Raw genomic sequence first — 55,357 nt, 5'->3', positions numbered from 1 at the left:
GGTTCTTTCATGCCGTGCTTGCGGTAAGCACCGCAAGCGGCGCGTTCATTCTGGACAGCCTTGGCAACAAGGTCCTCAGGGATAGCGACCTCCCGGACTATCAGCCGCTGTATTCGTTCAGCACCGACCGGGCCTGGATTCACGGGACGAAAGCCGGTGCCGCGCAAGTGGCCGACCTCAAGGGTGGCTTCCAGTCGGTCGCACCCGGCGAGGGTTTGACGGATGGTCAGTGACAGCCAGGGCGGACGCCTCCAATCCGCATTGAGTGGTCAGCCGTTGAAGACAAACGCCATCAGCAATTCGGGCTCCAGCACAGGCGCGCGCACCGCGTTCAACTGGCCTCGATAGCGACGTTCGCCGGCGCCAATGACGAAGCCGCTTGTCACCGGGGTTTCGCCGTTGGCGTCGAGGCGCGCGAATATGTCGGCCACACCGATGTCCAATGCCAGCTTGAGGTCTTGGCGCGCGTCATCGTTCGGCGTCATGGGCAGCTGACGCTTGACCAATTGCTGGAAAGCCGCATTGAACGTCAGGATCTTCTTCGACGATGCAAGAGCGAAGGCGGGCGAGGGACAAGCGACCAGAATGGCGTTGACTGTTTTGATCGATGCCAGCTTGCGCAAAGTCAGGTTTTCGTTCGCAAGTGCGCGTATGCAAGCCACCCGAATTGCCGACGTCAGGTTTCCCGTTTCGGAGTGATTGCCAGCGATTTCGTCAATCAGCATACCGATCGTGCATCGCCTGTTCTCCGCCATCTGCTTGAGCGAAATCCAGAAAGCCCGCTCCAGCCGTATGCCGCGCCGTACGCCACCGCGCGTCACAACCCGGAATTCCAGCCCAAAATCCTCTGTTGCGAGGGGCAGGAGCGGCCGGGCACCTTGGGGTGGAGGGGAGGAGGCGACGCTATCGTTCACTCATTGCCTCCTCTCGCGCCTTGTTGATCGGTTTCAAAAGGTAGGTCAGGATTGTCTTGCGCCCGGTCTTGATGTCGACCGAACAGATCATGCCGGGGATGATCGAATAGGCCTTTCCATCTCTCTCGAGCGTCGACTTTTCGGTGGCAACACGAACCTGGTAGTACGGCTCTCCGGTTTTCTGGTCGACAAGGCTGTCCGCGGTGATGTTGGAGACTTTGCCTTCGATGCCGCCGAAGATCGAGAAATCGTAGGCGGTGACCTTTATCAGGGCATCCTGATCCGGGCGGATAAAGGCGACGTCGCGTGGCGAAACACGCGCTTCGACCAGCAATGTCTCGGAAGTGGGCACGATTCCGGCAACGATGGCCCCTGGCTGCACGAAGGCGCCAACCGTGTTCAGCTCCAGCGTGTTGACGATGCCGTCCACGGGAGAGCGGATGTCGGTGCGTGCGACCTTGTCGGTTGCACCGCGGATGGTCTCATCCACCACCGAAAGATCAGCGAGCGCCTGTGTCAGATCACCCAGTGCCTCCTGCTTCAACTGCAGGCCCAGCTCATCGACCTGGAGCTGGGCTTCGGTGATCGCCGACTTGGCTTTCCTTATCGTCTCGCCGGCCAAATTCAACTGGCCGTTGAGTTCGGTTTGCTGCTGCTCGGCCTTCAGCTGCTCGGTTCTGGCCATCAAGCCTTTCTTTGCCATCGACTCGACCAGCTTCGTCTGCTGGTCGCTTACCGCCAGGTTCTTGATCAGGCGCTCGGAATTGGCGTTCGCCTCGTCCAGTTCCCTTTGGCGCTGGTCGAGGCGCGACTTGAGTACCGACAGCTTGTTGTCAAAGTTCTCGCGCCGGGCGACGAGCAGGTTTTGCTCATTGTCGCAAATTTGCGGAGCAACCGACTGTATGTCCTGGGGGCAAGGGAACGAGCCCGCGAGATTGCCGGTCTGTTCGTATTTGAGCCTGGCGATGCGCGCTTCAAGCGCACGCGCCTTCGCCTGCTGTTCACCGAGACTGGAGGTATTCAACGTGTTGTCGAGGCGTATGATAAGATCGTTCTTTTTGACGATTTGGCCGATCTGCACCGCTATTTCCTGAACGACACCGGGCTCGCTGGCTTGAATGATCTGGGTCTTCGAGGCCGGTATGACCTTGCCGTCACCGCGCGCGATTTCGTCCACCTCGGCAAAGGACGCCCAAGCAATAAATGCGACAAAGAGCGCCGCTATGATGAATATGGACGCCGTCGCAAAAAGCGGCGGGCGGTCTTCCCTTGCAAGCATTTCCCATGCCCCATTACGTCGAGACCGGGCTCGACGTGGTTCTCTTCTTCAGGCGCTGTTTTTCTGCAGCGCTTGAATGACTTGTTCTTTCGGTCCATCGGCAACGATCCGGCCTTGGTCGATGACAATTAGCCGTTCGGCCAACTCGAGCATGCTGAAGCGGTGGGTTGAGACGATCAGCGTCGTATCCCGGTCAAAAGCCGATTTGAGCTGCTTTATCAGCTGCCGCTCCGAGGCCAGATCCATCGAGCCCGACGGCTCGTCCAAGAAGACAATTTTCGGTTTGGTCAGCAGCAGTCGTGCAATCGCCACGGTCTGCCTCTGACCTCCGGAGAGATTGGTGCCTCGCTCGCCGACATTCATGTCGTAGCCGCGCGGGTGGCGAGAGACAAATTCATCGACGCCGGCGGCCTTGGCGGCTTCGATGATCTGCTCGTCGGTTGCTTCCGGATGTGCCATCAGGAGGTTTTCCTTGATGGTGCCCGAAAACAGATCGCCGGCCTGCGCGACAATGCCTACGGCGCGGCGCACCTCCGAAGGGTGATACTGGCGGATATCGATGCCATCCAGCAAAAGCTCTCCAGAGGTCGGCAGGAAAAGCCTGCCGATCAGCCGCCCCATCGTCGTCTTGCCCGATCCTATACGGCCGATGATGCCGATCCGCTCTCCCGGTTTCACCGGGAAATTCAGGCCGGACAACACCTCGTTTTCCGAACCGGGATAGACGAACCCGACATTCTTGAACACCATCGCGCCGTTGCGGATGGGGCGGTTGACGAAGCCAACCGTGTCCGGCCGGTCCTCCGGCTGAGCCATGATCGAGTTCACCATCCTCAACGAGAGCATGGCCTGGCGAAACCTGGACAGGGTGATTGCGATCTGGCCGAGCGGAGCCACGGCACGGCTCGCCAGCATCACCGTTCCTATGATCGCTCCTGTCGAGACGTGCCCCTCGGAAAAGGCATAGGCGCCAGCCACGACCAGGGCGACGGTCACCAGCTGCTGAATGGCTTGGGTGATGTTTCCCGCGGCCGCCGAAAGCTGCTTGATCTTCTCGGATGTGTTGGCGGCGTTCTTCGAGTGCTCTCCCCATTTCCTCAAGAGATACGCTTCGGCGCGCAGCGACTTGATTGTTTCCAGAGTGGAAATGGACTCGACCAGCAGGGCCTGGCGTTGCGAAGCCTCGTTCATCGAGGCGGCCACCCGCTTGCCGATGCGCCGCTGCGTGACCAGGCCGACTATGACGGATGCGACGAAGGCCAGCGCCGGTATGATTACCAGCCACCCGCCGATCGCGTAGATGACGAGCAGAAAGACGAAGACGAAGGCCGTATCGATGAAGACGCTGATGGTGTTCGAGGTAAAGAACTCTCGCACGAACTCATATTGAGTGACCCGATTTGCGTATTCGCCGGTCGAGCCAGGGCGCGCCGACAGCGACGAATTGAGCACCTTTTCGAACAAAAGATACGATATCCGAAGATCCGCCTTTCGTCCGGCATAGTCGATCAGCGAAGCCCGCGCTGTCTTCAGAAGCAGGTCAAACAGGATGACGGCGCCGATCCCGATCGCCAGCACCCAGAGCGTGGATATCGCCTTGTTGGGCAATATCCTGTCATAGACGTTCATGGTGAAGATCGGGGAGGCAATGGCCAGAAGATTGATGAATATCGCCGACAGGACGACCTTCGAATAGGTGCGCCAGAAAGCGCCCATCGTACCCGTCAGCCAATGGCGCCGTTCGATTTTCTGCGCCGAACCGACGTTCATTGCCTCGGTGGCGTTGGCGTAGGTGATCGAGAAGGACGCGCCGCCGATGATGTAACTCGCGGCCAGTTCAGACCTGCCCATGGTCGTGCGCCCGTCTTCCTGCGGGGCGGTGAGATAGTCTCCACCGTCGATTTCCGACAACAAGGCGATGGGCAATTGACTGGCACGGAAGAGAATCGCCGGAAGATCGACACGACCGCTCAGGAAGTCGCGGTGATTGAACTCCTTGACCTCGAGGCCGATGCGCTCGGCAAGATGCCTGATCTCGGCGATCTCGATGCGCGTCTCTGAAACAGGCACCCCGGCAAAAAGCACGGTTTCCGCGCTCGGCCGGCCCAGATAAGCGGCAACCGCCGAAAAGCAGGCCTTGAAGGCCTCTTTAGGGGTCAGGATATTTGGCTGCTTGTTCACGACCCGTCCGCCAGGACTTCAGTCAAACCTCATTTCTTCCTTACCGGGGCCAGGATGTCGAAAGGCAGATCGTTCTTCTGCTCCGACGGCGTCCGTGCGTAGGTTTCGGTGTCCGCTGTCGGCGGAACGGCAAACTCTGTCTGCGCATAGGCCGTGGCCTGTTTGGCCGGCTGAATATCCATCGTCTTCAGAAGCTGTCCCGTCGCTGCCAGCAAGCGATATTGGGCGAACAGCGAGGCATACGAGGCGGTATCGGCCAGCGTCGCCGTGTTGAAACGCGTATTCTGCGCGTCAAGCACGTCGAGCAGCGAGCGCTGCCCAACCTTGAACTGTTCGCGATACGACGCGACCAGCCTCTCATTGGTGGCGGCCTGCAGCTTCAGGGTCTTTGCCAGATCGGCTTGCCGGAAGCGGCGATCCCACGAAGTGCGGACAGCCTCCTCGATTTCGCGCAGGACCTGATGCAGGGCAAGCCGCTGTTCGCTGGTGCGACGGATCTGCTCCTGCTCATTGGCCTTGTCTATCCCGCCCCGATAGAGGTTCCAGCGCAACACCAGACGCGCCTGCAGGTCGGATGTGTCGCCATTATCGCCGTCGATGTCATATCCAGCCCGTGCAGTGCCTTCGGCGACAATCGAGGGGCCGTATTTCGCCCGGGCCGCGTCGACCAGCGAGGCCGCAGCGTCGATATCGCTGTTGGCCATGTGGACGCGCGGGTTATTCTGCCGCGCCAGGCCCAGCGCATCATCCAGCGATTTCGGCAGCGCAGCGGAAACATCGCCTGGCCTCGACGCATTGGTCAGCGGCTTCCCGACAGTCTTGAAGAACCGTATCCTCGAAGCCTCCAGCTCTTCCGAGGCTTCCTGCATGCGGGCCTTGGCCGCAAACAGCCGCTCCTCCGCCTGTTGCCGATCGGCTTCGTTCAATCCGCCGCCCGCAATGCCTTCCTTGATGTCGTGGAGAATTGCTTGATGGAACCCCAGGTTCTTCTTCGCTTCGGTGACGATTGAAGCCTGCAGCATATATTCAAGATAGTCCTGGACAACCGAGAGCCCGATGAATTCGGACCGCTCCAGCACGCGGAACGAAGCGCCATCGACCCGCGAGGCCTGGCGGTTCATCTCGGCCCGCCTTGCGCCGCTGTCATAGACCGTCTGCGAAACCACGACATCGGCCTCGGTTGGATACAGGCTGTCCTTGTCGATGGAAAGCGCGCGGCGGGACGAGTTGTCCAGGCGGCGAGCCCCGGCGGATGCTTCCACGTCCACACTGGGAAGATAGAGCCCTTTCGCCTGACGCAATTCGAATTCGATCGCCTCGCGGTTTTCGATGGCCTGGCCGATCTCGGGATTGGACTCCACGGCGACCGCCATGGCCTCCTTCAGCGTCAGGGCATCGGCACTGCCGCAAGCCAGAAGCGATACCGTCACCAAAAGACCAAGGCGCTTGCCAATGGTCGAAGAACCTGTCGTCTTCATTTTCCCACCCACGTTTCCCGCGCCTTTTTTGAAGAGCGCTGCAACCCAAACTACCCCAGCTGGCTTTGCTCAATATCCGGCAAAATCGCATATTGCGTTAGTATTTACTGATTTAGTTGTACTAGGAGGGGCGGTTCCGAGCATAAGTTTGCGGAATGTAGCAAAAATGGCACATAACCCGGACCCGCTGAGGTTGTGGGTGAAGGCCGCCGTCTTCGCCCGCACTTGCCGACCGTTGCCGATACAAATGCAAAACGTCCCGTTAAGTCTCGCGCAACCCATGTGGCGTAATCTGCCGCCAGATTGCGAGGGCATCATGAAGCGCAAACCACTCTTACTTTTCGCCTTTCCGGCTTTTGTCCTGCTGATCCTGGCGACAGAGCGAATAGCCACGGTCCTGCTCGGAACCTATCCAGCAAGCGCCAATATGTGGAGGATCTGGCTTGCCTTGCACCCGTCGTCCGGCATGTTCTGGCAACAGGTCGATTTCTATCTGGCGGGGTCGATGGGCCTGGACTTTGCCTTGCTGGGCGCCGTCCTGGGAGTCTGCTGGGTGGCATGTCGGGCCAGAAGCTCGGCGGCTTTCTTTCTTGCCAACCATGGCACCTTGATCGTCGCGGCATCGATGATTTTCATCGGCGGCCACTCGCAGACCGCAAGCACCATTGCCGCGTTTACGGCGCCGAGCGGCTTTCAATTCTCACTGGTGATGGACTTCACCTGGCTGAACGGCCTGCTGTCGGTCATGGGAGTGGCGGCGTGCGCCTATTGTCACTTTGCCTATCTGGGTGAGCTCAGGATGCGCGTTGAATCGCGGCGTGTCCGGGTTCTGGCACTGCAGAGAGATTTCTAGTGCCGTTGTCCCAAAACCGAAATCACTTTTGGGCGGCAATGCATCAGTTTATCTTGTGATAGGTGACCTTGCCCTCGGGGGATACGATCCGCTGGTAGTTGGAGCTTGGCGCCGGAGGCACCGCCGGAGCCGGCCTCCTTCGAGGCGCCCGCGGCAGGTCCTCGACGGCAGGCTGGGCGTCCGGTTCGGAGGCGCTGGCAACTGCCGCCGGCGCTTCGACGGGCGGGGAAAGCTCCACGACGCGCGGCTCGTCGCCACCGTGATTTCCCGACATTTCCGGTGCCTGCCGGGCGATGTTGGCGTTGACCTCGCCGAAGCTCGCCCGCAGCCGATCATCCAACGCCTCGAACCGGCTTTGAAATCCGTTGTTGACCGTATCCAGCCGCGCGCTCATTCGCTGCTCGAACTGGCCGAGGTCCTCCAGCCGCGCCTCAAGCGCCCGCAGGTCGTTGATGCCACGGTAGAGGTAGACGGCCGCGGTGGCGTTCAGAAGAGCAAACAGCGTCAGGCCGACACAAACGGCAACGGCAAGTCTGGACCGGCTCTTCTCCTTGTCGAGCAATAACGGTTCCACCGCTGCCACCAGTTCGTCCGGATCGCTGATCGTCGTCATTGGACCACCACCTTGGTGCCGACCGGCACGCGCCTGAAAAGATCGATGACATCGGTATTGGTCAGGCGAAAACAGCCCGACGTCCCGTCGAAACCCACGCCGGAAGGGTCGTTGGTGCCATGGATGCGATACAGCGTGTCGCGACCATCCCGTAGCAGATAGAGCGCCCTGGCGCCGAGCGGATTGTACGGCCCCGCGGGAACCATCTCCGGCAACTCCGGCTGCCGGGCACGCATTTCCCGGGGCGGCCGCCATTCGGGCCATTCCGTCTTTGCCCCCACCTGGACCGTACCCGTCCAGCCAAATCCATCCCGTCCGACACTGATCTGGTAGCGCAGCGCCTTGCCCTGGCCGGTCACCAGGTAGAGCGCTTTTTCCTGCTTGCGGATGATGATGGTTCCAACGGTCTCGGCGGTGGGAAACGCCACCATCTTGCGCAGGCTGGGACCCATGGCCGGCAATGGCGGGCGGCTGCCCGCCGACGCGATCTGTGCGGCGGCAAGCACCAGCGCCAGGCCGACAAGGCAGGCGGCTGCCAGCCGAAAGCGGGGATGGCTAGCGGGCCGCATCGCCGAGCCGCTCCCGGAACATCTTCTTCAGATCCTTGTTGAAGCGCGCCCGCCCATCCACTTCCGACGGCAGCATCGCGCGGTTCAAGGCGTCGGCCAGCAGCGCATTGTCGAGGGCGACCGACTTGATGTGCGGCGCCTTGAAGATCTTCTCCAGTTCACTGCGCGAGAAGTGGTTGCCGAACCATTTGCGCTTGTGCTTGTTGGCCACCAGGGTGATGTTGACGGCGTTGCCGCGCAGCTCGCGGATCTTCTTGTAGAGCCGTTTGCCTTGCCGCAGCGAAGCGACATTGAGTTCGAAGACGATGAAGATCTCGTCGCTCGTCGACAGCACGGAATCGTGCCAGGGCGTTTCGAGGTTGGGCAGGTCGATGACGATGTCGTCGAACCGGTAGGCGACAAGGTCCAGCAGCCGGAAGACGAAATCGGCGCCCTGCGGCTCGAATGGCAGTTGCGGCCGCTCGAAGGCATAAAGGGTGAGGCCGGACGGTCGCGACAGCTTGATGACGTCCATGAGTTCGACATCGAGCCGATCCGGCTGGCCGATGATGCCGGCAAGATCGAACTGGTTGAACAGGTTGAGATAGGCGCCGCAATTGGCGCTCTGGAAATCGAGATCGACCAGGCAGGTCGATGCCGCGCGTTCGGCCGATTTCGAGGCCAGGAACTCCGCCGCCGAGAGCGCCAGCGTCGTGGCACCCGCGCCGCCGCTGGCGCTGATGAAGGTGATGATGCGGCTCTTCGCTCCCTGGCTGCCGGTGTCGTGGAAGGTGACGGCGTTGAGCAGTTCCTTGCCGTCGAGCGGCTTGTGCAGCCAGTCGGAGGCGTTCATGCGCACCAGCACGCGCGTCTGCTCCGACGTCAACTCATTGGAAACCGCGATCAGCGGCACCGTCGCCCACAGCGCGCGCGCCTCGACGATGCCAGGGCTGGCGAGCAATTCGCCATCGCCGAGATCGAGGATGACGATGCCCGGGCGCGTATCGGCGGGCGGCCCCTTGAGGAAATCACCGGTCTCCGAGATCCGCACGTCATAGATCGCCAGCGCATCGAGCCGCGTTGCGACATCACGCTTGAAATTCGGATCCGACGAAAACAGCGCGACCTGCTTTCGCTTGGTCGGCAGGACCTTGGTGTTGATGGCATTCATGGCCAGGTGCTCTTCATGTCTTCGCCCGTGACCGTGCTCAGCATCGAGGGCATGGTGATGGTTCCGAATCCGAGAAACCCGGCCAGAAAGAAGAACTGGAAGGGATGATTGACAACGCTGACGGTGATCGTTGGCACCGGGCCGCTTGGGCGTGTCCAGTAGCCGAGGCCCGAAGCCTGGTACTGAATCTGGACCTCGGATTTCAGAAGAGTTGGCAAGAATGTCAGCATTCCCGGCCGTGTGCTGCTGCCGCTGAAAATGAAGTCGAAAGCAGCCTGGCTCGCGGTGAGGTCTTTGCACGTAGCGCCTGTTCCACAGGTGCAGGATACAACTCCGGCGGCACTGGCCGTACAGATATAGCTGTAAGTGTTGGCTGGAACCGCCTTTCCCACATCCAGTGAGTCGCTGGGTGTTTTTGCCTCGAGCAGAAGTCCGCTGGCGATCGGAGCGGAAATCTGCGCCAGCCTGGCGCCGGCCTGCACCGCTTTGTTGCCGACGTTCCACTGGTAGAAGGCGTAGCCGAAGTCGACGAAGCCGAGGAGAAGAGTCAGCAGCAGGGGCATTGCAATGGCCATCTCGACCATCGTCGCGCCGGATTGGTTTCTCCAGAACGTGTCGTGCGACATCACCATCCGAGGACACGCTCCTGATGGAATACCGAAAGCGTGAGGGCGCCGAAGCCAAGATAAGACCAGAGGCCCAGAGTAGGGTACGGATACGCGGTGCTGACTTCCACGACAACGACCGTACCGGTGCTGCTGAGATAGAGCTCGGTACCGGTCGTGGCATCGATCGCCGGGACCGATTGTGCCTTCCTGATCTTGACCTGAGCCGCGGTCCACCCGGTAACCCTCGCGCTACCGCCCTGGACGGCCCCGTTCACTGCGAGGTTTGTCGCCAATCCTGAACAAGTGTCCCAATCACTGCTGCAGCGCGCCATATAGCGAGAGGCATCCTCGACGCCTGCTTCGAGAAGCAGGCGCGTGTTGAAGATGTTCGAGAACTCGAAGACACCGGCCGACAGCAGCAGCACGAATGGCGTGACGATCGCCACCTCGACCAAGGCAGCGCCTTGTTCGTCGTGATGGAATCGCCGGAGGAACTGCCTCAGTGTGATGAACATGACGCTACCGGTACAATTGCGCTTCGTTGCGGAATGCTTTATCGACAAGGGTGTTGTTGGCGAACCCACCATCGACGTCGACGATCTCCAGGCTGATTGGCTTCTCGCCGGCTGAAGGATCTTCGGGGTCCTTGGTGTTGTCCTGCTTTTGGACCGGGGTGTTGACGAACACGCTTACATAGCCGTCAGGCTTGAGCGCGACGTGACCGTTCAGTTTGTCATCGTTGGCGATGCAGTCGACTATGGCCATGTTCAGCAACCGGCGTTCTGGGTCTACGGTTGGCGCGTCGCCCTTGTAGCAGGACGGGTCGCCCGTTTCCTTGGTCGGTGCCAATGACTTGTCACTGACGAAACCGTGAGAAATCTCATATTTGTAGACGTCATATCGGGAAGCTGGCGCGGTCTTTGTTCCGGTCGGGTTGGTGGCGCTGGGGACATTCGGATATGTCGTCCCGTGGTTGATCGACCAGTAACTGCTCCAAAAACCCTGAGACGCGATCTGGTCGGACATTCCCTTGGCGTCGACGTAGTTGGCGCCTGGGGGCAAGGGTAGCGCGGTGTTGTCAGTCACCGGATCGTATTTGCTGCAGCCGGTCTTCTGGCCTTTGCGAACATTGGTGGCCGGCCTGTAGTTGAAATCCTTGTTGTTCTTGTTCAGGGAGCCGCTATAGAGATCGAACCGGACATTGAGGCCTGTATTGACCTGGCCGAGGGTGACGCCGGTCTTGGTGGTCAGGGAATCGCGGCTATAGCAGGTGCCGGAAGTGCCGATCGCAATGGCGTCGCGCAAAGAGCTCAGGTTGTTATCGATCAGTCCGAAATTGCCCGGCCCCGGGTTGGAATCGACCTTGAGGACGCGAAACTCCCGGCCGTAGGTATCCCCCGAAGCGAAAGCCTGCTGGATCGTCTTGCTGGTCGACGGGTCTGTTGTCTCGAAGGGATTGCACATGAAAAGCGGCACCGTTTCGCAGATAGATTGAACGAAGCCGGCAACCGCTTGTGGTTGAATGTCCATCGTATCCTTGCTGCCGAGGAGACTTGCGGGGAAGATCGTCGCGAAGGAACCTGCGCCGGCCGCCTTCACGGTGACTTCCGCGAAGGACACTGCTTTGGGGTCGGTGCTTGCCCAGTTAACGCCATTGGCATCGACGCCTGCCGCACTAAGAGCCGTGTCGTCGCTGGCTGGTATCCCGGTCAGATAGGTCACGGTAACATCGGCCAAGACGATCGCATGAGAGCCAGACGTCGAAAACAAAGTACCGTTCGAGACAAGGTTGGCAACGGCGCTGTTGGCTCTGATGATGCTGTCTGTTCTACCGTCCAGTTCGGCGGCGGCCGCCAGCGCTAGACCATCAACGCCTTTCTGCAGGTCGTTGTGCAGCCCGTTGGCGCGGCTCATGTCGATGGCTAGCAGCGCGAAGCCGATAAGCACGGGCAGCATGATGGCGACGAGGATCATCGCTATGCCGCGTTGATCGTTCCAGAAGGCACGAATGGTCCCCAACATGACCTTACTCTCTGCTCTCTTGCGCAAGGGCCCCTCGCATGCCCGGCGCCATCCGCATCCTTCCGTTCAGTTCACTGCTTTGTCACGCCCGACCCGCCGACATTGACCGTGATGGCTGGTGGCGGCGGCGGTGGCGGCGGGAATTTGTAATTTTGGGCAACGGCGGCAGCGCGTGTGCCGTCGCCTTCGATATGCGTGTTCCTGGAGGCCGGATTGAGCGGATCGACCGTCTGCAGCATCGAGTTGAACTTCTGCGTGTCGCCGGCGGCCAAGGTCACCGTGTCGTAATGGTTCAGATAGTCCGCGGCGCAGCCCGAAAGCGACCCGGCACACAGAATGAGGATCAAGGCGCTATTTCTTGACATAAAGCATCTTGTCCTTCGATTTGAAGTCGAGCATGTGGCCATAGGGGCCGGTGACGCCGTCGCCCGTCTCGTATTTCCGGATCATGTCCTTGTTGACTTCGAGCTGGCCGAGCACGAAGAATTCGGGATCGTTGGCGGGCCGGGTCTTGTCGAGCGGCGTCGCCAGTTGCTCGCCGGGCTTCACCGGCCGCACGAGATGCGGCGTGACGATGACAACCAGTTCGGTTTCTTCCTTCTGGTTGCTGGAATTGCGGAACAGCGCGCCGATGACAGGCACTTGGCCGAGCCATGGCACCTGGTTCTGCAGCTTGGTGGTCTTGCTGGACAGAAGCCCGCCGACCGCGAAGCTCTGGCCATCGCGCAGTTCGACGACGGTTTCCAGCTTGCGGTTGGTGAAGATCGGATCGCCGGCGGTGGTGAAGCCGGTCAGGTCGCTGACCTCCGGTGCCAGCTTGATGTGGATCTTGTCGTCAGCGAGCACGATCGGCGTGAAATTCAGATTGACGCCGAACTGCTTGTACTCGATCTGGACCTGGCCATTGGCGTCGACGCTGCGGATGGGGACCTGGCCGCCGGCGTTGAAGCTGGCCGCCTCGCCGGAGAGCGTGGTCAGGTTCGGCTCTGCCAGCGTGCGCACCACGCCCTTGGCCTCAAGGGCTTCAATGATCAGATCGACCTTGATGTTGCTGTCGATGACGCGCGTGATCAAGGCTGCGAAGGGATTGCTGTTCGAAAGCAGACCGCTGACAAGGTCGCCTGCCCCGAGCTCCGCCCCGTCCTTGTCCACGGTGGCAATACCAGTTCCGACCCGGGTGGTGCCCCGGCTGTTGGTACTCTTGATCGACACACCGAGGTCGCGTCCGGCATTGCGCTTCGCCTCGAGCACGCGCACTTCGAGGTTGACCTGCTGGCTGTCGTCCACCGTGACGGCGTTGATGATGGCGTCGGGACCGTATTGCTGGGCAACTTCCATGATCGCTGCCAGGGTGGCGCCATCCTTGACATGACCGCCAAGCCGCACCCGGCCGTTGACCGAGCCGATCTCGATACGCGACCTTGGCGAAACCTGGCGGATCGCCGCCGCCATGTCGCTGACGTCGACGCCGACCTCGATCTGGATGACGCCGAGCGAACGTTTGTCCGTGGAGAAGAGATTGACCGTGGTGGTGCCGGCGCCCTTGCCGATGACATAGAGCGTGCGGTCGGTCATCGGCTGCGCATCGGCGATCTTCTCGTCGCCGACGACGATGTCGCCGAGGTTGGCATTCACCTGGATCGTCACCGATTGCGACATCGGCAGGAAAACACGATGGACGCTGGGGTTCGACACGTCGATGAAGCGGTCGGCCGCATCGGCCGTAAGGCCCGATAGCAACAGCGTCGCCACACAAGACAACGCGGCCGCCGCTATCCTCCAGAAACCCTGCATCCCCGTCTCCCCGATCGCTGCCGGCGGCAGCCCCATTTCGTTCGCCGCGCCTTTGTTATGGTTGTCGCGGCACGTCATATGTCTCGAGCTTCACGCCCCGGAAAACGCCCACTGTCACCTGTGCCGGCGGAGCGGGCTGAACATATTTGACCACTTCCTTGACGACCTCGTGCACCTCGGGCGCCGACGCCACGACAGGCACCGGCTTTACCTTGCTCAACTGGTCGAGCTTGTTTCCGACCCGGTCCACGGCCTGGGCCAACCCCGCGATCTTGTCGTCGGCGCGTTTGCGCTCCTCGGCGGCCGCGGCTTCGGCCGCTGCCTTCTTGTCGAGTTCGGCTTGCCGCTTCGCAACATCGTCCGGGGTTTCGCCGGTAAGGTCGGAAAGCGTTACCCGTTCGGTCGTCTCGCCCTTGCTGGCGGCGGCCTGGCGAAGGGCCAGCGACAATTGGCCGGCGCCGGCGGCGAGGGTCAGCTTCTGGGCATCCTTGGTGCTGGCCTCGAGCGTCACCGATTTGACGACTGTCGGGCTGTCCTTGCTCACATCGGCAACCTGGTCGACGGCAAGCACCTTCATGCTCTGCAACAGCACGTCGACAAAACTCTTGTCGGCGCCGTCGTCGCCACGCACCGTGCGGGTCAGCAGCACGTCGACCCGGTCGCCCGGAAAGACGAAACCGGCGACACCAAGCACATCATTGACCCGGATGGAAACGGCTTTCATGCCTTCGCCGAGCACCGCCGAAAGCGTGGCGCGCTGGCCCGGGCCAGTGATCTTGGTGGCGAGGATAGGTTCGTTGGCGCTGATCGTCTGAAGCGCCTGCCGCGTGCCGTCGCCTGCTAGGGCCTCCTTGGTCGTCTTGAAGGCGCCAGTCGGAACCGCGCCCGCAGGCCAGGCGATTTCGCGCAACTTGTCGTCGGTCAGCGTGTCACCGAATTTCAAAGCTACGGCCGCCACCACGACCGTGTCGCGCGGGACCTCATCCGTCCGCGCCATGGCATTGCGCTGGCTGGCCAGCCAGATATTGGCGAGCACCACTGCCAGCACGCCGAACACGCCGGCGAGGACAATCATGATAAGCGTATTAGCGCGCATCTTCCCACCCCACCATCGCCCGCCGGGCGAATGTCCGCCCCTTCAAAGCGCAGAATCCTGGGCCGAAATCAAGCGATTCCGGCCCAGAAAGTTTTTAGCAAGTGCCACCGGCAGTGCCTGTGCTGGATATGCCCTTGGTGTTCAGGTTCACGCAAAGGCCGGTGAACTGACTGCCGACCCATCCGCCGATGGCGATGATCGCAACGATCGACGCCGCGGCAATGATGCCGATCAGAATTGAGTATTCCACCATGGCAGCGCCGTTCTCATCGTCGTGGAACTGCCTAGCTACGCGGATAAGCGACTTCATGTCTTAATCTCTCCTTCCCTGGCCGATTCCGGCCCAGGGCGTTTCCGATCAACCAGCCGTGCTGCAAGCGCCGGTGCCAGTGCCAGCAGAGCCGATACCCGTGCCGCTCAGCTTCGTGCAAAGGCCGGTGAACTGGCTGCCCACCCATCCGCCGATGGCGATGATCGCAACGATGGATGCCGCAGCAATGATGCCGATCAGGATGGAGTATTCGACCATGGCAGCGCCGTTTTCGTCGTCGCGGAACTGCCTGGCTACGTGGATAAGCGACTTCATGTCTATCCCTCCTTTTTTGGCCGATTCCGGCCCAGGGCGTTTCTAATCAACCAGCTGGATTGCAACTGCTCCCGGCAGCACCATTAGTGCCAAGCTTCGTGCAAAGGCCGGTGAACTGGCTGCCGACCCATCCGCCGATGGCGATGATCGCAACGATGGATGCCGCTGCAATGATGCCGATCAGGATGGAGTATTCGACCATGGCAGCGCCGTTTTCGTCGTCGCGGAACTGCCGGGTCATCGTCATGAGCTTGTTCATGTCAATGTCTCCCTTTGGAGGTTTGAACCCGACGAGACAGAGCCAGGATGAACTCCATACCCAAGCATCCCCCGTCACCGCGATCCTAGGTCCCGAGAAATTGCGGAGTCAAACGGGATTAACGGTTCCTTAACTTTCCAATACATGAACTTTCGAGTTGAGCGCGGCTTTAAATTTCAGCAAGATCTTGATTCGCCTAGTTTTTCAAGCGTCCTTAACCATTCGTTCACAATTATGCCTGGCAGCTAATAAAGCGGCAGTTACTTTAGGCCTATTGCATACTCCTTTATATCTGGGGGGTTATAACCAGATATTGAGTGGTCGCCGATGTCGGAGCACCCAAGGGGCACAGGGGCCTCCAAAGCCTGGTGTGCCGCTCATATTTGGCGGCGTGGGATCCAGAAATAAAAACGATATTTTCTCCACCCGCATCTTAACTATCTTGCAAGTATTGGTTCTTCCCGAACCCGAGGGCGCTTGTCCCGCATGTGGTTAACCGTTAGTTTATGGATTGCAAATTTAGGGAAGCCTAACGCGGCGGGACGGGATGGCCGATGCTTAGACGGATGGAACGCGAAAGGCGGGCATTCCTGCACCCGTCGCTTTCGGCGGCCGATTCGGCCTTCGATCCGATGGCGGCCATATCAATTGGCCGCCGGGCGTATGGATGGACCGGAATGGCGAAATCCGAGAAAAATGGGCTTGTTGCCTTTATTTCAGCCTTGCTTGCCGGAGCTGTGGTGACAAATCTGATCTGGTTGCCGTTCTCGACCGTGAACCTCAATAAATCTATCTGGTTCGATGTGGCGATGACGATGCCCATGGCCTTGCTGTGGGTGCTCCTTGGAGCGATGCGCCTTCAGCTTCGCAAAACGCCTTTTCGCCATCGCGACATGGTAAGTGAGTTCGCTGGCAGGATACAGGCGCTGGCCATGGCGTTGACCGCTATAACCCTGTTTTCCCTAGTGCTTCTGCTCGTTACCTATCTGGCTACCGCGACAAGCCGTCCACTGCTGGACAGCTATCTGGCCGCGGGCGACGCAGGCTTGGGCTTCGACTGGGTCTCCTATGTGAGATTGCTCAACGACTATCCATCAATCGATCATGTGCTTTCGATCGCCTACAACAGTTTGAGCGTACAGTTGTTGCTGCTGCCGGCCATCCTCGCGTTGACCGCTCGGTCGGACCGGCTGGAGGAATTTGTCGCGCATTACGGGGTGGCCGGTTGCTTGATGTGCCTGGTCACGATGGCAGTGCCGGCGGCAGGTGCCTTTGAGTTTTACCATCCGTCGCCGGAGATTTTGAGTTCCTTTGGTCCCGGCGCCTCGACGCGGCACCTTGAGCAGCTTCATGCCTTGCGGACACTGAAACCATTCCTGCTGGAGCATCCCGAAGGTCTTGTCTCGTTCCCTTCCTTCCACTCCACCCTGGCCGCGATCTTCGCCTATTCAATGCGTGGCATCCGCTATATCTCGCTTCCCGTCTGCGCCCTGAACGCGATGCTGATCCTCGCCACATTTCCCGAGGGCGGGCACTATCTGGTCGACGTGCTGGCGGGATTGGCAGTCGCGGCCGTTGCAATTCAATTTGTCCGCTGGATTGCCCAAGTCCGGCCGCCCCTGCAATCAGATTCGGAAGTCGTTCAACGCTTGTCCAGCCGACAACAGGTGCCTTTGTCATGACCGTCGCCAACCAAGCAGTCATGTTTCGACACGATCCGCCGGACCTCGGTTCGCGCACTTCCGGGCCGAGCAGTGCTTTCCTATCAAATGAATTTCGGACCCGCGCGAGATGTTAGGCCGCTTCATCAAAGGGCCGGCTGAACAGCCAAAGCCGCTCGATCAGCCGATCACGGGCGTGCTGCTCCCCGCTGCAACGCCAATTCCGGCAACTGTGGATCTGGCGCCGCAAGGCGAGGACTTCCTGACGCTGAAAGTCGAACTGCATCGCCATTTGATTGACCGGTTCAATTTAACCGCGCTCGAAACGGCATCCAAGGACGAGATACTGAACGAGATCCGCCCGATCGTGCGCGAGTTCGTGCGCACCCACAGCGTGCCGCTGAACGCACGCGAACTTGACCAAATTACCAGCGAGACCGCCGACGAGATGCTGGGACTCGGCCCGATCGAACCGTTGCTCAAGGACGACACGATCACCGATATCCTGATCAACACCCACAAACGTGTTTTCATCGAACGGCGTGGCCTGGTTGAAGAAACGGCCATCCGATTTCGTGACGAGGCGCATCTGCTGCGGGTCATCAACAAGATCGTGTCGGCCATTGGCCGGCGCGTCGATGAATCGGCGCCGATGGTCGATGCCCGCCTGGAGGACGGTTCCCGCGTCAACATCGCGGTGCGGCCGATCTCGGTCGACGGCCCGCTGGTGTCGATCCGGAAATTCTCCAAGAATCCATATTCACTCGAACGCCTGGTGGCGCTCAATTCGATCCGCCCGCCAATGGTCGATCTGCTGCGGATCGCCGTACAGGCGCGCAAATCGATCCTCGTTTCGGGAGGGACGGGCAGCGGCAAGACGACCTTGCTCAATGCGCTGTCGAGCTACATCCCGTCCAGGGAGCGCCTGATCACCATCGAAGATGCGGCGGAACTTCAGCTGCAGCAACCTCACGTCGGCCGGCTGGAGACACGTCCGCCCAGTGTCGAAGGAAAGGGAGAGGTTCGCCAGCGCGAACTGGTCAAGAACGCGTTGCGCATGCGTCCCGACCGTATCATCGTCGGCGAGGTGCGCGGCGAGGAAGCCTTCGACATGCTGCAGGCCATGAACACCGGCCATGAAGGCTCGATGACCACCATCCACGCCAACACGCCGCGTGATGCGATATCTCGCTTGGAGCAGATGGTGGGCATGGCAGGAATGCCGATGACGCATGAATCCATCAGAGCGCAGATTGCTTCCGCCATCGACGTCATCGTGCAGACACAGCGCCTCTCCGACGGCCGCCGGCGCGTGACATCGATATCGGAGATTACCGGTATGGAAGGAAACGTCGTCCAGATGCAGGAAATCTACACCTTCGTACGTCGCGAGGTGACGGTTGACGGTCAGATCGTCGGGGAGTTTCGCGCCACCGGTGTTCGTCCACGTTTTGCGCCAGAAGCAGCGACGCTTGGACACCATTTCGCCAAGGACGCCTTCAATCCTCAGGTTGCGCTCTGATGCCCACCGGCCAGACCTTGCTGTATTTTATTTACACGCTCGCGGCCGCGGCCGTCATTCTCGCCGGCGAGGCGCTGTATCTTTCCTTCGCCGATCGCCGGACCCGTGCCGGCACGATCAATCGGCGGCTGAAGCGATTGTCCGATGAGGTTCCGGCCGAAAAGACCTTGCAAGGATTGCTGCGCGAGCGCGGCCTGACGGACACGGGTGACTTTCTTTTCGGCATGGTCGGTCTGAACAGGCTTTATACCCAGTCCGGCGTTACCGGAAACCCGCTGACTTTCGCCGCGATGTTCCTGCTCTCCGCTATCGCACTCGCGCTTGTGTTCTCGTTCCTCCTCAATTTTTCCTTATTGCCTTCCATCCTGATTTTTCTGGTGACCGGATTTGCCTTGCCGCTTCTCGTTCTGCGTCGTGCGCGCAATAAACGGATCCAGAAATTCGCGAAACAGCTCCCGAACGCACTCGACATGATCGTGCGTTCACTGCGGGCAGGGCACCCGGCATCGGTGGCGGTAGGTCTGGTCGCGCGCGAAATGCCCGATCCGCTCGGCACCGAATTCGGCATCGTCTCCGACGAAATCACCTTCGGACTGAGTATCGAACAGGCGGTGCGGAAGCTTTCGCAGCGCGTAGGTTTCGAAGGCCTCCACCTGCTGTCGGTGTCGCTGTCGATCCAATCAAAAACGGGCGGCAACCTGACCGAGATCCTCGCCAATCTTTCGTCGGTTCTGCGCGAACGTCAGAAACTCAGAATGAAAATCAGGGCGCTTTCATCAGAGGGCCGGGTGTCCGCGTGGATCATCTCGCTCTTTCCGCTCGTAATGTTCCTGATTCTCCAGCTCGCCGCTCCGGCATATTACGGCCAAATATGGCACGACCCTCTGGTCATGCCGGTGTTCTTGATCTTCGGAACGTGGGCGCTGCTGGGTGACTTCATCATGTATCGCATGGTCAATTTCGATTTCTGACAGGAGCGAGCCATAAACCTGTTATCGAACATTCAGGGACTGAGTTTCCTGGTTTCCACCGCGGTGTTCGTGGCGGCTGTGTCGCTGTTCCTGTTCGGCGCGCTTGTCTTCTTGCCGGCGTTGCAGACACGCAAGCTGGTTGCCCAGAGCCTGACGTCGGAAGGCATCGCCGACCGCCGCTCGCTCGCGGGTCAGGAACAATTGCTCAAAATCTCGGCGCAACGTCCGGTTGATGCCTACTTTCGATCGATGGAGAAGGAACGCAACGAGCCGAATGCGCTCGAGGCGAAGCTTTTTCGCGCCGGGTTTTATCAACCCAGTGCTCCGCTCATCTACACCTTGTCGCGACTGGGCGCGGTCTGTATCGGCTTTTTGGTTGCCTATGCGCTCCTTGTACGAGTGCTCCCGCCCCACCTGCCTGCTTTCATGGCCTTTGCCGGTTCCGCGTTGTTCGGACTCGCATGCATCGTGATTCCAGCTATCCTGCTCGATCGCTTCGAGAATACGCAAAAACAGATCTATCGCCGCGGGTTTCCCGATTTTATGGACATGATGATCACCTGTGCCGACGCCGGCATGAGCCTGGAGGCGGCGGTAGAGCGTGTCGGCGCCGAACTGGCCGGCACCCACAAATGGCTGGGCATCCAGCTTGCGATCATGAACCTGCAATTGCGCGCCGGCAAACCGTTGCGGGAGGCGCTGCGTGAACTCGCGGACCGCATCGGGCTGGAAGAGGCGCGCTCCCTGGCCGTGCTGTTCCGGCAGTCGGAAGAGCTCGGCACCAGCCTGACGGAAGCGCTGCGCGTCTATAGCGACGAGATGCGCGGACAAAGAATTCTTCATGCTGAAGAACGTGCCAATGCCCTGCCTGTCAAAATGATGATTCCATTGGGGCTGTGCATCTTTCCCGTTGTGCTCATGGTCATCATGTTGCCAGTGATCATTCGCATGAAGGGCATTTTCTTCTAAATGGTTATATGCTTTGATTCTAAAAAAGGGTCGGTCGACTCTTGGGGGACAAAATGACAGGGCCAATGCGCCTCGCAGCCGTAGCCAGTCTGTTGTTGGCGCTTGCCGGCTGCCAGACAAATGGTGCGGACACCACAGGCGGTGTCGTGCGCACCAATGAACCCTCGAAAGGCGATGTCACGTCCTTTGGCGATGCGTTCGACGGATTGAAGACGGTCAGTAACGTCGAATACTATGCCTCGGATCAGGCCGTGGCCGAAGCCAAGAACCAGTTCCGCGCGGAAAACTACGGCAATGCCGGCGCGCTGTTCTTCAAGGCGACGCAACTGGCGCCCAATGATGGCGGCGCCTGGATGGGATTGGCCGCATCGTGCGACCGGATCCACCGTTTCGACCTTGCCGACCGGGCCTACAGCAGGGCCTTCCGGCTGGTTGGCGCCTCGCCCGAATACTACAACAATGTCGGCTATTCCTATCTGCTGCGTGGCAAACTGCAGGACGCCCGTTCGAATTTTCTCAAGGCTTATGAGCTGGCACCCAACGATCCGACCGTGGCCAACAATCTGAAGCTGCTGTCGTCGAGCGTGCAGAACATCGAGCGCTAGTATGCTGCTTGTCGAGGCACTGCTGCTGAAGGCCCTCGCCATCCCTCTGCTCGCCAGGATTGCGTGGCTCGACTTCACGACGCAGAGGATTGCCAATCGTGATGTGCTGCTACTGCTCTGCCTGGGGGTGGGATCGCTGTTGTTGTTGATGCTCCGATCCGGGTCGTGGTGGGACATGGGCTTGAGCGCGTCTGCCGGCCTCGTGCTGTTTCTTGCCTTGTTCCCGTTCTGGGTCTTCCGCAAGATCGGAGCCGGCGACGTCAAGCTGATAGCGGTCGTCCCTTTTCTGACCGGCGGCGAAGACCTCGCCGTTTTTTCCGCGCTGCTACTGGTTTTCGCCCTCGTCACTGCAGGGATCATGAAAAATCCGCTCCTGCTGCCCGCAGGCGCCTTCCGCCTCTACGTTCAGCATCTCGACCGCAAAGGCGTTGTGCCGTTCGGCGTGCCAATCTCGGTCGCGGCGATCTGCACGACAGCCCTCCTGATCTACGAAAGTGTGGTGTTGGCGAGCAGTTCTGGAATCCTGAATCAGCTTAACTGAACGGCGGCAGCCCGCTCTGCTGTGCGAAGCGCGGGCCATCCAGCCGCATTCACAGGCAACGTCAACCAAAACGCAAACGTTGCGCTGTGCGGGCTGAGTGCGATCGCCATTACGGCTGAAATTGCAATCGAGATCGGCGCCAGGACACGAAGCACGGGAAGAAGGTTTGGCATTTGGCCACGATAAGTCGGACAGATTAACCAAAAGTTGAGACGGCATAACCGTTAACTCTTTGGAAACCATTTTCTTGTCGGGGCGCGGAAGTGATGTTTCAATAACTGCTTAAGGAGGGGATGAAAATGTTGAACGAGGATTTTTTCGGCCGCATTGCCATCATCTTTGCGATGACGGTTTTGGCGACGTCCAGCGCGATGCCTCTGCTCCTCTATTTCCGTCAGGATACCTCAGCAAGTTCGCTGGCAATCGTTACTCAACTGGCGTCAACCGTGTTTCTGTCGTTGCAGCTTGTGATGACAATCGTCCGCCTTCCGCCAAAGGGAACTGCGCAGGGAATTGAACCGAGAGTAACCTCGGTAGCTGGAACATTTTTGATCCTGCTCGCATTGAACCTGACGCCGGCATTGCAAAATGAGGCGGCTCAAGTGACGGCTCTCTGCTTGGTCTTCATCGGTACGGCCAGTTCGATTTTCTGTCTCTATTGGCTGGGCCGTTCCTTCTCTCTCATGGCGACGGCTCGACGCTTGGTTACCACTGGCCCGTATTCGATTGTCCGGCATCCGCTTTACATCTGCGAGGGGGTATTCGTCCTCGGGATGATCCTCTCGCATTTTTCAATGCTGATGGTGGCCTTGGGTGCGGTTCAGTTCTTTTTGCAGTATAGACGCGCGAGAAATGAAGAATCCATTCTTCAGCAAACCTTCCCAGAGTACGACGATTACGCGCGGCGCGTCCCCATGCTCTTGCCGCGGTTCCTTGGTGGCGCCATACCAAGCGGCCAATAATCAGGACTCGCCCTGTTGATCTGGTCTTTGCAAGTGCTTCGCTTCGTTGCCGCGCTGATGGTCGTATATGTCCACGCAGCGCAGACTGCCGTTAAGGCCACCGGATCCAATGGCCTGTTACCTCACGATTTGCAGGTGGTCGGCTTCGCGGGCGTAGACATCTTCTTCGTCATATCAGGGGTGATTATTGCTAAGACGGCACCTGGTCTGACTTGGCGATCTTTCGCTTGGAGACGATTCCGGCGCATTGTTCCGCTCTACCTGCTGATCAGCATCCCCTATGCGATCGTCGCCTACAAAACCGGCTTCGGCTGGCGGGACGCGGCGGCGACGCTCTTGCTATGGCCGGCTACCGATCAAATGACCGCGCCAGCACTGCCTGCGGCCTGGACACTGTGCTTCGAAATGCTGTTTTACGCTGCCGCGACAATCGTTCTCGTCGACCGGCGACTGCTGTCGGGACTCCTCGGTATCTTCGGCCTCGCAATGATGTTTCGTTCGGTGGGTCCGGTGCTGCAGTTTCTTGGCAACCCGCTGATCATCGAGTTCGGTTTCGGCGTCGTTCTCGCCTATGCGCCTAGGTGGAAACCGGCGGTGTGGTGCCTGCCGATCGGCGCCGCGGCTATGATAGCCGTCGGATTCATTGGGATAGCGCCGCAAGGGGGAACGATGGAGTTCCTCGCCGGCGATAACGGCTTCCAGCGCGTGCTGGTCTACGGCCTCCCGGCGGCGATGATCGTCTTCGGCACGATGCAGATCGACGCGAAGCCGAGCGTCTGGACGGTTTTCGGTGATGCCTCCTATATGCTCTATCTGATCCACACTCTGCCGATAACGCTGCTTCTGATGGTGTGGACCGCTTTTCCGATTCCTCCGGACCTTATCATCGTGATCGGCACTGCCACATCAGTTCTTTTCGCTTGGCGGATGTACATTCGGTTCGAGTTGCCGCTGCGCAAATTCCTGCGCCGGTATGATCCCCATCTGAAGACTGGCCGCCATCCTCAATCGGCTTAACTTGAAGGCGGCCCGGCTGCTGGAGCTTGGGGTGGGGGGCAGCAGCCGGGCCTTGCCGGCTTTGAAGTCCGGCATATTAGCGTGATCTAATGTTGCGAAATACGCAATAGCGGCCCCTCAATTATCCCGCTCAATTATCAGAGGTCAGGCGCCGAGCGCATCATGCCAGGCCCCCCCCCCAAGTGAACGGGCGCCGGATGTGTCGATCGTCGAAACGCTGTGCTGTCCTGACAAGGGACAAACTGTACCCATGTCTCCGGCTCTCCGGGTCGGACACTCGGCGAGATGGCGGAGAGGGAGTCCCTAATTTCGAGGCGTCAAACGTCGTCACGAGTCACCACAAGCGCTACCATCTATCTTCCATCTAATTGATTATCCACAACTTTAGCCGCTCACTAGCGATCAAGAGCGGTCAGGGTCAAAAACAGATGGTGAGCGCGATTTTGTGAGTGGTTAGCGTGGCGACTAACAAAAAGGACGCCATGACATGACCACTGCAACACGCAAAAAGGGCCTGTCGCCCCGCACTCTCCAAACCCTTATCGAAGCCGCCGAACCGGGCCTTTGGGCGCATAGGTTCGGCTTGTCGCTCGCCATCGCCAAGTCCGGCACGGCAACATGGACGTTCCGTTACGGTGCGCAGGACGGCAAGCGCCGACTGATGACGCTGGAAACTATCAACTCCAATGAGCCGATAACCGCCGCCAGCCTGAAAGCGCTCGAACTCCAAGCGGAAGGGCTGCGGCTGAAAGTGCGGCAAGGCCACGATCCGCTTGCCGCTCGGAACGCCGCTGCGAACAAACCAGAGCGCAACACCGGACCGCGCACCGATACCTTTGAGAACGTCGCGCGCGACTACATTGCGCAGCATGAAGGCGACTGGAAAAACGACAAGCATCGCCAGCAATGGTCAAACACCCTCTCAACGTATGTCTACGCGAAGATCGGCAGCAAAGCGCCGCACGAGATCACAACCGAAGACGTGTTGGACGTGCTGCAACAGGACCACACGCGCAACGGCAAAACCGGATCGCTTTGGAAGAATGCCCGCGAGACAGCATCGCGAGTGCGTAGCCGTATTGAGATCGTGATTGGCGCGGCAAAGGCGAAAGGGCTTTCCAATCCAGCAACCCGGCATCTTTGGGCCGGACACGTGAACCCAGCCGCATGGAATGACAATCTCGAACACTGGTTGAACGGCAAACAATCCAAGTCCCATTTTGCAGCGATGGATTGGAAGGACGTGCCCGCCTTCGTTGCGGAGCTTCGCGAGAAAACAGACTACTCGGCAAAGGCGCTATTGCTGACAATCCTTTCTGCGGTTCGCACGTCCGAATGTCTCAACGCGACATGGGGCGAATTTGACCTTGAAGCGGCAACATGGACCATTCCAGCGGAGCGGATGAAGGCGGGCAAAGAACACCGTGTTCCCTTGTCGAGCGCCGCGATAGAACTGGTGAAAGCACTGCATCGCATCGAAGACAATCCATATGTTTTTCCCGGCGCAAAGCGAAATCAGCCGTTGAGCAACATGGCGATGCTCGAAATGCTACGCGGGATGCGGGACGGATTGACCGTTCACGGCTTCCGAAGCGCATTCCGCGACTGGTGCAGCGAAACGACTTTGCATCCCGATACGATTGCCGAAATGGCCCTTGCGCACACCGTTAAAGACAAGACCGTAAAAGCATATCTTCGCAAAGATGCTTTTGAACGGCGGAAGAATTTGATGCAGCAATGGGAGGATTATCTTTTGCTTGATCGCGAAGAGTACAATGAACGATGGTCAAAATTCATCGCGTGACAGGTAAAGGCCGGTTTTACCGGCCTTTTTCTTTGGAAGACCCTTGACGGTCACAAGCGCTCAATGCAGGCTGTCAACTTGCCGCCTCGACTTGGGGCGCGCGCGAGCGGTGGATGCCGCATGCCACGGTGAAGACGTGGCGCAAAGCGGGTGGATGCCTGCAAGTCCCGAAACCCTATAGAAATCGAAGGCATCGGCTATGTCCGACACCACTATCCTAACCGTTCAAACCGTCTGCGACCGCTTGACCGTGAGCGAGGCGACATTGCGCCGATACGCCAAGGCTGGCGGCGACTTCCCGCGCAAAATCCAACTCGGGCCGCGCCGCATTGGCTATCTGAAAAGCGATGTCGAGGCTTGGCTTATGGCCCGTCATGAAACTGCAAAAGCGGCCGTAGGGCAGTAAATCCGTCAGTATTTTCGTGAGTGACCAAAATTACCTAATGTTTTCAAGCAAAATGGGCGGACATTTGCTCCGTCGAACCCAAAAAAATGCCCGGCGTGTGAAGCCGGGCTGTTATCAATGTTTCAAGACGGATACGGAAAGTTTCAAGTTACAATGGCCGATATATTATCATCGGGCGTACCGGTCAAGCCGGTCGCACAGAATTATCACCAAGCTTTTGCACACATTGCAGCGTTGACCGGGACGGACCCAAATACAACCATTGTCAATTTCCGCTGCATTCACGATGCTATTAAGAATGCGCCGGCGCATTCTTATGACGGAACGTTGCCGCAACTATGGAAAACGTTTCTTGATTACCAAGCACGTGGTCACGGCGTTTTTCTAAACGTCAATCAGCTTGACGGCAACGGGCGGGAACTCGCCAACGTTCAATTCATTCGCGCGCATGTGGTGGATTTGGATAATTTAAGCGCTGCGCAAAATTTCGAGCGCGCCGCAGCGTGGTTTCCGTCACCATCTTTCGCCGTCCAGACGTCGCCATCAAAATACCATTGCTATTGGCCGGTGACGCCTTACCGCGACAATGACCGCTACACTCTTATTCAACGCAAGCTGCGGCAACTGTTTGACGGCGATAAGTCTGTGATCGATCCCACGAGGATGCTTCGCCTCGCCGGGACGCTGCACCTTAAAGACACGTCCGCGCCGCACCTAGTCCAATGCTGGTCATTAGCCGGCCATGGCTATCAGACGCCACCGGAGGCGTTGGAAGGTGCCCTGGCATCTGTCAACGTGATCGATGGTGTCGGCGGGCGGCATGAGCTTGGCGAGCCGTCTCTTGCGGCTCCGTCGCTCGATTGGATACGGTTCGCGTTGAAGCTGCTTGATCCCAATGACCTAGATCGCGGCGACTGGATTTCGTTTTCCGCTGCGGTGAAACAAGCGGGCTGGACGCTTACCGACCCTGACACGCTATTCCACATTTGGTCGGACTGGTGCGCTCGCTACAATACAATCGGCCACGACGGGAAGCCGCGTGTCAACGATCCGGGAGAGAACCTGAAACAGTGGCTTTCTTTTCGCAACACAGAAGTTGGTTGGCCGTCGATTGAACGCCGCGTTCCGTCATTGCTCGCATACCGGACATTAGCCACGCCACCAGCGCAAACGGCACTAGCGCAACCGGCAGTGACCACGGCAACGCTTCCAACGCCACCGATGCCAGCGCCGCCCGAACTCGATTGCAGCGGCGAAATGCTTACGCACATGGAACAGCAACAATGGTTCAAGGGTTGCGTGTTGATCGGTCCCGAAAACCGCATCATTGGACCGCGCGGCATTAGATACGATGTCGGCAGCTTTAACGCATCGTATGGCGGCAAACGGTTCATTATCGATGCTCTAGGCAAGGTAACGGATGAAGCATGGAAGGCGGCAACGCGCTCGACGCTTTGGACCGTGCCGAAGGTCGATGGCACTTGCTTTCGTCCCGATCTGCCAACCGGCGAAATTACCGGCGACGGGCTAGGGCGATCCTACCTCAACACCTACGTACCCGCCCGGATCGAAACCCTCGCGGGCGATCCTACGCCATTCTTGCGTCATCTGGCCTTGGTGCTGCCCAACGCGGACGACCAACGCATATTGATCGAATTCCTCGCGCACAACGCTCGCTATCCCGGTCACAAAATACCGTGGGCTCCCGTCATCCAATCCGTTGAAGGCGTGGGCAAGAACGTATTCAAGCACGTGATCCGGCACGTCATCGACAAGCAGTATTTCTATCAGCCAAAGGCGAAGCAGCTAAACGACAGCGGCAGCAAATTTAACGGCTGGATGGATAGCAAGCTCTTTTTCTTGGTTGACGAAATCAAGGTCGATGAACGCCGCGATATGGTCGAAACCCTCAAACCGTTCGTAACAGAAACCGAGCTTGAAATAGAAGGGAAGGGCGCTAATCAACGGATGGCTGACACACCATCGAATTGGATGTTCTTTTCCAACCACAAGGATGCGATCCCGATCAACGCCAACGCCCGGCGCTTCGCGATCTTCTTTAGCCCAATTCAGACGCTTGACGATCTGCGGTCGCGCGGAATGGATGACACCTATTTCAATAGCCTGTACGCATGGCTTGGCGATCATCAAAACGGTGCGCACCGCATGGGCTTACGGATCGTCGCCAACTATCTGTTGACCTATCCAATCGAGCGCGGTGCGCTTCCGACGCGAGCGCCGATCACAAGCAGCACCGCAGAAGCTTTGATCGAAAGTCGAGGCTGGCTTGAAACCATGATAGCAGAAGCCGTGGACGATCAACGCAACGGCTTTCGGGCTGGTTGGATTAATACGGCGGCGCTCGCGGCGTTGTTGCGTGAGCAACGGAAAGACGTAAAGCCGCGAACCATTGGTGATGCGATAAGGGCGCTCGGATACCGCTCGGTTGGTCAGGCTGGACGCGGCTATTTTCAGGATGATGTAGTGTTTCCGAACCGCCGTGGTCGATTGTGGAACATCGATCCCCTTGCGAACGTCGCTAATTATGGACGATCCCAAAGTTATGAATGAGGCGGGATCAGAGCGCCAATCAGAGCGCCAATCAGAGCGGCTAAAAACCGTTGTTATACAATTGGTTACGCGATCGCCGCTCTGATACTCTGATCCGCTCTGATTTTTCGAACTCCCACGCCGGGACCGCCGCAGTAATTACAGTAATTTATGTAATTACTGCCATTTTATATATCTCTTTTCTCTCAACATAGAGAAAATCAGAGCGATCAGAGCGCATGCCCTTCAACTCATTGGAAACGCTGGCTTTATTGACGCTCTGATACCGAACCGGATTGAAGCGGGATCAGAGCGTTAGAGCGCCGGGCGCAAATGCAAATTCAAAGGTCGCTATATTCAAAATATATATCGTTAATCCGTTCCGTGCATTTGAGACGATCTGCGGTCTTTTGCATTGTCATCATGCGTGGGTCTGCGCTGAATCGTTGCTCAATCCCTTTGATGTATTCCAACGCCTTTTCCTTTCCAGCATATTCCGTGAAGCGACTAAGCCCGATTTGCCGTGCTGCTTGATATTGCTCGCGACCGATCGCGTTTTCGCAGAGCATCGTCGTCGCCATAAGCTTGTTGACGAAATCGACCGTGCGGACGATGCGCGGATTTGATCCAGACGGAACGACGTCGGCAAGCTCATTTGCGTTAGCTGTCGCCGGTATGAGCATAAATAAAACAAGCGTGATCTTCATTTAGCTATCCCCTTGGATGGTCGCATGGCGATTATCGACGCCAAACCGATACTTTGTGCAAGTGGGTGTTGCGAAATTTGTTCTATGCCGGACTACCTGTCCGCCGTGTTGCCTTGATCGCTGCGGTGTTCGCCCGACAACTCACCAAAATAGTGACAAGATGGTCATTCGGCGAGGCCGTTTGTCGGAAACGTCGTTAGATAGACAAGAGTAAAATTGCGGTAATTATCAAAAGTATATTTGCGATGGTCTGGTTATTTTCGGGGACATGGCGACATACACTTGACAGGCCGGTGATATACGGGGATGCTTGCTGCAAATCACCACTAGATATCGAGGGACAAGCCCATGAAAACCACACTTGCCAACACGGACCGGGCGACGGTCTTTACCGTTGCCCACGAAGACGGGCGCCACGCCACGGCGGCCATTGCGTCCAGCCTATCCGCATCGACTAGCCCGGTGGCTTCGCAGGCTGCTCGCGTTGTTTCTGCCGTGGGATCGTTCAACGACAACATCACCGGCAACGCGGCACGGTTCCAGACGGAAGCGCGCACCGCCGCGAACCGCGAAGCTGCCGTCAACGTACTGGCATCACCCGTCCAGGCATTGATTGGTGCCGGCGTTGCCGAAGGCCGCGCCGCAGCCGCCGCCGCTGCAAACGCTGCCGCCGTCGATCCGGGCAACGCTCCGCTACGGGCACAGGTTCGGGACCGCTTCATCGCTATGGATGCCGCTGGACAGGCAACGTTCGCACAGCGCGCCTCGCTAGAAGAACTCGCGGCGCTTATGGAAGCCGGCCGATCCTATTTCGACGCCACTCCCGATCCGGTTTGGCAGATCATCGAAGATCAATACATCGTCAAGCGCCATATCGCCCGATCCGGTTTGCAGGCCGCTTTTCAACGCCAGCCTGATGCGAATGATCCCATGGCATTCGGTCCGGACGAGAACGCCGCCCTAGCAGCCTCCAAGGCATCTCTTGGTACACTTCGCGCCCGGTCCGATATGGTGGATGCGGTTCGCACCGCTGTTCAGTCCATCATCGACGCCGTAGCGCTGGCGACCGATCTTTCGCGCGAAGATGCTTGGAAACTTCTAACGACCGGCAAAGCCGCAGTATGATCGGCCTAGCTCGCACCGTGGCGTTGCCGACCAAAGCGACGATGAGCGCGGCAGAGATACAGAGCGCTCTTAACGCTGACCGGCGACTTATCGAGAAATGGCGCGTTCGCTACGGTTTCCCGCGACCATTGCGAAGGGACGGGCACACCACACTTACGCCTACGGCCGAAATTGCCGTTTTCCTTAATGAACGCGGTTGCCAGATATCTTGGATTTAGCATGACCGCCGACAGGAACGCCGCAGAACTCCGTATATCAACGGTTGTGCAATTGCCGAACGGTCGGTTCGCGCCCGGAAATCCCGGCCGCATTCCCGGCAGTAAAAACAAGATCAGCAATGAAGCGATGGCCGCGATCAAATCCATGAAGGACGTTGCCATTGAACAGCTTCGCTCAAAGCTCGAACGCGGCGATTGGGACGCGATCACTTTTATTCTTGAACGCATTTTGCCGAAAGGCCGCAGCGTCGAACTCGATGACACGTCGCCCACCAGCATCGCAAAGGCATTGGCCGAAGGCCATTTGACGCCCGACGAAACGCGCTCAATCGCAACGGCGCTCAAATCGCTTCAAGACGTGACCGAGCTTGTCGAAATCCGCGCCAAGCTGGACGAATTGGAAAAGCTGCTCAATGGCGTTGCGCGATGAACGGCAACGGCTCGAAGCGCTCAAACTTGCCGTGCAACGCAAAATTGGCCCGCTCGGCAAACTGGACGCTGAACAGCGGGAATGGTTGGCAGCTTGGCGCGAAGATCAATCGCCCTTTGATTACGCGGCGATGATCAACAACGCGGGCGAGGTTGGCGATGGGCTTCGAAGCGATATTAGGCGCGTTCTGTACGGCGAAGTACCGACAATTGTTGTGACGGACACCGACGCACAGGCCAATGAGAAATGGCAAAGGTTCATGGGGCGATGATCATGACAATTATATCCGTTCCATCATGCACCTACGTTGCCGATGAAATCGCATTGGACATTATGGGATGGACTGCGCAACAGCTTAACTACCATCGCAGTTACGCCGGCTTTCCTTCCGCGATCCGATTGAGCGATATGCTTGTCTTGCGTTGCCAAGATATAGCCCGTTGGTGCCAGTCGAGACAAATGCAAGTTGTCCGATATGACATCGACGGCCGCACATGGACCAACCAACGACCGCGTTACTTTCTTACCTAACCCACAAAGGACGACCATCATGGAAGCATCTTCAATTCACTATCTGGACGACGCGACAATGACCGTTGAGATCAAGGGCGGTCGGATCGTTCATCTATCGAATTTTGACGGCAAGTCACTGCCTTTTCCGAAGTCGTGCAAACTCGCATTGGTGTTTGATCCGCTCGGTGAGATCGAGCCGGCCGAAACGATCACGATAGACAAAGGCACCCCGCAATGAACCTTCGCCCCTACATGTTCACGCACCCGCGCCCTTGCATCTTGGTTTGCAGCGATAGCGATCTGCATTTCTTCGTTTGGGCGAAGGACTTCAACAAGAAGCACGGACCATACGCGGCCAAGCGTCGGGCAATCCCGACCTTTACCGCTCTCCAATTCGGCTACGGGTGGCAAGAGGCGGCAGTGAAGCCGTCCGCTCACAACATGCTTGAGATATCGAGCAAGGCTTTGCTGCAACTCATGGTTTGGTACGGGCGAACAAACGGCAACGAATTCACCGGCCGCAATCTGCACGAATTCTTTGAAGGGAACGAACTGAATGCCGTGGCGCGGTACTTTCAGCATGTGGCGCTGCCGATTTTGCAGGGATCGAGCGGCGATCTAGGCTCGGTGCAACAATATTCGATGCGTCGTGATGCGGCATTCTTGAACCAGCTAACCCAATGACAAAAGGGCAGATGGTTAGTGGAAAAGGTTAGGTGATCTGAAAAGTCCTAGAATTCAGTGCCAACGGCGGAGAGGTTTTCCGCCATTGGCGAAAAGGGTTGGAAACGCAATGACCAGAGCGACAACACGACGATTGATCGTCCAGCATCGTAAGGACTTCAAGGACATTTCTGACTATTTCATCCCGGAATGCGTGGACCTCATTAAGGACACGTCCGACCGCAAATACATCACCGATGTTGTTTTGCCGATGGTCCGTAGCAGCGGAAAAGAGCAGCGAGTGCGCGTCGAAGCGACTGCCGCTAATGGGTATGACAACGAAAGAGTTAAAAGAGTAATGCGCGAGACGGCGCAGGCCGCTGCGGAAGATGCGAAAAGAATTGCAGAGATATTATCAGAACGCGGAATACATTGATATTGAAAGACTACTCAAATGGACATCGCCGAAATTGGTTTCAAAGCTGACACTTCCGATCTTGTTGACGCAAAAGTTAAGCTGGAAGCGATTGTACCCGCAGCCGGCAAAGCCGCGCGTGGGTCCGATATAGCAACCGCAGCGCTCGACGGAACCGCATCTGCCGCACAACGTGCAGCGGTCGGCGCTGCGGGAACCAAGACGGCAGTTGCCGCAGCGGCGGCTGCGATCAATACGAAGCGCACGGCGGTTGTTGCCGCCGCTTCGGCCGATACCAAAGCGGCCGGCGCTGCGGAAGCCGCTGCGGCGGCTACAACGGCACAGGGCGAGGCTGCGGACGCTGCGGCGGCGAAGCTTAAGCGGATGCAGAATGCCGCCAACCAGAATTCCGCCTCGCTCGGCGCTATGAAGGCGAACACCGCGAACATCGCGGCACAGTTCCAAGATATCGGCGTGACTGCGGCAATGGGCATGAACCCGCTGCAAATCGCCTTGCAACAGGGAACGCAACTTTCCAGCGTGTTCGCCGCCATGAAGCCGGCCGAAGCCGTCAAGGCGCTTGGTTCGGCGTTCGGGTCGTTGTTCGGTGTCGTCTCGCTTGTCACGATCGGCCTTGTTGCGATCATCGCCGCGCTAGTCCAGTTCGTGAATTGGGCTAAGTTCGCCAAAACCGCATTGAACGATATCGCGGATATCTTGCCGACGATTGCGCCGTATCTGGTTATCATCGGCGGCGCGATGTTGCTTGCGTTCGGCCCGGCGATCCTTGGCGCTATCTCGGCCGTTTCCGGAGCCGTCCTAAGCTTGAGCGCATATTTGATCGGTCTTGCGATCGGTTGGGCTGCGGCCAACCCGGCAACGGCAATCATTCTCGGCTTTGCGCTTGTGCTTGTCGCATTGAACATCTTCCGCGACGAAATCGCGAAGGTCTTGGGCTTCGATCTGGTCGGAGTGGTAAAGGATACGGTCAATTACATAGTCGGCGGTTTCGTCGGCACCTACAAAGCGGTTGTCGCGGTGTGGGACAAGTTGCCGGATGCGTTTGCCGACCTCGGCATTCGTGCCGCCAATGCTCTAATCAGCGGCATTCAATCGGCAATTGATAAGTCTGTGCAGGCGATGCGCGGTCTTTGGAATTGGATGGCCGATCACGACCCGACCGGCATGATGTCGCACAACAACGACACGTCCAAAGTTGTCGATCTTAAGCCAATTAAAAACAATTTTGCCGGCGCTGCGGCCGGCATGGCCGACACCGCAAAGACTGCATACGATAGCGCGCAAGGCGTCGATTACGTCGGGGCCGCGTATGAGTTTACCGGCAAGCTGGCGTCCGGTGCGGCTCAAAAGGTGCGCGACCTTGCCAGCGCCATTGACCTAACGGACGCCAAAAAGAAGAAGCACGGCGGCAAGACCGAAGCGGAAAAGTTCTCGGATATCGTCAACGGTGCTGAACGCTCGATTGCGACGTTGCAAGCTGAACGCGATGCGATCGGACTTAGTGAAATCGCAACTGCGAAGCTGAAATACGAAACGCAATTGCTGAATGAGGCAAAGCAGAAAAACATAAGCCTGTCGCCTTCGCAGCGCGCCCAACTGATCGGCCTTGCCGATGATATGGCGTCGTTGGAAGTGCAAACCAAGAAAGTCAAAGAGGCTTTCGAATTTGCCAAGGACTTGACGAAGGGCTTTTTCAGCGACTTCGAACAAGGCATTGTGAACGGTGAAGGGTTTTGGAAATCCTTCGGTGATGCCGCCTTGAATGCGTTGAACAAGATCGTTGACAAGCTCTTGAACGATGTCATTGACGCGCTGTTTCAAGTCAACTCTGCGGCGTCCGGTGGCGGTTCCGGCATCGTTGGCTTTCTCGGCTCGCTGTTTGGCGGTGGCGGTGGTTACAGCAACGATCTAGGCGGATTGACCGACTTCATGTCGTCGCTCGGTCAAGGCGGCGTTGCAACTAGCAATGGCTTGTCGAAATTCGCCAAGGGCGGCGACTTCACGAATTCCATCGTCTCGCGCTCGACGCCGTTCAAGTTCGCGAATGGAACCGCGCTTGGTGAAATGGGCGAAGCCGGGCCGGAAGCGGTCATGCCGCTTAAGCGCATGGGCAACGGTGATTTGGGCGTCCAAGTCGCCGCACCGGCTGCGAACGATACCGCCGCCAACAACAACGGTCGCGTTGGGCAGTTGAACGTCAACGTTTCGGGCGCGCGCGGCAACGCTGAAATCAAAGAAATGGTGCGGCAGGGTGTCGAGGATGGCATTTCGCAATACGACACCTACGCATTGCCGATCCGCGTCAACGAAATCGGTTCCGATCCTAGGGCAAGATGACTGTGGTTAGCCGAAAAGGTTAGTCGCTCTAGAAACGCCGAAAATTCAACGATTGTGGCGGAGGAAGTCTCCGCCACTGGCCCGGGCAGGGTTAGTTCAGGGGTAAAAATGTCACGGAAACTTTTGCTCACCCAAAAGCAGATTACCGCGATCTGCAAAGGCGCGTCTAAGGCGGGTTACGTGCCAGTCATCGAAACGCCGGGCGGCATGAACATTCGCCTTTTGCCAGCATCGGGCGCAACTGCCTTTGACCAGCACCCGGCCGACCGGTCGTCCGTTGACAACGTAAAGGTGTCGTTTTGACCGGCGCCCGCAGACGGTACGAAATCCATGAGCGCAATCGCCATGGAAAACATGTCTGGTATTTCCGACGACCCGGACAAATCCGCGTCCGCCTACCGGGCGAATATAATTCGCGCGAATATATCAACGCTTACAACGACGCCTTTGCCGGGAAGCTTGCCGTTCAACCCGTTGGCCGTCCTGCGGCTCATACCCTTGCGTGGCTGCTCCATCAATACCGGCAAAGCGCCCATTTCAAAGGATTACGACCATCAACCCGCCGCGTTCGCGACAGCATCTTTGCGCGTCTGGTTGGGAAATCCGGGACGCAACCTTTCAAGGCCATCAAACGCCAGCACCTTCAAGCCGCAATGGACGCGCGAGCCGATCAACCTTTTGCCGCAAACAACGCATTGAAGGCGATCCGCAAAATGTTCGAATGGGCGGTTTCAGCCGGCCATATCGACCTCAATCCTTGTGACGGCGTGAAGCCAATCAAGGCGAAGACGGACGGTTTCCATAGCTGGACGGTCGATCAAGTCGAGCAGTACCGCAAACATCATCCGGTGGGAACGCGCGCACGGCTTGCGCTCGATATCATGCTGTTCTGCGGGCTGCGGCGCGGTGACGTTGTTCGTGTAGGACCGCAACACGTCCGCGAGGGTTTGATTACGTTGCGGACCAGCAAGACAAACACCATGGTCTATCTGACCATATGGCCGGAATTGAAGCGGTCCATTGACGCAACAACAACCGGCGATTTGGCGTTCATGGTCACATCATACGGCAAGCCGTTTAGCACCCCGGAGACGTTCGGGACGTGGTTCGCGCTGCAATGCGACAACGCCGGGCTGCCTAAAGAATGTCGGGCACATGGGTTACGTAAAGCCGGCGCAACCATCGCCGCAGACAATGGCGCAACAGCCCATGAACTATGCGCAATGTTTGGTTGGACGAAACTAGCGACGGCAGAGATTTACACCAAGGAAGCCGACCGCAAACGGCTATCGCGAGCAGCAAGCGCACGGATCGCAAATAACCACGCCCTTCAATGTCAGCCCCAACTAATGTAGAACGGGACTACAGAACGAGCCGCGTACGTTTCAGGAACAAGCACGTTGGCTGCGGGGAGGATTGCATGGCTAACAAGAAAGATTCCGGATTGCGGTTGCTCGTGGCGTGTGCCTGCATCGCGATCATTGCGGGAGTGGGATACTACTTCATAGGCGAATACCGAGCCTATGGGCAGGACGAAGCGACGGCATCGAAACAGGCATTGGATGCGGCGCTTCGGCAAGGTTGCCTTGACGACTTGAAAGCGGCTTTGCAATTCGATCCGGCTCACCCATACACGATCGCAAACTGCCTTTACATGGGCGCATTGAGCGAAGCCGAGGTGAGCAGCCGGGAAATAGAGTTGGGCACCAGATTGCGCTAAGCGTGAAATTGGTTAGCGCTAGTTGGTGAGTGATTTTTCAGAAATCCAGCAATTGCACGGCTTGTAGGGGTTGACTGGCGGAGAGGGAGGGATTCGAACCCCCGATGGGCTTGCACCCATGCCGCATTTCGAGTGCGGTGCATTCGACCACTCTGCCACCTCTCCGCGGTCATGGTCGGCCGTTGCCGGCGCGGCGCACTAGATAACGGCTGATCGGGCAGGTTACAAGGCCAAATCCACCAGTTATTTGGCTTGCCGGACAGGCATGGGCTCGAGATGGTGTCGGCCGCTCGTCGGCTGATGCGGCACAGGCGGTCCTGGCCGCCATCGCCGTCGTCACCGGTTTCTCCGGAGGCGCGTCGTGGCCTCGCCGGTGTTTTCGCCGGGGAAGCTTGCCACGGCGGCATGGCGGCGACGGCCAATAGCGGTCCGGCAGCGGCTGTTTGCCTTGACTCCCACGCAACCTTCGGTTAGGGACGGCGCGCAATCGGCGTGGAGGGTTCTTCCGCGCCGCTTGTTTTTTGAACCCGCAGACTGACAAAAAGACGGCCGAACCGCCAGACGCGGTTCATCGAGGCCGACGGAACAGCGAAAGGCAAAAAATGTTCGCAGTCATCAAAACGGGCGGCAAGCAGTATCGCGTCGCCGCCAACGATCTCCTGAAGATCGAAAAAGTCGAAGCCAATGTCGGCGATATCGTCGAGATCGGTCACGTGCTCGCGCATGGCGAGGGCGAGAATGTCACGTTCGGCGCGCCGTTCGTCGATGGCGCCCTGGTTACCGCCGAAGTCGTCGAGCAGGGCAAGAACCGCACCGTCATCGCTTTCAAGAAGCGCCGCCGCCAGAATTCGCGCCGCAAGATCGGCCACCGCCAGCTTTTGACCACCGTGCGGATCTCCGAGATCCTGCTGGGCGGCGCCAAGCCGGCCAAGAAGGCTGCTGCCAAGGCGGAAGCCAAGGCTGAGGTCGCCGCAGAGGCGAAGGCCGAGGCGCCGAAGAAGGAAGCCAAGGCCGCCGAGACCGCGGCAGCACCGCTGTTCAAGGCACCAAAGGGCGAGCCGGACGACCTGACCGTAATCAAGGGCATCGGCCCGGTCGCCGCCAAGGATCTCGCCGAACAAGGCATCATCACTTTCGCGCAGCTGGCCAAGCTGTCCGACAAGGATGTCGCCAAGATCGACGAGCACATGCCGTTCAGCGCCGACCAGATCAAGGACTGGCGCGAGCAGGCCAAGGAACTGGCGAAGAAGTAATTTTCCGGCCAAACATCAGCCGGATCGGACTTGAAACGGAACGCGAACGCGTTCATAAGGCCTTTTAGGCGCCTTGCGGCGCAACGGAGTTAGTTAGATGGCACACAAGAAAGCTGGCGGCTCGTCGCGCAACGGTCGCGACTCGCATTCCAAGCGTCTGGGCGTGAAGAAGTTCGGCGGCGAAGCCGTCATCCCGGGCAACATCATCATTCGTCAACGCGGCACCACCTGGCATGCGGGCGTCAATGTCGGCATGGGCACGGACCATACGCTTTTCGCGCTCGAAGCCGGCGCCGTGATGTTCAACAAAAAAGCCAACGGCCGAACCTACGTATCGGTCAACCCGATTACCAAAGCCGCGGAGTAGCCGGTTCCGCACTAGAACACCGGCGCCCATCTCGGGAACCGGTGTCTGGCAAGGCCAGGAAAAGGATCAGGGGAGATGGGTTTCCATCTCCCCTTTTTCTTGCCTGGAGGAACGTTCAAATGGTTGCCGAAGCGGAAGACTCAGAAGACGAAAGTTACGCGATAGACTGCCCCGTGCTGGTCACCGAGCGGCTGGTGATGCGGGCGCCCCGCGAAGAGGATATCGCGCAACTGGCCGAACTTGCCGACAACCGTCACGTTGCCGAGATGCTGGCGCGCATGCCGCACCCTTATGGCGAGGCCGAGGCGCGCGCCTTCCTGGCCATGACGAGGTCACGCCGCGCCGGCATCGCCTATGCGCTGACGCTCGCCGGCACCGACACCTTTGTCGGCTGCGCGGGCTTGAACACCACCGATCGCGGGCTGGAGCTCGGCTACTGGATCGGCGAGCCTTACTGGAAGCGCGGCTATGCGACGGAAGCCGCGCACGCGCTGGTCGACCTCGCCTTCCAGAAGACATCGATCCAGGTGCTGCATGCCTCGACGCGGGTCATCAATCCGGCCTCGCGCCGGGTGATCCACAAGTGCGGCTTCCAGTATGCCGGCCAGGGCATGCTGAATTCGATCGTTGCCGGCCAGGTGCCGGTCGAGCGCTACCGGCTCGACAGGAAGACGTGGGTCAGCCTCACGAACTGGGTCCACTTCTAAGCATGTCGATCTTCAGGTGAGGTCGGCCTGCAAACGCAGGTTTCCTCCGCTTCCGGTGCTCACGTACTTTATGTACGTTCCGCTCCGGTTCTCGGAAACCAGCGTTTTCGGTTCGGCCTGACCTGAATCTCGACACGCCTCGGCGCCTTATGCCCGAACCAACTGCCTCAGCCCAGTTCGGCCCATACCGGCCGGTGGTCCGAACCGTCGGCTTGCCGGTCGACCCACAGGCGCTTCAGTGATCGGGCAAGCGAGGCGCTGGTGAAGACATAGTCGATGCGCTTGTGGCGGCTGGTGTTGGTCGGGTCCTTGGGATCGACCCAGCTGACGAGGTCGTCGCCGGTGTCGAGGCGCACGGCGGCATCGACGGCGAAATCGGCGGTCAGCGGCATGCCGAATTCGTGGTCCGGCCGGCCGGCGAGTTCGACATATTCGGGCGAGCCGGCCAGCATGTTGAAATCACCCATGCCGACAAAGGCTTCGGGATGCGGCAATTCCGGCAGGCCGATCTCGGCGACGCCGGACAGGGCTCCGCCCTCGAGCGCATAATTCAACAGGCGCTGGCGCAGGAACTGGATCTGGCTGGCGCGCTCGACCGGGCTGCGGTGATCGAGATGGATGGAATAGAAGCGGATGAAACCAAGCGGCGTCTCGATCAGCGCTTCCAGCGCGCCGCGCTGGAAATTCATCATCTCGAAGCTGCGGCTGCGCGGCAAGAGCAGGTTGCGCGACAGATGAATGGGCGTTTTCGACAGCATCATGTTGCCGAGCTGGAAGGTCGTGGTGATGGCGCGGCCGTTCTCGATACGCGAGCCGATATTGGCCTCGAAATTGCTGCCGTAGACGGCGAAATAGTCGGGCAGCGCCTCGCCGATCTCGGCGACCATATCGCGGCCGCCATTCCGGGGATTGTTGCGGGTGACCTCCTGCAGCGCGATCACGTCGGCGCCGCGCACGGCATCGGCGATACGCGCGATATCGTAGCGTCCATCAAGGCCGATGCCGTATTGGATGTTGTAGGTTACAAGCTTCATCCCGCCATCTCTCCGGCCAACCCCATGCGGCCATTGTCATAAAACGGCCTCGCCCTTCGCCGCGCCTTGGTTTAGAGCAAGGCCTAAGGTTTAGAGCAATGCCGCAAGGCCAATAAAGAAACTGCAGTCCGATGAAATTTCTTGATCAAGCCAAGGTCTATGTCCGCTCCGGTGACGGTGGCGCCGGTTCGGTTTCGTTCCGGCGTGAAAAATTCATCGAGTTCGGCGGACCGGATGGTGGCGACGGCGGCCGCGGCGGTGATGTCTGGCTGGAAGCGGTCGACGGGCTGAACACGCTGATCGACTACCGTTACCAGCAGCATTTCAAGGCCAAGACCGGTGTTCATGGCATGGGCCGCAATATGACCGGCGCCAAGGGCGCCGACGTCACGCTGAAAGTACCGGCCGGGACCCAGGTGTTCGAGGAAGACAATGAGACGCTGATCTGCGACCTCACCGTGGTCGGCCAGCGCTTCCTGCTGGCCAAGGGCGGCAATGGCGGCTTCGGCAACCAGCACTTCAAGACCTCGACCAACCAGGCGCCGCGCCGCGCCAATCCGGGCCTGCCGGGCGAGGAGCTCAACATCTGGCTGAGGCTGAAGCTGATCGCCGATGCCGGGCTGGTCGGGCTGCCCAATGCCGGCAAGTCGACATTCCTGGCGGCGGTCACCGCGGCCAAGCCGAAGATCGCCGACTACCCGTTCACGACGCTGCATCCCGGCCTCGGGGTCGCCCGTGTCGATGCGCGCGAATTCGTCATCGCCGACATCCCGGGGCTCATCGAGGGCGCGCATGAAGGCGTCGGCATCGGCGACCGCTTCCTCGGCCATGTCGAGCGCACGCGCGTGCTGCTGCATCTGGTTTCGGCGCAAGAGGAAAATCCGGGCAGGGCCTACAAGACCGTGCGCGCCGAACTCGAAGCCTATGGCCACGGCCTGACCGACAAGGTCGAGATCCTGGCGCTGAGCCAGGTCGACATACTGGATGCCGACGAGCGCAAGAAAAAGGTGGCCTCGTTGAAGCAGGCGGCCGGGCGCGCGCCGCTGCTGTTGTCCGCGGTCACCGGCGAGGGCGTCGAGGCGGTGCTGCGCGCGCTGATGGCGGTAGTCGCGGAAGCGCGGGCGCAGATCGCCGCCCCGGTCGAGACGCGCTGGGAAAAGTAGGGCCATGCAGTCGCTCAGGAAATACCGGCGCATCACCGTCAAGATCGGCTCGGCGCTGCTCGTCGACCGCGCGAGCGGTCTGAAGCGCGACTGGCTGGATTCGCTTGCCGACGATATCGCCGTACTCGCCCAGGGTGGCGTTGAGATCCTCGTCGTGTCCTCCGGCGCCATCGCGCTTGGCCGCACCATCCTCGGCCTCGGCAAGCGCGCGCTGAAGCTCGAGGAGAGCCAGGCGGCGGCCGCCGTCGGCCAGATCGCGCTCGCCGGTGCCTGGTCGGACGCGCTCGGCAAGGGCGGCCTGAAATCGGGCCAGATCCTGCTGACGCTTGGCGACACGGAGGAGCGCCGCCGCTATCTCAACGCGCGGGCGACGATCTCGACGCTGCTCAAGATGAAGGCGGTGCCGGTCATCAACGAGAACGACACGGTGGCCACCTCCGAAATCCGCTACGGCGACAATGACCGGCTGGCCGCACGTGTCGCGACGATGATGGGCGCCGACCTCTTGGTGCTGCTGTCCGATATAGACGGGCTCTACACCGCGCCGCCGGCGCGCGATCCCAATGCCAAATTCATTGCGGTGGTCGACCGCATCACGCCTGACATCGAGGCAATGGCGGGAGCCGCCGCGTCCGAGCTGTCGCGCGGCGGCATGCGCACCAAGCTCGATGCCGGCAAGATCGCCAACGCCGCCGGCACGGCGATGATCATAACATCGGGCACGCGGCTGTCGCCGCTGATGGCGATCGAGCGCGGGGAGCGCGCGACCTTCTTCCGGCCGAGCGCCAATCCGGTCAAGGGCTACAAGACCTGGATCGCCGGCCAGCTCGAACCGGCAGGGCGGCTCACCGTCGATGACGGCGCCGTGGGTGCGCTCAAGTCGGGCAAGTCGCTGCTGCCGGCCGGCGTCAAGCTGGTCAGCGGCAATTTCTCGCGTGGCGACACGGTGGCGATCCTGTCACCCGAGGGCCGCGAGATCGCGCGCGGCCTGGTTGCCTACGATGCCGCCGATGCCGTAAGGATCGCTGGCCTGAAGACGACCGAGATCGAAACCGTGCTCGGTTACGAGGCGCGTTCGGCGATGATCCACCGCGACGACCTTGTGGTGAGTCAGGCCGGAGGCGACATAGACAGAGGATGAGCCATGCTGAAGCTGCATGAAAAATCCGGGAACGACACGGTGGCAACGATGGCCGATCTCGGCCGCCGCGCCCGCGCTGCCGCCCGACCGCTGGCCATCGCCACCACCGCCGCCAAGAATGCCGCGCTTGCCGCAATGGCGCAGGCGATCATCGCACGCGAACAAGAGATTCTCGACGCCAACGCCATCGACATCTCGAATGGCGAGGAATCGGGGCTCTCCGCATCCTTCATGGACCGGCTGAAACTCAACCCGGCGCGTATCCGCGCCATGGCCGACGGCCTACGCGAGATCGCCGAACTCAGCGATCCGGTTGGCGACGTGATCGCTGCATGGGAGCGGCCGAACGGATTGCATATCGAGCGCGTGCGCACGCCGCTCGGCGTCGTCGGCGTCATCTACGAGAGCCGGCCGAATGTGACGGCGGACGCAGGCGCGCTCTGCCTCAAGGCCGGCAATCCGGTGATCCTGCGCGGCGGCTCGGATTCGCTCAACTCGTCAGCCGCCATCCATGCCTGCCTGGTCGAGGGGCTGAAGGCCGCCGGCCTGCCGCAGGATGCGATCCAGCTGGTGCCGACCACCGACCGCGCCGCTGTCGGCGAGATGCTGAGGGGCCTGGGCGGCACGCTCGACGTGATCATCCCGCGCGGCGGGAAAAGCCTTGTCGGGCGGGTGCAGAACGAGGCGCGGGTGCCGGTCTTCGCCCACCTCGAAGGTATCTGCCACCTCTACATCGATCGCTCCGCCGATCTCGACATGGCAGTGAAGATCGCCGTCAACGCCAAGATGCGGCGCACTGGCGTCTGCGGCGCGGCCGAGACGCTGCTGGTCGACCGCGCGGTGGCGTCCAGCCATCTGGTGCCGATCCTCGACGCGCTCCGCGCGGCAGGGTGCGAGATCCATGCCGATGCCGAAGTGCTGAAAGTGTTCTTCGACGCCAAGCCGGCGACCGATACCGACTGGGTGACCGAATATCTTGACGCCATCATCGCGGTGAAGCTGGTCGACGGCATCAGTGGCGCGATCGACCATATCGAGACCTTCTCCTCGCATCATACCGAGGCGATCGTCGCCGAGGATGCGAAGGTCGTCGAACGGTTCTTCAACGAGATCGATTCGGCGATCCTGCTGCACAATGCCTCGACGCAGTTCGCCGATGGCGGCGAGTTCGGCATGGGCGCCGAGATCGGCATCGCCACCGGCAAGATGCACGCGCGCGGGCCGGTCGGCGTCGAGCAACTGACATCGTTCAAATACCGCGTGCGCGGGTCGGGACAGGTGCGGCCGTGAGCGCTGGTTTTACCCTCCCCCTCGTGGGGAGGGTGGCTGGTGTAGCGAGCCGGATGGGAGCATAGCGCTGAATTCTGCACCCCCCCCACCCCGCTCCGCTTCGCGGATCGACCCTCCCCACAAGGGGGAGGGTAAGGACGCCGTCCCTTCCCGCTACCTCAACATGCCCCATGCCGCAAAGGGCCTGGCCGTCGGTCTGTTCGGCGGCTCGTTCAACCCGCCGCATGCCGGGCATGCCTTGGTCGCAGAGATCGCGCTGCGGCGGCTCGCGCTTGATCAGCTGTGGTGGATGGTGACGCCCGGCAATCCGCTGAAAAATGCGCGTGAACTCACCCCGCTCGCCGAGCGCATCGAACTTTCCGAAAAGATCGCCAGGAACCCCAAGATCAAGGTCACCGCCTTCGAGGCGGCACATCATGTGCGCTATACCGCCGACACGCTGGCGCTGGTCAAGGCGCGCAACCCTGGCGTCGAGTTCGTCTGGATCATGGGCGCCGACAGTTTGCGCGACTTCCATCATTGGCAGCGCTGGCGCGAGATTGTGCTCACCTTCCCGATCGCGGTCATCGACCGTCCGGGCGCCACGCTGTCGCTCCTGTCGTCGGTCGTTGCGAAAACCTTCGACTATGCGCGCATCGACGAGGGCGACGCACCACTGCTCGCCCGCATGAAGGCGCCGGCCTGGACCTTCATCCACGGTCCGCGCTCGTCGTTGTCGTCAAGCGCGATTCGCAAGCTGGCGAAGGGATAGGTTTCTTCCTTCTTCCCCCGGGGAAGGAGAAATCCTTCTTCCCCCGGGAAGGAGAAATCCTGCGCCTCGCCCGCCTGGCCATGTCGCTTTTGCCGCTGCCTTTCGCGGCTCGGTGAGCAATGCTGACCAGGCATGCTGGAAAAGAACCACCCCACAGCCGAGCCGGAGCAAGGCAGCGCGCCCACGCCATTGATCGCGATCGCCAGCGTCATCGTGTCGATGGCGCTGATCGCCATCGGCAATGGGCTGATGTTCGCCTATATCCCCGTTCGGCTCGGCGTCGAGGGTTTCGATCCGACCTGGGCCGGGCTCATCGTCACCGGGCTTTCGGCTGGCGGCCTTGCCGGCTGCATCCTGACCGGACCGCTGGTGCGCAGGGTCGGCCATGCCCGCGCCTTCATGGTGCTGTCGGCACTGATCGCGCTGTCCAATGCCGCCATCGGCGCGGGTCCGCACCCGCTGTTGTGGATCGCGGCGCGCGCGCTTTACGGCTTTGCCATATGCGGCCTGTTCATCGTCGCGCAGAGCTGGCTGAACGACGCGGTCGCCAACGCCATACGTGGCCGGGTCATGGCCTTCTTCTACGTCGCCTACGTCGCCGGGCTCGGCGTCGGCTATGCGACGCTTGCGCTGGTCGACATCAAGACGGCGGATGCGCCTTTGATCGGCATTGCCTTCACCGCTCTGTCTATCCTGCCTGTCGGGATGACGCGGCTGGCGCAGCCGCCGGCGCCGCAGGCGGCCTCGGTGGCGCTGCGCCGGGCCTGGCGAATTTCACCGGTCGGCGTTGCCGGCATGCTGGCGGTCGGCGGTCTGTCGATGTCGATTTCCGGCTTCGCTCCGATCCACGCCACGGCCAAGGGCTACAGCCAGGCCGATGTGGCGCTGCTGCTTTCGGTAATGCCGCTCGGCACGCTGATCCTGCAGCTTCCGTTCGGCTGGATTTCCGACCGCACCGATCGCCGATATGTGCTGATCGGAGCATCCGCGCTAGCCGCGTCGTCGGGCATGTTCGCGCTCGGTTTCGACGGCGGCGCGCTGGCGGCGCTGCTGGTGATCTATGTCTTGTGGGACGGCGCCTCGGAATCGATTTATTCGCTGTCCAGCGCGCATGCCGCCGACCGTGCCAGCAAGGACGACATGGTGGCACTGTCCAGTTCGCTCTTGTTTGCCTGGTCGCTCGCGGGCTTCATCGTACCGGGCGTCGTGACAGCGCTTTCGGCCGTTTTCGGCACGCAGGCCTTCATCTATGTGACAATCGTCATTGCCTGCGCCTTCTGCCTGTTCGTGGTTCTGCGCGTGTTCACTACCCGTCCTGTACCGGCCACCGAAACCGGCAGCTTTGCACCGATGACGGCGCAGGCGCCGCTGCCGGTGGAGCTTGCCTTCGCGCCGGACGAACAGGACCGGCACTGGGGCAACTGATTGCTACTGCTTGCGGACCTCCGGCGGCGGCGCTTCCGGCGGCGGCAGCGGAATAGAGATGCCTTGGCTGTCGAAAGTCTGCTTGGCGCGTTTGGTCATGTCGATATTCGTGGAGAAGTAGTCGGCCGCCGAGGTCCAGTAGCGCAAGGTGAGCGAAACGGTGGTGTCGCCGAGGCTGGCCAGGAAGGCGATCGGCGCCGGTTCGCGACGGATGCGCTTCTCGGCACCGGCAATGGCAAGCAAGGTCTTCTGCGCGCCGTCGATGTCGTTCCACGAACCGATGCTGAGCGTGATGTCGGTGCGGCGCACGCCGTTGCGCGAAAAATTGCGCACCGGCTGGTTCCACAGTGTCGAGTTGGGCGCCAGGATGTAGACGCCGTCGGCGGTCCTGAGCTTCGTGGCGAACAGGCCGATTTCCTCGATCGAACCGGCGATGGAACCGACCTCGACGGATTCGCCGATGCGGAACGGCCGCAGCGCCAGAAGCATGATGCCGGCGGCGATGTTCTGCAACGTGCCTTGCAGCGCCAGCCCAATGGCGAGGCCGATGGCGCCGATCGCGGCGATGATCGAGGCGGTCTGCACGCCGAACTGGCCGAGCACCATGATGACGACGAGAATCAGGATGGCGTAGCGGACAATCTTCGAAAAGAAATGCCGCAATGTCTGGTCGAATCCGTGGATATGGCCGAGGCCGGCAAAGATCGAACGCTCCGCGAGACCAGCGACGATATAGCCGACCACCAGAAGGATGATGGCGCCGATGGCCGAGAAGGAATAGGAGACGATCAGCGTGCTGAGCTGCGCGAGGCCCGCCTGGACGGTGAGGAGCGTGTTTTGCGGGTCGATCGGCATGGCGGGATTCCGGTTGGTCGGTCAGCCGATAACCGCCGCGGGACGCGTGGGTTCCGATCTTTTTGCCTGCCGTATGGAACAACCCGGCAATCGACGAGTTCGCGTGAGTCGGAGCTCCGTCTTGAAACTGCAACGGAACTCTGCCTATTTAAGTGATGTCACCTGCTTTCAGGGGTGATTTGGTTGTTCTTGCTGCGAAAGGAAATACACTGAGAACAGCACTGCGGAAGAAGGCCGATATCGTGCCTTCGCCGGCCGGGATCAGCGTAAACGACGCCGTGTCCCGCGCCATCAAGACAGTCCTTGCCAGTCTGGAAGACTCCAAGGCCGAAAACATCGTCTCAATCGACATCCAGGGAAAATCGAGCCTCGGCGACTACATGGTCGTCGCATCGGGCCGATCGCACCGTCATGTCTCGGCTGTCGCCGACCATCTCCTCAAGGCGCTCAAGGATGCCGGCCTCGGCACCGCGCGCGTCGAGGGGCTGTCAGGCGCCGACTGGGTCCTGATCGATTCGGGCGACATCATCGTCCATGTCTTCCGCCCCGAAGTCCGCGAATTCTACAATCTCGAAAAGATGTGGCAGGCGCCGGATCTCGAGGAAGAGACACTCCACTAAGCCGATTATTTGCTAATGCATGTCATTGGGTGACATGCATTAGCGGCTTGTAGAGGCGAGATGAAGATATCAGTCCATGTCGTGGGCCGAATGAAAGCCGGCCCCGAGCGGGAGTTGGCCGAGCGCTATTTCGAGCGCTTCGCCAAGAGCGGCCCGGCGGTGGGGCTCGAATTCGCCGGCATCACCGAGATCGCGGAGGGCCGCGCGCAGAGCGCCGGTGAGCGTCAGCGTGACGAGGGATCGAGACTGCAGGCGCAACTGCAGCCGGGCACGGCGCTAATCCTGCTCGATGAGCGCGGCAAGAGCCTGTCCTCGCAGGATTTCGCCAATCGCATCGGACAGCTGCGCGATGGCGGCCGCAAGGCGCTGGTACTCGCCATAGGCGGCGCCGACGGCCATGATGCGTCGCTGCGTGACCAGGCCGAGCTGGTGCTGTCGTTCGGTGCGCTCACCTGGCCGCATCAGCTGGTGCGCGTGATGCTGGGTGAGCAACTCTACAGGGTGGCGACGATCCTGTCGGGCCATCCCTATCACAGATCCTGAAAGCGTCGGGGTCGCACCGAATTCCGCCCCAATGCCACGCAAGAAACGTGGTGGGGGACGGATTTCCTGGTACATGCCGTTGGTCCGGAAACCACCGCCTGTTTTGGGGCGTCACGCATCAACATGGTTGATGGTTCGTTAACGAAGCCGCAGATAGAGTCGATCGCGAATGTCTGAAGGCTGGAAATCGACAATGGGCTCATCGAGGAGGGCCTCCTGGCGCGCACGCTGCGGCATCGCGGCGGCGGCGGTTCTTTTGTCCTTCCATGCGGTGCGGGCCGAGAACACGCTCGACATGGCGCCTGATCCGGACCAGAGCCGCGCCGAATACGAACGGGTTTCCAAGGAAATCACGCTGTCATCGGAACGGCTGGCGAAGCTCGCCGCCGATATCGCCGCGGTCAAGAAGGATCACGCCTCGATCACCGCGGCGCTGATCCAGTCGGCGATGACCGAGCAGAAGCTTGGCCAGGACATCGAGGATATCGGTGCCAAGCTGGAAGGGCTCAAGGGCCAGCAGCAGAAGATCCGCGCCTCGCTGGCGGCGCGGCGTGACGTGCTGGCCGAAGTGCTGGGCGCGCTGCAGCGCATGGGGCTCAACCCGCCGCCGGCGATCCTGGTCAAGCCGGAGGACGCGCTGTCCTCGGTGCGCAGCGCCATCCTGCTCGGCGCCGTGGTGCCGGAATTGCGCCAGCAAACCGATAGTCTGCTGGCCGACCTCAAGGAGCAGACCCGGGTGACGGCCTCGATCGAGGCCGAGCGGGCACGGCTGACGGCGGCGGTCGGCGACCAGGCGGCGGAAAAGAAGCGACTGAGTATGCTGCTGGAAGCCAAGCAGAAGCTCGAGGCCGACACGCAGGCGCAGATGACGGCCGAACAGCAGCGTTCCGAGCAGCTGGCGGCCAAGGCAAACAGCCTGAAGGATCTGATCGCATCGCTCGAGGCGCAGGCTGACAAGACCCGCAAGGCCGCGGATACAGCGAAGGCCGCCGCCGCGAACCAGGCGGGTGACGATCAGACGGGCGGCGACAAAACAGCATCGCTGGCTGCATTGCCGGTTCCCGAAGGCAACCGGCTCGCTGCGGCAGCTCCCTTTTCGGCGCTGCAAGGACAGATCGCGCTGCCGGTCACCGGGCGCATCAAGCGCCGCTTCGGTTCCGATGACGGTAACGGCGCAATGATGCTTGGCGACATGCTTGCGACACAATCGGGAGCCATCGTCACCGCACCGGCGGATGGGAACGTGCTTTATGCGGGGCCGTTTCGCTCCTATGGTCAGCTCTTGATCCTGAATGCCGGCGACGGTTATCATGTCGTTCTGGCGGGGATGAGCAGAATCAGCGTCGTGACTGGCCAGTCAGTGCTCGCAGGAGAGCCGGTCGGTGCGATGGGAGAGGCCCGGGTGGCAAGCACCTCGGTTTCGAAGAATGGAAATGCCACGCCGGAACTCTATGTCGAGTTCCGCAAGGATGGAAAACCCGTCGATCCGGCCCCATGGTGGGCGGACCGTTTTTCTGGAAGGACGTGAAATGATGCGGAAACTGTCGCTTCTGTTTGCCGGTGCGCTGATGGGCGCATCCGCCATGAGCCTTGTCTATGGCGCGCCCGGCTCGGCGGCAAACGCTGCGGGGTCGGAGACCTACAAGCAACTGGCGATCTTCGGCGACATCTTCGAGCGGGTGCGGGCACAATATGTCACGCCGCCCGACGACAAGTCGCTGGTCGAGAACGCCATCAACGGCATGCTTTCCTCGCTGGACCCGCACTCCTCCTACATGAACGCCGAACAGGCGCAGGACATGCGCGTCCAGACCAAGGGTGAGTTCGGCGGCCTCGGCATCGAGGTCACGATGGAGAACGACCTGGTCAAGGTGATCACGCCGATCGACGATACCCCGGCCGCCAAGGCTGGCGTGCTGGCCGGCGACTACATCGCCAAGATCGACGGCGAAGAGGTTCGCGGCCTGACGCTCAACGATGCGGTCGAAAAGATGCGTGGCCTGGTCAACACGCCGATCAAGCTCACCATTCTGCGCCAAGGCGCCGACAAGCCGATCGAACTGACGGTCGTGCGCGACATCATCAAGGTCAAGGCGGTCAAGTTCCGGGTCGAAAACGACATCGGCTACATGAAGATCACTTCCTTCACCGAAAAGACCTATGACGACCTCGAGAACGCCATCGACACCATCAAGAAGCAGGTGCCGGACGACAAGCTCAAGGGTTATGTGCTTGACCTGCGCCTCAATCCTGGCGGCCTGCTCGACCAGGCGGTAAGCGTGTCCGACGCCTTCCTGAAGCGGGGCGAGATCGTCTCGACGCGCGGCCGCGATCCCAAGGACGTCACCCGCTTCGACGCCAAGCCGAAGCAGACCGACGACATCAACGGCAAGCCGATGATCGTGCTCGTCAATGGTGGCTCGGCCAGCGCCTCTGAAATCGTCGCCGGCGCACTGCAGGATCTGCGCCGCGTCACGGTTGTCGGCACGCAGTCCTTCGGCAAGGGCTCGGTGCAGACCATCATTCCGCTCGGCGAGAACGGTGCGCTCAGGCTGACGACGGCGCTCTATTATACGCCGTCCGGCAAGTCGATCCAGGGCAAGGGCATCACGCCCGACATCAAGGTCGACCAGCCATTGCCGCCGGAACTGCAGGGCAGGGATCTGACGCGCGGCGAGTCCGATCTCAAGGGCCATATCAAGGGCGCCGACGAGAGCAAGACCGGCTCCGGCTCCGCAGCCTATGTGCCGCCGGATCCGAAGGACGACCTGCAGCTCATCTATGCCGAGCAGCTGCTGCGCGGCCAGAAGACCGATCCGGCCTTCCCGCCCAATCCGGAAAAGGCCGTGCTCAACCAGTAAGCCGGTCTGGCCGCCTGAACGAAGCAATGCAATGCTGCCGGGATCGAAAGGTTCCGGCAGTTTGATTCGGGAGGCGGGACGAGGCCTCCAGATGCGGCGCCACGGGTGCGCCAGGGTTGAAGAATTCGCGCGCGTGGTCTCGAAGGGAGCCGCCTTCGGAACCATGCGCACCGGGGACAGGGCTTGGCTGATATCGGCAAGGACATCGAACGCCCGCTTGGACAGACTGTCCGGGCGCCGCGTGCCGCCCGCAGGGTCAGCGCGGGCGTGATCGCGGCGAGCGCGATCGTGCTGGTGGTGGTCGGCGTCTCGGCCGCGATCGCGCTCAGGGAAAAGCCGTTCCGCAAGCCGCAGGAAGTCGCCATCTCGACACCGAAAGTGACTGCGGCGGCCGAGCCCGCCGCGTCGCCTCCCGCATTGGCCCCTGCAGCGACGCCAAAGGTGGAGACGCCGGCGAAGACCGGTGGGCCGCAGATCATCCATGTGCAGACGGTGGAAGGCGATGGACCGCCCAAGGCGGAAATCGTCATTCGCGACCCGTCGACCGTCGGCCAGAACCTGAAGATCGCGCATATTCCCGACAAGGCGCTGATCGAAGCCAGCGAAACCGGACCCTTGCCGATGCGCTCCGCCGATGGCCGGCGGCCGTTCGACGTCTATGCGCGGCCCTGGTCCGGTGCCCGCGGTGCCCGCGTGGCGATCGTCATTGGCGGACTTGCCGTGTCGCAGACCGGCACCCAGGCGGCCATTGCCAAATTGCCGCCGGAAGTGACGCTGGCGTTCGCGCCGCAGGGCAACAGCATTGGCCGCTGGATGCAGGCGGCCAGGCAGAGCGGACATGAGATCGTCATGCAGGTGCCGCTCGAACCGTTCGATTATCCCAACGTCAATCCCGGCCGTAACACGCTGACGGTGGCGGCCAGTGCCGAAGAGAACCTGAAAAGCCTGCACTGGGCGCTGTCGCGGACGACGAACTATACCGGTGTGATGAACTATATGGGCGCGCGGTTTTCCGCCGATACGGCGGCGATGGAGCCGTTCATGGCCGAACTCGGCAAAAGGGGCCTCGCCTATATCGACGACGGCTCATCGGCGCGCAGCCTGGCACCTGACCTGGCGCTGAAGGACGGCGTGCCCTTCGTCGCCGGCGACATGGCGATCGACGCGGTCCAGGATCGCGGCGCCATCCTGAAGAAACTGGACAGTCTGGAGGCGACCGCCCGCGCCAAGGGCACTGCCGTCGGCATCGGCTCGGCTTTCGACCTGACCGTCGACACGGTGTCGTCATGGGTGGCCGAGGCCAAGAAACGCGGCATCGAGATCGTGCCGATTTCAGCGGTGGCCATAGACCCGCAAAAAGGCTAACAGCCATCCTGGTATCTCTGCTCCGGCGGGCATCTGGCGGTGTTTCCGTGCTTCCGCTCCTCGAAACCACTCGCCGCCCGCCTTGCCGGAGCGAATTCTCAAGACGGCTGGAACTCGTTGCTCATGGCCAAAACGATCGATCGCGAAACGCTGCCCTACCGTCCCTGTGTCGGTCTGATGATCCTCAATGGCGAGGGCCTGGTCTGGGTCGGGCATCGCATCGCCGAACCCGACAGCGAATTCGCCGGCACCACGCAGCTTTGGCAGATGCCGCAGGGCGGCATCGACAAGGGTGAGGAGCCGCTGCAGGCGGCGGAGCGAGAGCTCTACGAAGAGACCGGCATGCGCAGCGTTTCGCTGCTCGCCGAAGCGTCGGACTGGATCAACTATGATCTGCCGGACCACCTCGTCGGCATCGCCTTCAAGGGGCGCTATCGCGGCCAGACGCAGAAATGGTTCGCCTTCCGCTTCCACGGCGATACCAGCGAGATCCAGATCAATCCGCCGCCGGGCGGCCACACCGCCGAATTCGACAAATGGTCGTGGCGGCCGATGCGGGACCTGCCCGATCTGATCGTGCCGTTCAAGCGCCAGGTCTATGAAGACGTGGTGGCGGCGTTCCGGCACCTTGTGCCATAGAAGGACGGGGTGCGGGTCGTGGTTCGAAGGGCCGCAGTTGCCGCGCCCGCCTCGCGGTCCTATTGATGTTCTATCCGCTAAAAGGAGGGTCGTCATGAACGACGCCCCCACAAGATTGCTGCCCGATGACGTCACCGCCGTAAGCGAAGCGGCGGCCGGGGCCATCCTGACCATCGATCTTGGCGCGATTCGTGAAAACTACCGGCGGCTGAAGGCAAGGCTGGCAGGCGTGCGCTGTGCCGGCGTGCTCAAGGCCGACGGCTATGGCCTTGGCGCAGCGCAGGTGGCATCGGCATTGACCAGAGAGGGATGCGACATCTTCTTCGTCGCGCTACTGGCCGAAGGCATCGATCTGCGCAAGATGGTCGGGACTGGACCGGACATCTACGTGCTGAACGGGCTGCCGCCGGGCTCCGAGCCGGAAGCGGTGGCGGCCGGCCTGTGCGCGGTCATCAATAGTGGCGCGCAGTTGAAAGCCTGGCGCGCGGCGGCGCATCGCGCCGGCCGCAGGCTGCCGGCCGCCATCCAGGTCGACAGCGGCATGTCGCGGCTTGGCATGGCGCCGGCCGAAGTCGGGACGCTGGCCGGGGATGCCGGCGCTTTCGATGGGATCGACGTCAGATATGTGATGAGCCACCTGGCCTGCGCCGACGAGCCGCGCCATCCAGCCAACGAACAACAGCGGCTGGCCTTCGAACGGCTGCGCGCCATGTTGCCCGCGGCGCCCGGCTCGCTTGCCAATTCGTCCGGCATTTTTCTCGGGCAGGGCTACCATTACGATCTCGCCAGGCCGGGGGCGGCGCTCTACGGCATCAATCCGACGCCCGACGAACCCAATCCGATGCTGCCTGTCGTGCGGCTGCAGGCCAAGGTGGCGCAGACGCGCCGCGTCGAAAAAGGCACCGGCATCGGCTATGGCCATACTTATCACGCGCAAGGTCCGCTGAGCCTTGCGACGATTTCGTTCGGCTATGCGGACGGTTGGCTGCGACGCTCCGCTTCGGCGGCCTGGTTCGAAGGCGCGCGTCTGCCTTTCCTCGGGCGTGTGTCGATGGATTCGATCATTCTCGACATCTCCGCCCTTCAACCCGGCAAACTGCGCGAAGGCGATCTGGTCGAGCTTCTAGGCCCCTCGCAGAGCGTCGACGATGCCGCCGGCCATGCTGGCACCATCGGCTATGAAATCCTGGCCAGTCTCGGCCCGCGCTTTCACCGGCACTATATCGGCGGTTGAGCGGTTTGGCCGCGCTTGACAAGCGGGCGCCTGTCGGCAAGGGTCGGGGCATGAGCAACCTCGCTTATATCAGAACCTTGTTCAGGGTCTGCCCGATCGCGGGATCGTAGCCCCGGCGCGGCCGCCTTTCGGGCGTCCGTCCGTACCGGGGCATCCATACATCCACAATCGTCATCAAGCCGTACGGCCCTTCGTGGCTGCCGGCTTTCATCAAGCCGCAATCAGCGCGGCGGCAGGCGCGCATCCGTTCGATGCGCCGATCCATGAGGTTTGCCATGCAACATGCAACGGGACTGCGTCCATCGAGCCGGATTCTGATCAGCAACACCGACCATGACAGGTTGACCGGGCTGGCAAGGGCCCTGCTCGACCGCGCGCCCGAGACGGCCGAAGAGCTGCTCTCGGAAATGGACCGGGCGGTAGTGAAAGACGCGGCGGCGATGCCGGATGGCGTGGTGCGGATGGGTTCGACGGTGACGGTCCGCGGCGAAGGCGGAGACACACAGCGCATCGTGCTGGTCTATCCCGGCGAAGCCGACATTGCCGAAAACCGGATCTCGGTGCTGACGCCGATGGGAACGGCGCTTATCGGTGTCAGCGTCGGGCAGGCGGTGTGCTGGAACGGTCGTGGCGGCCGCAAACTGTCGGTGACCGTGGAGGCCGTCGATATCCCCGCCGGCAGCGGGCGCTGATCGTGGAGGCGGTGATGAGGAACATGAGCTGCCGCCTGACGACGAAGGATTTCGCCGTGCTCGAAGTCATGCTGGAGCGGCGGCGGGCATTCGCGGATCCGATCGTCTGGATGATCGAAGAGAAGCTTGCCAATGCCGGCGTCGTGCCGGTCGATTCGGTCGAAGCCGATGTCGTGACGCTGAACAGCAGGGTGGTGTTTTGCGTCGATGCCGGCGCGGCCGAGACGCGCACCCTGGTGCAGAACGAGGTGCGCGGGCCGGTCGGCTCCAGCCTGTCGGTGGCGACAAGGCGTGGGCTCTGCATGCTCGGCATGGCGCAGGGCCAGACGGCATCGATCGAACACCCTGATGGCAGGCGGGAGGCGATCCGGGTCAAGACGGTGCTCTATCAGCCGGAAGCCGCGCGGCGGGAAGCCTGGGAGAAAGCCTCGGCTGGCGGATGTCGGCCGCATGGATTGACTCTCGTCTACAGCGCCGCAGCCCCGATCCAGCCTCTTGGCGCGGCGGCCGGAATGCGGCAGACAGAGGATGACGACCCCGGTCCCTCGGCGGCGTGAATGGCAACGGCGCGTGGTCTCGAAGATCGGGGACGATTTTCGCCAGGGATCATGTGCAAATCGCAAGTGGGCCGTGTCTATGAACGTCAGACGCGGCATAAGGAGTGAACGATGAAGATCATGGTGCTGGGCGGTGGCGTCATTGGGGTGACCACGGCCTATTATCTCGCCGACGCCGGCCACGAGGTGACGGTGGTCGACCGGCAGAAAGGTCCGGCACTGGAAACCAGCTTCGCCAATGCCGGCGAGATTTCGCCCGGCTATGCCTCGCCCTGGGCCGGGCCCGGCATTCCGCTCAAGG

General features: G+C 60.4%; 61 protein-coding genes and 1 tRNA gene (2 of these 62 cut by a window edge). 41 read left to right on the top strand and 21 right to left on the bottom strand.

From position 1 onward, the window contains the following. Positions 1-233, top strand: the 3' portion of a protein-coding gene (locus FJW03_RS22425; protein WP_140761115.1) for a transglutaminase-like cysteine peptidase. The gene continues 748 nt to the left of window position 1, outside the view; the window shows 233 of its 981 coding nt (coding positions 749-981); its start codon lies off the left edge, out of view; its stop codon occupies positions 231-233. A gap of 36 nt (positions 234-269) precedes the next feature. Here FJW03_RS22425 and FJW03_RS22420 read toward each other — a convergent pair whose 3' ends face one another. From FJW03_RS22420 to FJW03_RS22405, 4 genes are read right to left on the bottom strand one after another with little or no spacing between them, the layout of a single operon-like run. Continuing rightward, positions 270-914 (bottom strand): ribbon-helix-helix domain-containing protein, encoded by a 645-nt coding sequence (locus FJW03_RS22420; protein ID WP_140613016.1) that lies wholly within the window; start codon positions 912-914, stop codon positions 270-272. After that, on the bottom strand, positions 904-2,193 hold the full coding sequence (locus tag FJW03_RS22415) for an HlyD family type I secretion periplasmic adaptor subunit (RefSeq protein ID WP_140613017.1): 1,290 nt from the start codon (positions 2,191-2,193) through the stop codon (positions 904-906). Before FJW03_RS22415 ends, FJW03_RS22420 begins: the two co-directional genes overlap by 11 nt. A gap of 48 nt (positions 2,194-2,241) precedes the next feature. Continuing rightward, positions 2,242-4,374, bottom strand: coding sequence for a type I secretion system permease/ATPase (locus FJW03_RS22410; protein WP_140761113.1), 2,133 nt, complete (start codon positions 4,372-4,374; stop codon positions 2,242-2,244). A gap of 29 nt (positions 4,375-4,403) precedes the next feature. Then, on the bottom strand, positions 4,404-5,852 hold the full coding sequence (locus FJW03_RS22405; RefSeq protein ID WP_140761111.1) for a TolC family protein: 1,449 nt from the start codon (positions 5,850-5,852) through the stop codon (positions 4,404-4,406). A gap of 316 nt (positions 5,853-6,168) precedes the next feature. Here FJW03_RS22405 and FJW03_RS22400 point away from each other — a divergent pair, with 316 nt between their 5' ends. Further along, complete coding sequence (locus FJW03_RS22400; RefSeq protein WP_140761134.1) at positions 6,169-6,705, top strand: hypothetical protein; 537 nt, start codon at positions 6,169-6,171, stop codon at positions 6,703-6,705. Positions 6,706-6,748: 43 nt separating this feature from the next. On the opposite strand, the gene FJW03_RS22395 is transcribed toward FJW03_RS22400, so the two are convergent. From FJW03_RS22395 to FJW03_RS22340, 12 genes are all read right to left on the bottom strand, one after another. Continuing rightward, on the bottom strand, positions 6,749-7,318 hold the full coding sequence (locus FJW03_RS22395) for a hypothetical protein (RefSeq protein ID WP_140761109.1): 570 nt from the start codon (positions 7,316-7,318) through the stop codon (positions 6,749-6,751). Then, positions 7,315-7,887: a L,D-transpeptidase gene (locus FJW03_RS22390; RefSeq protein WP_140761107.1), complete on the bottom strand. Its 573-nt coding sequence runs from the start codon at positions 7,885-7,887 to the stop codon at positions 7,315-7,317. The genes FJW03_RS22395 and FJW03_RS22390 overlap by 4 nt, the downstream gene beginning before the upstream one ends. Next, positions 7,874-9,037 (bottom strand): AAA family ATPase, encoded by a 1,164-nt coding sequence (locus FJW03_RS22385; RefSeq protein WP_140761105.1) that lies wholly within the window; start codon positions 9,035-9,037, stop codon positions 7,874-7,876. Before FJW03_RS22385 ends, FJW03_RS22390 begins: the two co-directional genes overlap by 14 nt. Continuing rightward, positions 9,034-9,669: a TadE/TadG family type IV pilus assembly protein gene (locus FJW03_RS22380; RefSeq protein WP_226890434.1), complete on the bottom strand. Its 636-nt coding sequence runs from the start codon at positions 9,667-9,669 to the stop codon at positions 9,034-9,036. The genes FJW03_RS22385 and FJW03_RS22380 overlap by 4 nt, the downstream gene beginning before the upstream one ends. After that, the gene (locus tag FJW03_RS22375; protein WP_181173152.1) at positions 9,663-10,160 is read right to left on the bottom strand and encodes a TadE/TadG family type IV pilus assembly protein; all 498 of its coding nucleotides are present in this window, start codon (positions 10,158-10,160) and stop codon (positions 9,663-9,665) included. Before FJW03_RS22375 ends, FJW03_RS22380 begins: the two co-directional genes overlap by 7 nt. A 4-nt stretch (positions 10,161-10,164) precedes the next feature. Continuing rightward, positions 10,165-11,667 carry a TadE/TadG family type IV pilus assembly protein gene (locus tag FJW03_RS22370; protein ID WP_140761101.1) on the bottom strand — a complete coding sequence of 501 codons (1,503 nt, stop codon included), beginning with the start codon at positions 11,665-11,667 and terminating at the stop codon, positions 10,165-10,167. A gap of 71 nt (positions 11,668-11,738) precedes the next feature. Then, positions 11,739-12,014, bottom strand: a complete 276-nt coding sequence (locus tag FJW03_RS22365; RefSeq protein WP_226890433.1) for a hypothetical protein — start codon at positions 12,012-12,014, stop codon at positions 11,739-11,741. Positions 12,015-12,018: 4 nt separating this feature from the next. Further along, the gene (locus FJW03_RS22360) at positions 12,019-13,461 is read right to left on the bottom strand and encodes a type II and III secretion system protein family protein (protein WP_140761099.1); all 1,443 of its coding nucleotides are present in this window, start codon (positions 13,459-13,461) and stop codon (positions 12,019-12,021) included. Positions 13,462-13,516: 55 nt separating this feature from the next. Continuing rightward, positions 13,517-14,557: a Flp pilus assembly protein CpaB gene (gene cpaB / locus FJW03_RS22355; protein WP_140761097.1), complete on the bottom strand. Its 1,041-nt coding sequence runs from the start codon at positions 14,555-14,557 to the stop codon at positions 13,517-13,519. Between the two features lie 94 nt (positions 14,558-14,651). Beyond that, positions 14,652-14,867, bottom strand: coding sequence for a Flp family type IVb pilin (locus tag FJW03_RS22350; RefSeq protein WP_140761095.1), 216 nt, complete (start codon positions 14,865-14,867; stop codon positions 14,652-14,654). Positions 14,868-14,915: 48 nt separating this feature from the next. Next, positions 14,916-15,143, bottom strand: a complete 228-nt coding sequence (locus FJW03_RS22345; RefSeq protein WP_140761093.1) for a Flp family type IVb pilin — start codon at positions 15,141-15,143, stop codon at positions 14,916-14,918. Positions 15,144-15,189: 46 nt separating this feature from the next. Then, positions 15,190-15,402 (bottom strand): Flp family type IVb pilin, encoded by a 213-nt coding sequence (locus FJW03_RS22340; RefSeq protein ID WP_140761091.1) that lies wholly within the window; start codon positions 15,400-15,402, stop codon positions 15,190-15,192. 554 nt (positions 15,403-15,956) lie between these two features. Between FJW03_RS22340 and FJW03_RS22335 the strand changes: the two genes are divergently transcribed. The 11 genes from FJW03_RS22335 to FJW03_RS22285 all read left to right on the top strand — a co-directional run bounded on the left by FJW03_RS22335 (position 15,957) and on the right by FJW03_RS22285 (position 28,431). Beyond that, complete coding sequence (locus tag FJW03_RS22335) at positions 15,957-17,084, top strand: phosphatase PAP2 family protein (protein ID WP_140761088.1); 1,128 nt, start codon at positions 15,957-15,959, stop codon at positions 17,082-17,084. A gap of 109 nt (positions 17,085-17,193) precedes the next feature. After that, positions 17,194-18,585 carry a CpaF family protein gene (locus FJW03_RS22330; RefSeq protein ID WP_140761086.1) on the top strand — a complete coding sequence of 464 codons (1,392 nt, stop codon included), beginning with the start codon at positions 17,194-17,196 and terminating at the stop codon, positions 18,583-18,585. Further along, positions 18,585-19,556, top strand: a complete 972-nt coding sequence (locus FJW03_RS22325) for a type II secretion system F family protein (RefSeq protein WP_140761084.1) — start codon at positions 18,585-18,587, stop codon at positions 19,554-19,556. Before FJW03_RS22330 ends, FJW03_RS22325 begins: the two co-directional genes overlap by 1 nt. An 18-nt stretch (positions 19,557-19,574) precedes the next feature. Then, a complete protein-coding gene (locus FJW03_RS22320) occupies positions 19,575-20,525 on the top strand; it encodes a type II secretion system F family protein (RefSeq protein ID WP_140613035.1) in 951 nt (316 codons plus the stop codon). A gap of 53 nt (positions 20,526-20,578) precedes the next feature. Then, positions 20,579-21,130: a tetratricopeptide repeat protein gene (locus FJW03_RS22315; RefSeq protein WP_181165757.1), complete on the top strand. Its 552-nt coding sequence runs from the start codon at positions 20,579-20,581 to the stop codon at positions 21,128-21,130. A gap of 1 nt (position 21,131) precedes the next feature. Then, entirely contained in the window at positions 21,132-21,671 is a 540-nt protein-coding gene (locus FJW03_RS22310) for a prepilin peptidase (RefSeq protein ID WP_140761082.1), read from the top strand. Positions 21,672-21,970: 299 nt separating this feature from the next. Further along, entirely contained in the window at positions 21,971-22,633 is a 663-nt protein-coding gene (locus FJW03_RS22305; protein WP_140761080.1) for a methyltransferase family protein, read from the top strand. A gap of 15 nt (positions 22,634-22,648) precedes the next feature. Continuing rightward, a complete protein-coding gene (locus FJW03_RS22300; RefSeq protein WP_140699026.1) occupies positions 22,649-23,650 on the top strand; it encodes an acyltransferase family protein in 1,002 nt (333 codons plus the stop codon). Positions 23,651-24,137: 487 nt separating this feature from the next. Further along, positions 24,138-25,454, top strand: coding sequence for a tyrosine-type recombinase/integrase (locus tag FJW03_RS22295; protein WP_140761078.1), 1,317 nt, complete (start codon positions 24,138-24,140; stop codon positions 25,452-25,454). Positions 25,455-25,653: 199 nt separating this feature from the next. Further along, positions 25,654-25,860, top strand: coding sequence for a helix-turn-helix transcriptional regulator (locus tag FJW03_RS22290; protein ID WP_140761076.1), 207 nt, complete (start codon positions 25,654-25,656; stop codon positions 25,858-25,860). Positions 25,861-26,013: 153 nt separating this feature from the next. Then, positions 26,014-28,431, top strand: a complete 2,418-nt coding sequence (locus tag FJW03_RS22285; RefSeq protein ID WP_181173149.1) for a DUF5906 domain-containing protein — start codon at positions 26,014-26,016, stop codon at positions 28,429-28,431. A 320-nt stretch (positions 28,432-28,751) separates the two neighbouring features. On the opposite strand, the gene FJW03_RS22280 is transcribed toward FJW03_RS22285, so the two are convergent. After that, the gene (locus tag FJW03_RS22280) at positions 28,752-29,117 is read right to left on the bottom strand and encodes a hypothetical protein (RefSeq protein WP_140761071.1); all 366 of its coding nucleotides are present in this window, start codon (positions 29,115-29,117) and stop codon (positions 28,752-28,754) included. 348 nt (positions 29,118-29,465) lie between these two features. Here FJW03_RS22280 and FJW03_RS22275 point away from each other — a divergent pair, with 348 nt between their 5' ends. The 10 genes from FJW03_RS22275 to FJW03_RS22230 all read left to right on the top strand — a co-directional run bounded on the left by FJW03_RS22275 (position 29,466) and on the right by FJW03_RS22230 (position 36,559). Further along, the gene (locus FJW03_RS22275) at positions 29,466-30,242 is read left to right on the top strand and encodes a hypothetical protein (RefSeq protein ID WP_140761069.1); all 777 of its coding nucleotides are present in this window, start codon (positions 29,466-29,468) and stop codon (positions 30,240-30,242) included. Between the two features lie 219 nt (positions 30,243-30,461). Continuing rightward, positions 30,462-30,890 (top strand): hypothetical protein, encoded by a 429-nt coding sequence (locus tag FJW03_RS22270; RefSeq protein WP_140761067.1) that lies wholly within the window; start codon positions 30,462-30,464, stop codon positions 30,888-30,890. After that, positions 30,874-31,161, top strand: coding sequence for a hypothetical protein (locus FJW03_RS22265; protein ID WP_140761065.1), 288 nt, complete (start codon positions 30,874-30,876; stop codon positions 31,159-31,161). Before FJW03_RS22270 ends, FJW03_RS22265 begins: the two co-directional genes overlap by 17 nt. Positions 31,162-31,440: 279 nt before the next feature. Next, on the top strand, positions 31,441-31,641 hold the full coding sequence (locus FJW03_RS22260; RefSeq protein WP_140761063.1) for a hypothetical protein: 201 nt from the start codon (positions 31,441-31,443) through the stop codon (positions 31,639-31,641). Then, on the top strand, positions 31,638-32,087 hold the full coding sequence (locus FJW03_RS22255; RefSeq protein WP_140761060.1) for a hypothetical protein: 450 nt from the start codon (positions 31,638-31,640) through the stop codon (positions 32,085-32,087). Before FJW03_RS22260 ends, FJW03_RS22255 begins: the two co-directional genes overlap by 4 nt. A 109-nt stretch (positions 32,088-32,196) precedes the next feature. Next, positions 32,197-32,502, top strand: coding sequence for a hypothetical protein (locus tag FJW03_RS22250; RefSeq protein WP_140761058.1), 306 nt, complete (start codon positions 32,197-32,199; stop codon positions 32,500-32,502). Positions 32,503-32,520: 18 nt separating this feature from the next. Next, entirely contained in the window at positions 32,521-34,839 is a 2,319-nt protein-coding gene (locus FJW03_RS22245) for a phage tail length tape measure family protein (RefSeq protein ID WP_210240572.1), read from the top strand. A gap of 108 nt (positions 34,840-34,947) precedes the next feature. Next, positions 34,948-35,142 carry a hypothetical protein gene (locus tag FJW03_RS22240; RefSeq protein WP_140761056.1) on the top strand — a complete coding sequence of 65 codons (195 nt, stop codon included), beginning with the start codon at positions 34,948-34,950 and terminating at the stop codon, positions 35,140-35,142. Continuing rightward, positions 35,139-36,194, top strand: a complete 1,056-nt coding sequence (locus FJW03_RS22235; protein WP_140761054.1) for a tyrosine-type recombinase/integrase — start codon at positions 35,139-35,141, stop codon at positions 36,192-36,194. The genes FJW03_RS22240 and FJW03_RS22235 overlap by 4 nt, the downstream gene beginning before the upstream one ends. A gap of 65 nt (positions 36,195-36,259) precedes the next feature. Then, complete coding sequence (locus FJW03_RS22230; protein WP_140761052.1) at positions 36,260-36,559, top strand: hypothetical protein; 300 nt, start codon at positions 36,260-36,262, stop codon at positions 36,557-36,559. Positions 36,560-36,634: 75 nt separating this feature from the next. Here FJW03_RS22230 and FJW03_RS22225 read toward each other — a convergent pair. Further along, positions 36,635-36,724, bottom strand: a tRNA-Ser gene (locus FJW03_RS22225). A 437-nt stretch (positions 36,725-37,161) separates the two neighbouring features. Between FJW03_RS22225 and FJW03_RS22220 the strand changes: the two genes are divergently transcribed. From FJW03_RS22220 to FJW03_RS22210, 3 genes are all read left to right on the top strand, one after another. Beyond that, on the top strand, positions 37,162-37,812 hold the full coding sequence (locus FJW03_RS22220) for a 50S ribosomal protein L21 (RefSeq protein WP_140761050.1): 651 nt from the start codon (positions 37,162-37,164) through the stop codon (positions 37,810-37,812). 97 nt (positions 37,813-37,909) lie between these two features. Beyond that, positions 37,910-38,179, top strand: coding sequence for a 50S ribosomal protein L27 (rpmA, locus tag FJW03_RS22215; RefSeq protein WP_140613041.1), 270 nt, complete (start codon positions 37,910-37,912; stop codon positions 38,177-38,179). 119 nt (positions 38,180-38,298) lie between these two features. Further along, positions 38,299-38,886 (top strand): GNAT family N-acetyltransferase, encoded by a 588-nt coding sequence (locus FJW03_RS22210; protein ID WP_140761048.1) that lies wholly within the window; start codon positions 38,299-38,301, stop codon positions 38,884-38,886. A gap of 167 nt (positions 38,887-39,053) precedes the next feature. Here the strand turns inward: FJW03_RS22210 and FJW03_RS22205 are convergent, their stop codons facing one another. Continuing rightward, entirely contained in the window at positions 39,054-39,920 is an 867-nt protein-coding gene (locus FJW03_RS22205) for an endonuclease/exonuclease/phosphatase family protein (protein ID WP_140761045.1), read from the bottom strand. Between the two features lie 131 nt (positions 39,921-40,051). Between FJW03_RS22205 and obgE the strand changes: the two genes are divergently transcribed. The 5 genes from obgE to FJW03_RS22180 all read left to right on the top strand — a co-directional run bounded on the left by obgE (position 40,052) and on the right by FJW03_RS22180 (position 45,690). Next, the gene (obgE, locus tag FJW03_RS22200; RefSeq protein ID WP_140761043.1) at positions 40,052-41,083 is read left to right on the top strand and encodes a GTPase ObgE; all 1,032 of its coding nucleotides are present in this window, start codon (positions 40,052-40,054) and stop codon (positions 41,081-41,083) included. Positions 41,084-41,087: 4 nt separating this feature from the next. Beyond that, entirely contained in the window at positions 41,088-42,224 is a 1,137-nt protein-coding gene (gene proB, locus FJW03_RS22195) for a glutamate 5-kinase (protein WP_140761041.1), read from the top strand. A 3-nt stretch (positions 42,225-42,227) separates the two neighbouring features. After that, complete coding sequence (locus FJW03_RS22190; RefSeq protein ID WP_140761039.1) at positions 42,228-43,514, top strand: glutamate-5-semialdehyde dehydrogenase; 1,287 nt, start codon at positions 42,228-42,230, stop codon at positions 43,512-43,514. Positions 43,515-43,677: 163 nt separating this feature from the next. Further along, positions 43,678-44,265 carry a nicotinate-nucleotide adenylyltransferase gene (locus FJW03_RS22185; RefSeq protein WP_140761037.1) on the top strand — a complete coding sequence of 196 codons (588 nt, stop codon included), beginning with the start codon at positions 43,678-43,680 and terminating at the stop codon, positions 44,263-44,265. Between the two features lie 132 nt (positions 44,266-44,397). Beyond that, positions 44,398-45,690: an MFS transporter gene (locus tag FJW03_RS22180; RefSeq protein ID WP_140761035.1), complete on the top strand. Its 1,293-nt coding sequence runs from the start codon at positions 44,398-44,400 to the stop codon at positions 45,688-45,690. A 3-nt stretch (positions 45,691-45,693) separates the two neighbouring features. Here FJW03_RS22180 and FJW03_RS22175 read toward each other — a convergent pair whose 3' ends face one another. Next, on the bottom strand, positions 45,694-46,545 hold the full coding sequence (locus FJW03_RS22175; RefSeq protein WP_140761033.1) for a mechanosensitive ion channel family protein: 852 nt from the start codon (positions 46,543-46,545) through the stop codon (positions 45,694-45,696). Positions 46,546-46,787: 242 nt separating this feature from the next. Here FJW03_RS22175 and rsfS point away from each other — a divergent pair, with 242 nt between their 5' ends. The 7 genes from rsfS (at position 46,788) to alr (ending at position 53,807) form a co-directional block, all read left to right on the top strand. Then, a complete protein-coding gene (rsfS, locus tag FJW03_RS22170; protein WP_135902362.1) occupies positions 46,788-47,165 on the top strand; it encodes a ribosome silencing factor in 378 nt (125 codons plus the stop codon). Between the two features lie 60 nt (positions 47,166-47,225). After that, complete coding sequence (rlmH, locus tag FJW03_RS22165; protein ID WP_140613378.1) at positions 47,226-47,708, top strand: 23S rRNA (pseudouridine(1915)-N(3))-methyltransferase RlmH; 483 nt, start codon at positions 47,226-47,228, stop codon at positions 47,706-47,708. Between the two features lie 169 nt (positions 47,709-47,877). After that, on the top strand, positions 47,878-49,236 hold the full coding sequence (locus tag FJW03_RS22160; protein WP_140613379.1) for a murein hydrolase activator EnvC family protein: 1,359 nt from the start codon (positions 47,878-47,880) through the stop codon (positions 49,234-49,236). Position 49,237: 1 nt separating this feature from the next. Next, on the top strand, positions 49,238-50,569 hold the full coding sequence (locus tag FJW03_RS22155; RefSeq protein WP_181165786.1) for a S41 family peptidase: 1,332 nt from the start codon (positions 49,238-49,240) through the stop codon (positions 50,567-50,569). Between the two features lie 183 nt (positions 50,570-50,752). Further along, positions 50,753-51,934, top strand: a complete 1,182-nt coding sequence (locus FJW03_RS22150; protein ID WP_140761032.1) for a divergent polysaccharide deacetylase family protein — start codon at positions 50,753-50,755, stop codon at positions 51,932-51,934. A 123-nt stretch (positions 51,935-52,057) separates the two neighbouring features. After that, complete coding sequence (locus tag FJW03_RS22145) at positions 52,058-52,573, top strand: RNA pyrophosphohydrolase (RefSeq protein ID WP_140761031.1); 516 nt, start codon at positions 52,058-52,060, stop codon at positions 52,571-52,573. A gap of 94 nt (positions 52,574-52,667) precedes the next feature. Beyond that, a complete protein-coding gene (gene alr / locus FJW03_RS22140) occupies positions 52,668-53,807 on the top strand; it encodes an alanine racemase (protein WP_140613382.1) in 1,140 nt (379 codons plus the stop codon). 64 nt (positions 53,808-53,871) lie between these two features. Here alr and FJW03_RS22135 read toward each other — a convergent pair whose 3' ends face one another. Beyond that, positions 53,872-54,072 carry a hypothetical protein gene (locus FJW03_RS22135; RefSeq protein WP_140761030.1) on the bottom strand — a complete coding sequence of 67 codons (201 nt, stop codon included), beginning with the start codon at positions 54,070-54,072 and terminating at the stop codon, positions 53,872-53,874. 10 nt (positions 54,073-54,082) lie between these two features. Here FJW03_RS22135 and rnk point away from each other — a divergent pair, with 10 nt between their 5' ends. The 3 genes from rnk to FJW03_RS22120 all read left to right on the top strand — a co-directional run. Continuing rightward, a complete protein-coding gene (gene rnk, locus FJW03_RS22130) occupies positions 54,083-54,499 on the top strand; it encodes a nucleoside diphosphate kinase regulator (protein ID WP_140613383.1) in 417 nt (138 codons plus the stop codon). Positions 54,500-54,513: 14 nt separating this feature from the next. Continuing rightward, on the top strand, positions 54,514-55,056 hold the full coding sequence (locus tag FJW03_RS22125) for a GreA/GreB family elongation factor (protein WP_140761029.1): 543 nt from the start codon (positions 54,514-54,516) through the stop codon (positions 55,054-55,056). Between the two features lie 111 nt (positions 55,057-55,167). Next, positions 55,168-55,357, top strand: the 5' portion of a protein-coding gene (locus FJW03_RS22120; RefSeq protein ID WP_140761028.1) for a D-amino acid dehydrogenase. Its footprint extends 1,067 nt past the window's final position; 190 of the gene's 1,257 nt are visible here — the first part of the coding sequence; it begins with the start codon at positions 55,168-55,170; the stop codon falls past the right edge of the window.

This window comes from Mesorhizobium sp. B4-1-4 (assembly GCF_006439395.2).
Lineage (GTDB): Bacteria > Pseudomonadota > Alphaproteobacteria > Rhizobiales > Rhizobiaceae > Mesorhizobium.
The sequence above is the reverse complement of the archived record's forward strand: the minus strand, read 5'-3'. Positions and strand labels throughout refer to the sequence as shown.

Bases quoted from the DNA above. Each gene is read 5' to 3' on its own strand.
- FJW03_RS22345 (WP_140761093.1), bottom strand. From the start codon at position 15,143: ATGAAGTCGCTTATCCACGTAGCCAGGCAGTTCCGCGACGACGAAAAC.
- FJW03_RS22255 (WP_140761060.1), top strand. From the start codon at position 31,638: ATGAACCTTCGCCCCTACATGTTCACGCACCCGCGCCCTTGCATCTTG.
- FJW03_RS22145 (WP_140761031.1), top strand. From the start codon at position 52,058: ATGGCCAAAACGATCGATCGCGAAACGCTGCCCTACCGTCCCTGTGTC.
- FJW03_RS22360 (WP_140761099.1), bottom strand. From the start codon at position 13,461: ATGCAGGGTTTCTGGAGGATAGCGGCGGCCGCGTTGTCTTGTGTGGCG.
- proB (WP_140761041.1), top strand. From the start codon at position 41,088: ATGCAGTCGCTCAGGAAATACCGGCGCATCACCGTCAAGATCGGCTCG.
- FJW03_RS22325 (WP_140761084.1), top strand. From the start codon at position 18,585: ATGCCCACCGGCCAGACCTTGCTGTATTTTATTTACACGCTCGCGGCC.
- FJW03_RS22375 (WP_181173152.1), bottom strand. From the start codon at position 10,160: ATGTTCATCACACTGAGGCAGTTCCTCCGGCGATTCCATCACGACGAA.
- FJW03_RS22230 (WP_140761052.1), top strand. From the start codon at position 36,260: ATGGCTAACAAGAAAGATTCCGGATTGCGGTTGCTCGTGGCGTGTGCC.
- cpaB (WP_140761097.1), bottom strand. From the start codon at position 14,557: ATGCGCGCTAATACGCTTATCATGATTGTCCTCGCCGGCGTGTTCGGC.
- FJW03_RS22180 (WP_140761035.1), top strand. From the start codon at position 44,398: ATGCTGGAAAAGAACCACCCCACAGCCGAGCCGGAGCAAGGCAGCGCG.
- FJW03_RS22220 (WP_140761050.1), top strand. From the start codon at position 37,162: ATGTTCGCAGTCATCAAAACGGGCGGCAAGCAGTATCGCGTCGCCGCC.
- FJW03_RS22270 (WP_140761067.1), top strand. From the start codon at position 30,462: ATGACCGCCGACAGGAACGCCGCAGAACTCCGTATATCAACGGTTGTG.
- FJW03_RS22385 (WP_140761105.1), bottom strand. From the start codon at position 9,037: ATGAATGCCATCAACACCAAGGTCCTGCCGACCAAGCGAAAGCAGGTC.
- FJW03_RS22175 (WP_140761033.1), bottom strand. From the start codon at position 46,545: ATGCCGATCGACCCGCAAAACACGCTCCTCACCGTCCAGGCGGGCCTC.
- FJW03_RS22265 (WP_140761065.1), top strand. From the start codon at position 30,874: ATGGCGTTGCGCGATGAACGGCAACGGCTCGAAGCGCTCAAACTTGCC.
- FJW03_RS22405 (WP_140761111.1), bottom strand. From the start codon at position 5,852: ATGAAGACGACAGGTTCTTCGACCATTGGCAAGCGCCTTGGTCTTTTG.
- FJW03_RS22245 (WP_210240572.1), top strand. From the start codon at position 32,521: ATGGACATCGCCGAAATTGGTTTCAAAGCTGACACTTCCGATCTTGTT.
- FJW03_RS22280 (WP_140761071.1), bottom strand. From the start codon at position 29,117: ATGAAGATCACGCTTGTTTTATTTATGCTCATACCGGCGACAGCTAAC.
- FJW03_RS22160 (WP_140613379.1), top strand. From the start codon at position 47,878: ATGTCTGAAGGCTGGAAATCGACAATGGGCTCATCGAGGAGGGCCTCC.
- FJW03_RS22205 (WP_140761045.1), bottom strand. From the start codon at position 39,920: ATGAAGCTTGTAACCTACAACATCCAATACGGCATCGGCCTTGATGGA.
- rpmA (WP_140613041.1), top strand. From the start codon at position 37,910: ATGGCACACAAGAAAGCTGGCGGCTCGTCGCGCAACGGTCGCGACTCG.
- FJW03_RS22305 (WP_140761080.1), top strand. From the start codon at position 21,971: ATGTTGAACGAGGATTTTTTCGGCCGCATTGCCATCATCTTTGCGATG.
- FJW03_RS22390 (WP_140761107.1), bottom strand. From the start codon at position 7,887: ATGCGGCCCGCTAGCCATCCCCGCTTTCGGCTGGCAGCCGCCTGCCTT.
- FJW03_RS22415 (WP_140613017.1), bottom strand. From the start codon at position 2,193: ATGCTTGCAAGGGAAGACCGCCCGCCGCTTTTTGCGACGGCGTCCATA.
- rnk (WP_140613383.1), top strand. From the start codon at position 54,083: ATGCAACATGCAACGGGACTGCGTCCATCGAGCCGGATTCTGATCAGC.
- FJW03_RS22275 (WP_140761069.1), top strand. From the start codon at position 29,466: ATGAAAACCACACTTGCCAACACGGACCGGGCGACGGTCTTTACCGTT.
- FJW03_RS22240 (WP_140761056.1), top strand. From the start codon at position 34,948: ATGTCACGGAAACTTTTGCTCACCCAAAAGCAGATTACCGCGATCTGC.
- FJW03_RS22315 (WP_181165757.1), top strand. From the start codon at position 20,579: ATGACAGGGCCAATGCGCCTCGCAGCCGTAGCCAGTCTGTTGTTGGCG.
- FJW03_RS22400 (WP_140761134.1), top strand. From the start codon at position 6,169: ATGAAGCGCAAACCACTCTTACTTTTCGCCTTTCCGGCTTTTGTCCTG.
- FJW03_RS22330 (WP_140761086.1), top strand. From the start codon at position 17,194: ATGTTAGGCCGCTTCATCAAAGGGCCGGCTGAACAGCCAAAGCCGCTC.
- FJW03_RS22290 (WP_140761076.1), top strand. From the start codon at position 25,654: ATGTCCGACACCACTATCCTAACCGTTCAAACCGTCTGCGACCGCTTG.
- alr (WP_140613382.1), top strand. From the start codon at position 52,668: ATGAACGACGCCCCCACAAGATTGCTGCCCGATGACGTCACCGCCGTA.
- FJW03_RS22135 (WP_140761030.1), bottom strand. From the start codon at position 54,072: ATGGATCGGCGCATCGAACGGATGCGCGCCTGCCGCCGCGCTGATTGC.
- obgE (WP_140761043.1), top strand. From the start codon at position 40,052: ATGAAATTTCTTGATCAAGCCAAGGTCTATGTCCGCTCCGGTGACGGT.
- FJW03_RS22155 (WP_181165786.1), top strand. From the start codon at position 49,238: ATGATGCGGAAACTGTCGCTTCTGTTTGCCGGTGCGCTGATGGGCGCA.
- FJW03_RS22340 (WP_140761091.1), bottom strand. From the start codon at position 15,402: ATGAACAAGCTCATGACGATGACCCGGCAGTTCCGCGACGACGAAAAC.
- FJW03_RS22380 (WP_226890434.1), bottom strand. From the start codon at position 9,669: ATGGTGATGTCGCACGACACGTTCTGGAGAAACCAATCCGGCGCGACG.
- FJW03_RS22190 (WP_140761039.1), top strand. From the start codon at position 42,228: ATGCTGAAGCTGCATGAAAAATCCGGGAACGACACGGTGGCAACGATG.
- FJW03_RS22185 (WP_140761037.1), top strand. From the start codon at position 43,678: ATGCCCCATGCCGCAAAGGGCCTGGCCGTCGGTCTGTTCGGCGGCTCG.
- FJW03_RS22295 (WP_140761078.1), top strand. From the start codon at position 24,138: ATGACCACTGCAACACGCAAAAAGGGCCTGTCGCCCCGCACTCTCCAA.
- rlmH (WP_140613378.1), top strand. From the start codon at position 47,226: ATGAAGATATCAGTCCATGTCGTGGGCCGAATGAAAGCCGGCCCCGAG.
- FJW03_RS22250 (WP_140761058.1), top strand. From the start codon at position 32,197: ATGACCAGAGCGACAACACGACGATTGATCGTCCAGCATCGTAAGGAC.
- FJW03_RS22370 (WP_140761101.1), bottom strand. From the start codon at position 11,667: ATGTTGGGGACCATTCGTGCCTTCTGGAACGATCAACGCGGCATAGCG.
- FJW03_RS22260 (WP_140761063.1), top strand. From the start codon at position 31,441: ATGGAAGCATCTTCAATTCACTATCTGGACGACGCGACAATGACCGTT.
- FJW03_RS22210 (WP_140761048.1), top strand. From the start codon at position 38,299: ATGGTTGCCGAAGCGGAAGACTCAGAAGACGAAAGTTACGCGATAGAC.
- FJW03_RS22310 (WP_140761082.1), top strand. From the start codon at position 21,132: ATGCTGCTTGTCGAGGCACTGCTGCTGAAGGCCCTCGCCATCCCTCTG.
- FJW03_RS22285 (WP_181173149.1), top strand. From the start codon at position 26,014: ATGGCCGATATATTATCATCGGGCGTACCGGTCAAGCCGGTCGCACAG.
- FJW03_RS22335 (WP_140761088.1), top strand. From the start codon at position 15,957: ATGCTTAGACGGATGGAACGCGAAAGGCGGGCATTCCTGCACCCGTCG.
- FJW03_RS22395 (WP_140761109.1), bottom strand. From the start codon at position 7,318: ATGACGACGATCAGCGATCCGGACGAACTGGTGGCAGCGGTGGAACCG.
- FJW03_RS22350 (WP_140761095.1), bottom strand. From the start codon at position 14,867: ATGAAGTCGCTTATCCGCGTAGCTAGGCAGTTCCACGACGATGAGAAC.
- FJW03_RS22125 (WP_140761029.1), top strand. From the start codon at position 54,514: ATGAGGAACATGAGCTGCCGCCTGACGACGAAGGATTTCGCCGTGCTC.